Source organism: Proteus sp. TJ1640 (assembly GCF_003144445.1).
GTDB lineage: Bacteria > Pseudomonadota > Gammaproteobacteria > Enterobacterales > Enterobacteriaceae > Proteus > Proteus penneri.
Genome location: NZ_PENY01000041.1, coordinates 57,672 through 115,342, shown reverse-complemented (window position 1 = coordinate 115,342; position 57,671 = coordinate 57,672). Strand labels below are relative to the sequence as shown.

42 protein-coding genes (2 of these 42 cut by a window edge) are annotated in these 57,671 nt (G+C 37.6%); 14 read left to right on the top strand and 28 right to left on the bottom strand.

Annotation, left to right across the window (positions count from 1 at the left end):
- On the top strand, positions 1-710 hold the 3' portion of the coding sequence (locus DK861_RS16950) for a porin (protein WP_109400842.1). The gene continues 406 nt to the left of window position 1, outside the view; the window shows 710 of its 1,116 coding nt (coding positions 407-1,116); the start codon falls outside the window, past its left edge; its stop codon occupies positions 708-710.
- 448 nt (positions 711-1,158) lie between these two features.
- Positions 1,159-2,349, top strand: a complete 1,191-nt coding sequence (locus tag DK861_RS16945) for an amino acid aminotransferase (RefSeq protein WP_072062787.1) — start codon at positions 1,159-1,161, stop codon at positions 2,347-2,349.
- A gap of 156 nt (positions 2,350-2,505) precedes the next feature.
- Here the strand turns inward: DK861_RS16945 and DK861_RS16940 are convergent, their stop codons facing one another.
- The 8 genes from DK861_RS16940 to cmoM form a co-directional block, all read right to left on the bottom strand.
- Positions 2,506-3,156 (bottom strand): MBL fold metallo-hydrolase, encoded by a 651-nt coding sequence (locus tag DK861_RS16940; protein ID WP_109400841.1) that lies wholly within the window; start codon positions 3,154-3,156, stop codon positions 2,506-2,508.
- 37 nt (positions 3,157-3,193) lie between these two features.
- Positions 3,194-3,742, bottom strand: coding sequence for a YcbK family protein (locus DK861_RS16935; RefSeq protein WP_072062789.1), 549 nt, complete (start codon positions 3,740-3,742; stop codon positions 3,194-3,196).
- A gap of 329 nt (positions 3,743-4,071) precedes the next feature.
- Positions 4,072-5,799 (bottom strand): L,D-transpeptidase, encoded by a 1,728-nt coding sequence (gene ldtD / locus DK861_RS16930; protein ID WP_072062790.1) that lies wholly within the window; start codon positions 5,797-5,799, stop codon positions 4,072-4,074.
- Between the two features lie 352 nt (positions 5,800-6,151).
- Positions 6,152-6,865, bottom strand: a complete 714-nt coding sequence (aphA, locus tag DK861_RS16925) for an acid phosphatase AphA (protein ID WP_072062791.1) — start codon at positions 6,863-6,865, stop codon at positions 6,152-6,154.
- A 224-nt stretch (positions 6,866-7,089) separates the two neighbouring features.
- The gene (gene mukB, locus DK861_RS16920) at positions 7,090-11,550 is read right to left on the bottom strand and encodes a chromosome partition protein MukB (protein ID WP_109400840.1); all 4,461 of its coding nucleotides are present in this window, start codon (positions 11,548-11,550) and stop codon (positions 7,090-7,092) included.
- Entirely contained in the window at positions 11,547-12,275 is a 729-nt protein-coding gene (gene mukE / locus DK861_RS16915) for a chromosome partition protein MukE (protein WP_006537402.1), read from the bottom strand. The genes mukB and mukE overlap by 4 nt, the downstream gene beginning before the upstream one ends.
- Positions 12,256-13,578, bottom strand: a complete 1,323-nt coding sequence (gene mukF / locus DK861_RS16910) for a chromosome partition protein MukF (RefSeq protein WP_006537403.1) — start codon at positions 13,576-13,578, stop codon at positions 12,256-12,258. Before mukF ends, mukE begins: the two co-directional genes overlap by 20 nt.
- Positions 13,579-13,587: 9 nt before the next feature.
- Positions 13,588-14,361, bottom strand: a complete 774-nt coding sequence (gene cmoM / locus DK861_RS16905; protein WP_006537404.1) for a tRNA uridine 5-oxyacetic acid(34) methyltransferase CmoM — start codon at positions 14,359-14,361, stop codon at positions 13,588-13,590.
- 375 nt (positions 14,362-14,736) lie between these two features.
- Between cmoM and elyC the strand changes: the two genes are divergently transcribed.
- Both elyC and DK861_RS16895 read left to right on the top strand, forming a co-directional pair.
- A complete protein-coding gene (elyC, locus tag DK861_RS16900; RefSeq protein ID WP_109400839.1) occupies positions 14,737-15,570 on the top strand; it encodes an envelope biogenesis factor ElyC in 834 nt (277 codons plus the stop codon).
- Positions 15,571-15,977: 407 nt separating this feature from the next.
- Positions 15,978-16,901 (top strand): AEC family transporter, encoded by a 924-nt coding sequence (locus DK861_RS16895; RefSeq protein WP_072062795.1) that lies wholly within the window; start codon positions 15,978-15,980, stop codon positions 16,899-16,901.
- A gap of 106 nt (positions 16,902-17,007) precedes the next feature.
- Here the strand turns inward: DK861_RS16895 and mqo are convergent, their stop codons facing one another.
- The 13 genes from mqo to serC form a co-directional block, all read right to left on the bottom strand.
- Positions 17,008-18,504, bottom strand: coding sequence for a malate dehydrogenase (quinone) (gene mqo, locus DK861_RS16890; protein ID WP_109400838.1), 1,497 nt, complete (start codon positions 18,502-18,504; stop codon positions 17,008-17,010).
- A gap of 12 nt (positions 18,505-18,516) precedes the next feature.
- Complete coding sequence (locus DK861_RS16885; protein WP_006537410.1) at positions 18,517-18,912, bottom strand: cupin domain-containing protein; 396 nt, start codon at positions 18,910-18,912, stop codon at positions 18,517-18,519.
- A gap of 554 nt (positions 18,913-19,466) precedes the next feature.
- A complete protein-coding gene (kdsB, locus tag DK861_RS16880; protein WP_109400837.1) occupies positions 19,467-20,228 on the bottom strand; it encodes a 3-deoxy-manno-octulosonate cytidylyltransferase in 762 nt (253 codons plus the stop codon).
- 4 nt (positions 20,229-20,232) lie between these two features.
- Entirely contained in the window at positions 20,233-20,412 is a 180-nt protein-coding gene (locus tag DK861_RS16875; protein WP_004244593.1) for a Trm112 family protein, read from the bottom strand.
- Positions 20,413-20,826: 414 nt separating this feature from the next.
- The gene (locus tag DK861_RS16870; RefSeq protein ID WP_023581324.1) at positions 20,827-21,042 is read right to left on the bottom strand and encodes a cold shock domain-containing protein; all 216 of its coding nucleotides are present in this window, start codon (positions 21,040-21,042) and stop codon (positions 20,827-20,829) included.
- Between the two features lie 515 nt (positions 21,043-21,557).
- The gene (gene lpxK, locus DK861_RS16865) at positions 21,558-22,547 is read right to left on the bottom strand and encodes a tetraacyldisaccharide 4'-kinase (protein ID WP_109400836.1); all 990 of its coding nucleotides are present in this window, start codon (positions 22,545-22,547) and stop codon (positions 21,558-21,560) included.
- Positions 22,544-24,289, bottom strand: coding sequence for a lipid A ABC transporter ATP-binding protein/permease MsbA (msbA, locus tag DK861_RS16860; RefSeq protein WP_072062799.1), 1,746 nt, complete (start codon positions 24,287-24,289; stop codon positions 22,544-22,546). The genes lpxK and msbA overlap by 4 nt, the downstream gene beginning before the upstream one ends.
- A 36-nt stretch (positions 24,290-24,325) precedes the next feature.
- The gene (locus DK861_RS16855) at positions 24,326-26,695 is read right to left on the bottom strand and encodes a DNA internalization-related competence protein ComEC/Rec2 (protein ID WP_109400835.1); all 2,370 of its coding nucleotides are present in this window, start codon (positions 26,693-26,695) and stop codon (positions 24,326-24,328) included.
- 399 nt (positions 26,696-27,094) lie between these two features.
- Positions 27,095-27,382 carry an integration host factor subunit beta gene (ihfB, locus tag DK861_RS16850; protein WP_006537420.1) on the bottom strand — a complete coding sequence of 96 codons (288 nt, stop codon included), beginning with the start codon at positions 27,380-27,382 and terminating at the stop codon, positions 27,095-27,097.
- Positions 27,383-27,444: 62 nt separating this feature from the next.
- Positions 27,445-29,118, bottom strand: coding sequence for a 30S ribosomal protein S1 (rpsA, locus tag DK861_RS16845; RefSeq protein WP_006537421.1), 1,674 nt, complete (start codon positions 29,116-29,118; stop codon positions 27,445-27,447).
- A 173-nt stretch (positions 29,119-29,291) separates the two neighbouring features.
- Positions 29,292-29,978 (bottom strand): (d)CMP kinase, encoded by a 687-nt coding sequence (gene cmk, locus DK861_RS16840; protein WP_072062801.1) that lies wholly within the window; start codon positions 29,976-29,978, stop codon positions 29,292-29,294.
- Positions 29,979-30,289: 311 nt separating this feature from the next.
- Positions 30,290-31,576 carry a 3-phosphoshikimate 1-carboxyvinyltransferase gene (gene aroA / locus DK861_RS16835; RefSeq protein ID WP_109400834.1) on the bottom strand — a complete coding sequence of 429 codons (1,287 nt, stop codon included), beginning with the start codon at positions 31,574-31,576 and terminating at the stop codon, positions 30,290-30,292.
- 192 nt (positions 31,577-31,768) lie between these two features.
- The gene (gene serC / locus DK861_RS16830; RefSeq protein ID WP_109400833.1) at positions 31,769-32,857 is read right to left on the bottom strand and encodes a 3-phosphoserine/phosphohydroxythreonine transaminase; all 1,089 of its coding nucleotides are present in this window, start codon (positions 32,855-32,857) and stop codon (positions 31,769-31,771) included.
- A 136-nt stretch (positions 32,858-32,993) separates the two neighbouring features.
- On the opposite strand from serC, the gene DK861_RS16825 reads away from it, so the two are divergent.
- On the top strand, positions 32,994-34,424 hold the full coding sequence (locus DK861_RS16825) for an MFS transporter (protein WP_109400832.1): 1,431 nt from the start codon (positions 32,994-32,996) through the stop codon (positions 34,422-34,424).
- A gap of 128 nt (positions 34,425-34,552) precedes the next feature.
- Complete coding sequence (locus DK861_RS16820) at positions 34,553-35,830, top strand: filamentous hemagglutinin N-terminal domain-containing protein (protein ID WP_109400831.1); 1,278 nt, start codon at positions 34,553-34,555, stop codon at positions 35,828-35,830.
- Positions 35,831-35,912: 82 nt separating this feature from the next.
- Here DK861_RS16820 and ansB read toward each other — a convergent pair whose 3' ends face one another.
- A complete protein-coding gene (gene ansB / locus DK861_RS16815; protein ID WP_109400830.1) occupies positions 35,913-36,950 on the bottom strand; it encodes an L-asparaginase 2 in 1,038 nt (345 codons plus the stop codon).
- 228 nt (positions 36,951-37,178) lie between these two features.
- On the opposite strand from ansB, the gene ycaO reads away from it, so the two are divergent.
- From ycaO to DK861_RS16790, 5 genes are all read left to right on the top strand, one after another.
- Positions 37,179-38,936, top strand: a complete 1,758-nt coding sequence (gene ycaO, locus DK861_RS16810; RefSeq protein WP_109400829.1) for a 30S ribosomal protein S12 methylthiotransferase accessory factor YcaO — start codon at positions 37,179-37,181, stop codon at positions 38,934-38,936.
- A gap of 672 nt (positions 38,937-39,608) precedes the next feature.
- Entirely contained in the window at positions 39,609-40,463 is an 855-nt protein-coding gene (focA, locus tag DK861_RS16805; protein ID WP_072062807.1) for a formate transporter FocA, read from the top strand.
- Positions 40,464-40,517: 54 nt separating this feature from the next.
- Positions 40,518-42,800: a formate C-acetyltransferase gene (gene pflB / locus DK861_RS16800; RefSeq protein ID WP_109400828.1), complete on the top strand. Its 2,283-nt coding sequence runs from the start codon at positions 40,518-40,520 to the stop codon at positions 42,798-42,800.
- Between the two features lie 109 nt (positions 42,801-42,909).
- Positions 42,910-43,650: a pyruvate formate lyase 1-activating protein gene (gene pflA / locus DK861_RS16795; RefSeq protein WP_109400827.1), complete on the top strand. Its 741-nt coding sequence runs from the start codon at positions 42,910-42,912 to the stop codon at positions 43,648-43,650.
- A 359-nt stretch (positions 43,651-44,009) separates the two neighbouring features.
- Positions 44,010-44,897: a BPSS1780 family membrane protein gene (locus tag DK861_RS16790; protein ID WP_109400826.1), complete on the top strand. Its 888-nt coding sequence runs from the start codon at positions 44,010-44,012 to the stop codon at positions 44,895-44,897.
- Positions 44,898-44,980: 83 nt separating this feature from the next.
- Here the strand turns inward: DK861_RS16790 and allD are convergent, their stop codons facing one another.
- Positions 44,981-46,030, bottom strand: coding sequence for an ureidoglycolate dehydrogenase (gene allD / locus DK861_RS16785; protein ID WP_109400825.1), 1,050 nt, complete (start codon positions 46,028-46,030; stop codon positions 44,981-44,983).
- Between the two features lie 385 nt (positions 46,031-46,415).
- Between allD and DK861_RS16780 the strand changes: the two genes are divergently transcribed.
- Positions 46,416-46,748 carry a hypothetical protein gene (locus DK861_RS16780; RefSeq protein WP_082147306.1) on the top strand — a complete coding sequence of 111 codons (333 nt, stop codon included), beginning with the start codon at positions 46,416-46,418 and terminating at the stop codon, positions 46,746-46,748.
- Between the two features lie 103 nt (positions 46,749-46,851).
- On the opposite strand, the gene serS is transcribed toward DK861_RS16780, so the two are convergent.
- The 5 genes from serS to lrp form a co-directional block, all read right to left on the bottom strand.
- Positions 46,852-48,141: a serine--tRNA ligase gene (gene serS / locus DK861_RS16775; RefSeq protein WP_072062811.1), complete on the bottom strand. Its 1,290-nt coding sequence runs from the start codon at positions 48,139-48,141 to the stop codon at positions 46,852-46,854.
- Between the two features lie 118 nt (positions 48,142-48,259).
- A complete protein-coding gene (locus DK861_RS16770) occupies positions 48,260-49,609 on the bottom strand; it encodes a replication-associated recombination protein A (RefSeq protein WP_109400881.1) in 1,350 nt (449 codons plus the stop codon).
- Between the two features lie 7 nt (positions 49,610-49,616).
- The gene (lolA, locus tag DK861_RS16765; protein WP_072062812.1) at positions 49,617-50,225 is read right to left on the bottom strand and encodes an outer membrane lipoprotein chaperone LolA; all 609 of its coding nucleotides are present in this window, start codon (positions 50,223-50,225) and stop codon (positions 49,617-49,619) included.
- Between the two features lie 112 nt (positions 50,226-50,337).
- Complete coding sequence (locus DK861_RS16760; RefSeq protein ID WP_109400824.1) at positions 50,338-54,045, bottom strand: DNA translocase FtsK 4TM domain-containing protein; 3,708 nt, start codon at positions 54,043-54,045, stop codon at positions 50,338-50,340.
- A gap of 132 nt (positions 54,046-54,177) precedes the next feature.
- Entirely contained in the window at positions 54,178-54,672 is a 495-nt protein-coding gene (lrp, locus tag DK861_RS16755) for a leucine-responsive transcriptional regulator Lrp (RefSeq protein WP_004244566.1), read from the bottom strand.
- A 545-nt stretch (positions 54,673-55,217) separates the two neighbouring features.
- Here lrp and trxB point away from each other — a divergent pair.
- Positions 55,218-56,177, top strand: coding sequence for a thioredoxin-disulfide reductase (gene trxB / locus DK861_RS16750; protein ID WP_072062814.1), 960 nt, complete (start codon positions 55,218-55,220; stop codon positions 56,175-56,177).
- A 140-nt stretch (positions 56,178-56,317) separates the two neighbouring features.
- Positions 56,318-57,671 carry the 5' portion of a cysteine/glutathione ABC transporter permease/ATP-binding protein CydD gene (gene cydD, locus DK861_RS16745; RefSeq protein WP_109400823.1) on the top strand. It continues 416 nt past the right edge of the window, so the window shows 1,354 of its 1,770 coding nt (coding positions 1-1,354); the start codon lies at positions 56,318-56,320; its stop codon lies off the right edge, out of view.

Here is a 57,671-nt window from a genome sequence, read left to right as displayed (position 1 = left end):
GGGGCGGCGACTCTATGGCGCAAACTGACGTTTACATGACTAGCCGTACTACTGGCGTTTTAACTTACCGTAACACTGATATGTTCGGTTACGTTGATGGCCTGAACTTTGCTCTGCAATATCAAGGTAAAAACAACGAAAACACCAACAACAAACGTAAAGACAACGCTGAAGCAAACGGCGATGGTTTTGGTTTCTCTACAGCTTATAACTTAGGCTGGGGCGTAACACTGGGTGGTGGTTACTCAAGTTCTGCTCGTACTAACTGGCAAGAACATAAGAGCGATGCTACTGGTAAACGTGCAGAAGCATGGAACTTTGGTGGTAAATTCGAAGCAAACAACGTTTACTTAGCAGCGATGTACGGTGAAACTCGTAACATGAGCTACTACGGTGATGGTGCTATTGCTAACAAAACTCAAAACATTGAGTTAACTGCACAGTATGACTTTAAAGATTTAGGTCTGAAACCATCTTTAGGTTATGTTCAATCTAAAGGTAAAGATCTGAACGATGGCTTTGGTGGTCTGAAAGACAACAATCATGATTTAGTTAAATATATCTCTGTAGGTTCTTTCTACAAATTTAACAAAAATATGACTGCAGTTGTTGATTATAAAATCAACCTGTTAGACAAAAATGAATTCACTAAAGACGCTGGTATCGGTACTGACAACGTAGTTGGTTTAGGTCTGACTTATCAGTTCTAATTACCGCTTAGGTAATTAAACAGTCAAGTTAATTGATTTGAAAAGCAACACTTCGGTGTTGCTTTTTTATTTATACTGCTACTACCAATCTTAATCTCTTATTATTTATCTCGCTTTTTTCTTCTTATTCACAATGCTTTCTTTTTCTTTATTTTTGTATTTGCAGTGGATTTGTTTATTTATTCACTGAAAAATATCGCATTTTCTTTATTTTTAGTAACGTCAAAAAGTTTATCATACTAAACAATTATGTCTTTTTAGTGATTATTTTTACATGTTAATGTAATCACAGGACATTCACTTATTTACATCTTGTTTTGCTATTTATTCTCACTTAGTTCACAACTTCTTGTTAATTTTTCTACAAACAGTTGGCAAAAAGGCCTCATAGCGTTACTCTTGATACTCATATTTCGGCTTCGTTTTGAGCTTAGGGAACAATTACACTATGTTTGAGAAAATCATTGCTGCACCAGCCGATCCTATTCTAGGTTTAGCTGATAGTTTCCGTTCTGATCCTCGTGAAAACAAAATTAACTTAGGGATTGGTGTTTACAAGGATGAAACAGGTAAAACCCCTGTTTTAACCACTGTTAAGAAAGCAGAAAAATACCTGTTAGAAAACGAAACCACTAAAAATTACCTTCCTATTAGCGGTATCCCTGAATTTGGCAATGTGACCCAAGCACTTTTGTTTGGTGAACAACACCCTATTATCACTGAAAAACGCGCACGCACAGCACAAGCCCCTGGTGGTACAGGTGCTTTGCGTATTGCTGCTGATTTTATTGCTCAGCAAACCACTGCAAAACGCGTCTGGATAAGCAATCCAACTTGGCCTAACCATAATAATATTTTCCAAACTGCAGGTCTTGAGATCTGTAATTACGATTATTATGATGCTAAAAATCATGGGTTAGACTTTGATGGTATGTTAGCAAGCCTTGCTAAAGCGCAAGCAGGTGACGTTGTTTTATTCCATGGTTGCTGCCATAACCCAAGTGGTATTGATCCAACGGAAGAACAATGGCGTCAATTAGCTGAACTGTCAGCAGAAAAAGGCTGGTTGCCTGTTTTTGACTTTGCATATCAAGGTTTTGCTCGTGGTCTTGAAGAAGATGCACAAGGCTTACGCCTCTTTGCAGAAAAAAATCCTGAGCTTATTGTTGCCAGTTCATATTCTAAAAACTTTGGTCTTTACAATGAACGTGTAGGTGCATGTACCATTGTGACCAAAGATAGCGACACTGCTGAAAAAGCCTTTAGCCAAGCAAAAGCAATTATTCGTGCCAACTACTCAAACCCACCAGCACATGGTGCTTCAGTTGTAACAACTATTCTTTCTAACCCAGAGTTAAAAGAAGAATGGATTGAAGAGCTAACAACCATGCGCGAACGTATTCAGCGTATGCGTCAACTGTTAGTGACTACATTGCAAGAAAAAGGTGCTAAGCAAGACTTTAGCTTTATTATTGACCAAAATGGTATGTTCTCATTTAGTGGTTTAAATAAAGAGCAAGTTGAGCGTTTACGTGCTGAATACGGTATTTATATCGTAGGTTCAGGCCGTATTAACGTAGCGGGTTTAACTCTTGAGAATATGGTTCCACTATGTGAAGCCATTGTTGCTGTGCTCTAATTGACATCTAAAGCGTAATTAAGATAAATGCCACATTATTAAATATGTGGCATTTTTATTTACAACCAAAGAAATACAAATCTCATTTTTTACTGATAAAAAAGCGCTTTATAATAAAGCGCTTTTCTTTACTTACATATATTAATCAGTGCACGATTACCAGATTGGCATTTCATCTTGTAAAAACGGATTGTATTGACGCTCATGACCTAAATTAGACATAGGGCCATGTCCCGGAATAAACAGATAATCATCACCTAAAGGCAAAACTTTATTTTTGATTGATGCAATAAGATCAGCGTGGTTTCCCCGTGGAAAATCGGTACGACCAATACTTTCTTTGAATAACACATCTCCCATAGAGATAATTTTATTCTGATGATTCACAAAAATAATATGTCCCGGTGTATGACCAGGACAATGTAAAACAGATAACGAAATTGTTTTACCGATTGTTACGGTATCACCCTCATTTAACCAACTATCTGGTGTAAATGATTTTCCACAAGGAAAATTAAACATACGACACTGTTGTTCTAATTCTTCAAGTAGAAAACTATCATCTTTATGTGGCCCATAAACAGGAACATTAAAATGTTCAACAATTTGAGAAGTGCCTGCAATATGGTCAAAGTGTCCGTGTGTTAATAATACTTTGGTCAATGTTAATTGGCGTTCTTCTATTTCTGCAATTAACGTTTCAACATCACCACCAGGATCAATAATTGCCGCTTCCTTCGTTTCATCACACCAAATAAGGGTGCAATTTTGCATATAATTTGTCACAGGTACAATGTGATACATCATGAATCACTCCACTCTCTATTAACTAATTCTCAATAGGTTACCATGAGCGAACCGGTCCTGTATCAATATGCACAAAATTACTTCTTGGATAATATCCAACACCACCCGCTTTCATTCTTAATGCAACTTGACGAACTTTTGAAAGTTCTGTGCCTACTAAGCGAAAATCCATTGCTTGTCCGCGAGTATGGTAGCTTTTCTTAGCAACACCACTGCTGCTTTGGCGCAAATTATTATTAGTCACTAAAGAGCGATAACCTGAAATAAGTTCAACGGGTTTATTGTTATTCAGCATTACTTGCAGTAAATAGATTTGGTCAAACAGGGCGGGATCAATCGTTTTAATTTTATTTTGTCGGTAATCTCTAAACAGATGGTTTAGCTTTGCAAGTTCATGTTTATTATAACGTTTTCCATCAAAAAACTCGGCTTTAATAGTTTCACCAGTATTTAAATTATTAAAGCGAAGAATTTTTGGGCGAGGTGTTGCTAATGAAGCAAATGCATGAGAAGGCAATAAACCTAACCCCACAGCGGCCATACCGAGCCCCAGCCACTTACGGCGGTGTGAATCAATAATATCCATAGTATATGCACTCAACAAATTATTTCGGGAGGAAGAACCTTTATTATGACAATATTTTTCCTGAATTGTTTCTTATGGTTTGTATAGTATTGTAAATAACACTTCGTTTCAATTTATCAACATTTCAAATCTTATTAATTTAGTTATTTATACTAAAGACCCTTTTTATCATTCTAATTTTATTGGAAATTTAAAAAGTATTTTATAAATTATAATTTTTTCATACTTTTATTATAGAACATAGTTTTTTACATTTATCTTATTGATTAATATAAAAAATAAAGGATGGTTAATATATCCATCCTTTATTTGGCTTCTATTTATCTATATTACAAATATTTCTTAATATTCTCTAAATACGGTTCTGCATTTGAAATGCTTTTATCATAACCATAAATATCTGCACGATATTGAGGTGCATTTTCCTGTGCTACCCATGCGGTTTGATAATATAAATAAACTGGGATACGTTCAGGAATTGGGGCATATTGTGTTGAACCACGTTTTAATGCAGCATCAATTCTATCTTGTTTCCATCCTGCATCACCCAATAAAATTGAAGCAAGTTCAGAGGCTTTATTAACACGAATACAACCTGAACTGATTGCTCTCATGTTTTTTGAAAATAGCGAATGATTTGGAGTGTCATGCAGATATATCGCATCTGAATTTGGCATATTAAATTTATAACGACCTAATGAGTTTGTTGGCCCCGGAGCCTGCCAAATTCGGTAAGGGAAGTTATTCGCACTCACATTTTGCCAATCAATATCATAAGGATTAATTGGATAAGCATCATTCCCCCACCCTGAATAAATAGTATATCCCTTACGACTAAAGTAACTAGGGTCTGCTTTACCTCTAGGCACAATATCTTTACGCGTCATGCTTGTTGGCACATTCCAAGGTGGATTAACAACGACATTATTGAGTGCACTACTCATAATCGGTGTTTTTCTATCGGGGCGACCGACAATGACTTTTGAGTCAAGGATAAGTTCGTTATTGGCATAAAAATAGAGCGAGAAATCAGGAATATTAACCCAAATTCCAGTATCACCAATAGCTGGCGTCAAGCGAAGGCGCTGAATATTCAATGCCATAATGCTAGCGCGTTGTGCGGGTGTTATATTTAACCACGTTCGTGTTTGTCGCCCAATAATACCATCGGGCTCTAACCCATGAGCAGTTTGAAATAATTTAACAGCCGCAACTAAAGACGCATCATAATCGGTTGTCGCAATTTCCTGCTCATTCACTGCCAACTCAGGAATTAATTTTAAATTACGTAAAATCTGTCTAAGCGGTACAACTTCTTGTGATGATTGATTTGGCTTTAATGATGTCGTTCCTTTCATTTCTGGCCAAACAACGGAACTATGTAATTGCTTTCGCAATTCCTCTTTCATTAAAGCGTAATAAGGGTGAGATGGTGCATAAGAAATAACAAAGCTACCTAAAGTGTTATTTTGAATATTTTGTTGTAACTCAATCACTGAACTATCGGAAGGAGCAGATAATACTTGTGTTGCACTGCGATACAGTAAAGATGTGCCAGATTTATTTACTTGCTCAACAAAACTGATATAACCTAAAAAGGCATCTGATAAAATAATATCACGCCCTTCTTGAGTTAATTCAGGTGTTTCTAATTGTGTTAGCCATTGTCCAAACTGGGGCTGAATGCCTGAAATAGCGACTTCTGCTATTTGTTGCTGTAATTGTTGTACTATTTTTTCATCTTGCCAAATTAATGCCAGATTATTCGCTTGGTACATTTTCACAAGCTGAGTTAAATATGAAGGTTTATAACCTACAGGAAGCCATGATTGCAGTTTTGTTCTTACTGCTAACTCAGTCAATTGTGGGGCATCCATAACCACAATTGCAGGTGCTGGCATAGCTTCGTTATTCACAGGAACTAATACCGTGTTTTCTGTTTCGGGCGCAGATAAAGCCACCGACTCTGTTTCTGTAGCTATTGCATAATGCCCAGAAAGGAGTGTACCTATTACAGCTGAATATGCGATTGCTCTTTTGATTGGTTGATGCGCCATAAATCCTCTACCCTCATCCCTTATTATTATTTTGGTATCCTAGAATATTAGATGAGCTAGGCAAAGAGTTTTATAGGAATAAACTAATATTTTTAACGTTTTGTAAGTCCCTGATAGAAATTTAGTTTTATTTAATCAAAAAAAGACTATTTAGCTGTTTTTATATTCAAATATATTATTTAAATAAAGGTGCAATAAAAGAACAAAAAACAGACAATTTAGAAATAAGCTTTCAAGAAATAATAAAGAGTTGTGAAGAGATAAATAAAATAATTTTAATAGAAGATATTTTAAAATAGAAAAAGGCGCAGTTTCCTACGCCTTATAAATAGAGGTAAACAAAGGGGAAAAATTAATACTCTGAATTGATAACAACTTCTTCACCAAACTGACCTGCTTTTGGCAGTGGTTGGTAAGAAGAGTTAGCTGCACGCAGAATACGAATACCGCGGATATTCAGTTCATCTGCTGCTGCGATATCTGCATCAGCATCACCGTAGTAAATTTTCAGTTTGTGATCACGCATCCAGCTTACTTTGTTATTTGCACCAGGTTGGTCACCCGCAAAAATAACTGGCTGCATTTTATCAGCAGGAATGTTTAAGCCTTCTTGTACATATTTGGTCACAGTCTCAGTTTTAGTTTGAGTACGACCCGTAATGAAATAAACAGTGTCTCCACGTTTTAAGTGCATCTGAACAAGATCGATACCGACTTGTTTAGGCATACTGAATTTATCCCACTCGTTATTCATTTTTTCCCAGAATTCTTGGTTTTTCAGGTAGCTAAAATCGTTTGGAGAATATTCTAGTTTACCACGATAGAAACCTGGGCTTGAGAATAGAACGGTGTCATCGATATCAAAACCAACTGCCATGGGTGCTTGACCTGCAAGGCTTTTTTCAATATCTGCAACAGAAACCCAATGAATTGGTTGTTGTTGTGCAAGTTGTGCAACAGTAACACCTGGGCTAACAACTTCTGGCATATGAACTTTTGCCATTGCCGCGCCATTTAAACTTAACGCTAAAGCAATTGCACTAAAAGCTAACGTGACTTTACGCATTTTCTTTCCTTTAATTTTTATAGTAATCACATACAGATGCGATAATAAACATCACGATTACATTTAAATGAGATATGGCGCACGTTATACCATTTAAGATTTCATTTTTTTGTTAATTTACTTTCATTTTTTGATCTATGTAACACTTTAAAAGAATAAGGCGCTAAGAGCATAAGCCCGTAGCGCCTTCTATTTGCTGATTTGTAGCTGATACCCAAATAAAATTATTCTGTTATTTCAGCAACATTTGATGATGCAGTTTTATCATTTTCAGCCTGTTGACCAAAACCTTTTAACCCCACAACGTGAACATGTTCTGTACCATTGAACACTTTACGCACTAATTTATAGGTTGTTCCTTTTTCTGGACTGATATTTTCTGGCGCTGCAATGATTAACTGCATATCTAAACGATCACAAAGTTCGAATAACGTTGCTATCGATTTGGCATCCAAACGTGCAGCTTCATCGAGGAAGAGTAAACGACAAGGAGAAATATCTTTTCCTCTTAAACGTCGTGATTCTTCTTCCCAGCTTTGTACAACCATCACCAGAATTGACATCCCCGTACCAATCGCTTCACCGGTTGATAAAGCACCACTTTCCGCTTTTAACCAACCTTCTGGCCCACGATTAACCTCAACATCCATTTCTAGATAATTACGATAATCTAACAACTCTTCACCCACAGTTTGTGGCATACGTTGCCCAAAATCTACTTGTGGATTTAAACGTTGATAGAGCTTCGCCATCGCTTCTGAGAAGGTAAGGTTTTGGTTTTTAAATAAGTCTTGGTATTGATTATCTTCTTCTGATAATACATCCAATAACACTTGATGGCTTTCACGAATATTGACGTTAAGTCGAACACCTCGCACTTGGCCAAATGAAACCGCTTGTAAACCTTGGTTTAGCATGCGGATACGGTTTTGCTCTCGTTGGATAGTTTTGCGAATAATATTCGCAACACTTCGTGAGCTAATCGCTAATTTCTGTTCACGGCTTGTCAGTTCTTCCGTTAAGCGAGCAAGCTCAATTTCCATCTGTTCAATTGCATCAACTGGATCGTCAGTTTTAATGATATCTTGGCGAATACGCTCTCTTAAATGCTGATATACTGCAATAAAGAACTGAACTTTACGATCAGGATATTTCGCATCTTCTGAGCGACGTAACGCATCACGTAAATATTCATTATCTGCAACCGCTTGGCGTAAAGCACCTAACGCTTTATCCGACATTGAACGTAGTTCATCAGCTGAAAGGTAAGCAAAATCTCGTCGATGTAAACGGCGTTCCATACCATTTTCTTTCACCAATCGCATAACTGCGCACCAACTCGCTTTTGCACTCACAACATGATCACGAATTTGAATGTAGTCACGTTCAAGTTTACGAATTTTCTTAGTTAGGTTATCTCGCTCAGCTTCACTCAGTGCGATATCGCGCTCAAGTTGACTAATACGCGCGCGGTTTTCACTTACCGCTGAATAACGTTGATCGCGAAGCTCTTTAGCTCTTGCTTCTGCACCAATATCGATATGTATCCCCGTATCACGCATCTCTTGCTCAAGTTCTCTGAGCAATTCAGATTTAGTGTCGAAGGAGCTTTTTAATGAGGTGAGCACTTGATTAAATTGAGCACATTGTGCTTGTTGCTGACGATAAAGTTCTCTTGCCGTAGCGCGTTCTGTTTCTGCCATCTCTAAACGGTGACGTAGCTTCTCGTTTAGATCACTATTTTCACTAACAATTTCAACGGCATCACTATAACTAAAGTGTGGGCGACGCTGTACTACTTCCACCAGCAAGAAAGCCTGTTGCTGATAACGTTGCTGCTCTGCTTTTGCCTGCTCGTAATCTTGCGATAGTTGTTCATGTACTTGGGGATCACTTTGTAAGATAGAAGCAATCGGCTCTAATGCTGCTAATGCTTTTTCGTGACGCTGTAAGTGACGCATTGATTCTTCAGCGGCATACAGCTCTTCGCGTAACTCTTCAACGCGATCAATCAGTGTTTCATCCATCAAGATATTCACTTGAGGAATCAGTTTATTTAGAAGATTTAGCGATTCTTTAGCACGTGTATAATATTGACGCTGTTGCTGAGTATTCTCTTCGTATTGTGCTAATGCTCTTTCTAGCTCGTTACGTCGTTGGTTAAGCTGGCGAATATCTTCTTCAGGATCAGCCTCAAATGCGACAGAAATGTGTTGTCCGATAAACTGACTAAAGGCATGGTGAGCACGTTGGATCTTTTGTACATCAAAAGCTTGTGTTGCATAAAGTTCCGAAAGTTCATCACGCTGACGCGACAAAATTTCTAATTGATTTTCACGCGCTGCTCGACCAAATAGTGGGATTTCAGGGTAGCGAGAATAACGCCATTGTCTCTCTGAGCTCTTGATAAGAACCGCTTTATCCATCTCTTGTGCATTAAATACACTATCATCGAAAGATTGTGGATCGCCTTCGATAAAATAGAGATCTTCAGGGCAATCTTCTAATGTTTCTAATTGTTCCTGAACTTGAGATAAGTCTTGTACAACAATCGCATGGCGTGCTGGGCCATATAATGCAGAGAAATAAGGCGCATCGTCTAACGTAATATCATCATAAATTTCTGATAATAAAACACCATTAAAACGTTCGGCTAACGTAATTAATCGCCCATCTTCAGCACCACTTGGCTGACTTAAACGTTCAATTTGCGCTTCAATCTGTTGTTTGCGAGTTGCAGTTTCATCACGTAAAACCGTTGCTTCACGCTCTTTTTCAAGTAACTGTTGCATATATTCTGTTACTTGATGACCCGTATCAAAAGATTGACGAGTCTGCTCACATAATTGTGTTAACGCATCTTGTGCTGCAAGCCATGCTGGCGCTTGTTTTTTCAGCTTTTCAATTTGTTGTTTAAGTTGATCTAACTCTTGGCGCATCTGCATACGCTGTTCGCCAGATTCGTTAACGTAATCGCTAAGCTCTTCAATTTTTGCTTCTAATTCATCTTGAAGAATTAATAAATCATCAGGTTCTATCGGCTTACCATAATGCTTATTAAACTCTTCAAGTTGACGTTCTGCAGTATTTCGTTGATGTAAACGCTGTTCTAACTCAGCTAACTGCATACGAATAGGATGAACCCTATCCGCTTGGTGTCGATGCGAAGACCATTCACGCAATGCTGTTTTCGCCGCATCCCATGCATTTTGGCGTTCAATCTCACCGACAATCGAACTTATCAGTTTATAAGCTTGATCAAATTGCGTTTTAGCGGCTTCAGAAACATTGAGTTTCTGTTCCATAGAAAGCAAAGAGTGGGTAATGGTTTGAATTTTTGCTTGAATACGTTCAGCCCATTGTTCTGCATTCGTTTCATCTAGATCAGCAATACCACATTGTGCTTTTGCTCGCTCTAAAGCCTGCACTGCTTGACGATATTGAATTGCACGTGTTTGTTGTACATCTAAGGCTTGCTGATAATCTGCTAGCTGATTCTTCAGCTCATCAACTTCTTCTTCGGCTGACTCTACGCGAGCTTCAAGTTCTTCTTTCTTAGATGCTGCTTCTTCAACGACTTCGCTTTGTTCTTCTAAACGGAAAGTGATCTCTTCTACATCAGCAACATAACGGTCTATTTTTTCTTGTTGACGAACCGCATTTTGTACTAGGTTTAATCGATCACTTGCTGCTTGATAGTCTGCTTCAAGATCAGAAGAAAGCGCTTGTTGTTCTTCCAACTCTTTACCCATTTCAATAAAACGATATGCTTCGTTATTAATGGATTTACGCTGACTCCATAATTCACGGCGAACTTCTAAAGCTTCATCAAGATGAACGCGTCGCTCATTGGCATGACGCATATAGTCTGCTGCAACGTAAGACGTAGCTTCTGTGATTAGGTGTTTAAATAAATCACGATCGGATTGTGTAACGCGAATCGCTTCAAGTGTCATGCGATTTTCACGTAATGCGCCTTCCATATCTTGGAACGCTTTTCTAACTCCGCTATTTTCAGGCAATAAGTAATCACGTAAAGAACGAGTGATCGCACTTGAAATACCACCATATAACGAGGCTTCAATTAAACGATAGAATTTTGCGCGATCACTGGCTGAACGTAAACGTTTAGGAATAACACCCAAGTCAAACATTACGGCATGGAAATCAGTGATAGAATTAAATTGTCTGAAAACAACGCCTTCAATCGCTTCAACTTTCTCTTTTAACTCATTAAGGGGGAGTACTCGCGCTTGGCGATCTGCAACAGCTTGCGTCAGAATTTCTGTCGGGTTTTCCGCCATTGGCAACCCTTGGATCATAAAGGGTTTGATATCAACTTTTTTATCACGCCCTGCAATCTGCTGTAAACGGACACCGACCACAGCACGTAAGTGACGCGAGTTGATCACATCTAATACGGCATAACACACACCCGGACGCAGTTTCCCATATAACCCTTTATCACGAGATCCGCTTGTTGACCCAGCTTCTGTGGTATTACGAAAATGAAGTAAAGTTAGATCAGGGATCATAGCTGTGATAAATGCAGCCATAGTGGTTGATTTACCCGCACCATTACCACCTGATAACGTAGTCACTAATTCATCTAAATCAAAAGTACGAGCAAAGAACCCATTCCAGTTGATAAGTGTTAATGAGCGAAATTTTCCCCGTTCAATCATTTATTTTCTTCCTCCGCATCATCTTCACTGGATTGTAACTGCTCATCTTCATTTTCTTCATCGTTTAGTGCTTCTGAACCGCTTTCAAGCGCCATAGCTTCACCATCACGGATCATTCTCATTTGCGCTTCAATAGGATCATCACCACTGCGTACATCTGCCCCAAAACGGAAAACAGATTCAGTAATTGAAAAACGTTGCATATCATTTAATAGAAATGAAATCATGCCTAAACGACGTAAACGATTTAAAGAAGTCCTCATTTTTTCTTGTAATTTTTGCAAATCAAGATCAGAGCCCGTTGAGCGTTGATTCACTAAACGTAAAAGTTTGCTTTCATCTGCTAATGTTCTTAATTCATCGAACAGCTCTTGAACGGTGAATATCCCCTGATTCGCTAATCGTTCAGGGCTAAGATAGAGATAACAAAGTATTTTTCCCACCAGCATATCCATTTCAGAGAGGACTGAGCGTGGAATAAGCGTGGTTGAACGAGGTCGCAAATAGAAGAAGCCTTCTGGCGCTCGAATTAATTCAACGTTATAACGCGCATAAAAGTCTGATAACTCATCCTGAAAATCCATCAGAAAAGCATGATTATCCAAAGAATCTATACCAATATGTCGACCTGCACGTAACTGGCTATCCAGTTCAGGAAAAAGTGAGTTCGCTAATGCCTGCGCCAGTTTTGCTGGCATAAATTGTTCAGTATGTATCGATGACATGCGCTTGTACCTTAGCTCCATATTCGTTAATTTCTGACCATTTTGCAGGCAATCCTGCGAGCTCAGCTTTTGCTACACCTAATCGTACCGCCTGATCAATCACAATACGGGCAACATCAAAATGTTTCTGCTGCGGATAACGATTAAGGTATTCAACTAATACTGAACTGAGATCTAATGCTCTTTGCTCTAATTTGTAAGAAGCAAGCTCTTGTTCTACCCATTGCGCTATTTGTTCATTCACTTCGCTGAACATTTGATATTCAAGCTCTTCGGGTAACTCACCCGTGACTTCTTCATCACGTAGAACCAGTTCTTCATCACGCATATCAAACAGCCGATCAGCATTAGCGTAAGTTAATGCCCATGGGCTATCGAAATAGTTTTGTACGGATTGACGTAAACGGCGAGAGAAAATACGGTTTTTATCCATATCAATCGCTGTACGAATAAATTTATGGACATGTCTATCGTATCCAATCCATAAATCAATAGATTGCTGACCCCAACTAATAATGCGGTCTAACTTACTTTGAAGTTCAAACACTAATGTATCTATTTGCTCAACATGGCCTGTATTCATGTTTGCTTCTTGAATGCGTAGAAGATTAGCTTGAAGCTTGTCGCCAGCTGCTTCAAGCGTATCTTGTAGTTCTCTTAATGTACCCGATGTTTCAGATAGCAACTGTTCACAACTTGAAATAGCCGCTTGCCAATCTTGGTTTAATAGCGCAGCAATATCTTCTTTTACTGTATTTTGCTGCTCATCCATAATTCGCTGAGACAAATCAATACTATCGAAAATTTCCGCCACTGAATATTTTAGAGGTGCGAAAACATTACGATGCCAATGATATTCATCACCGCCGTCCTCAGCAGAGCTAGCAGCTGAATCAAGCTCACCTGCCACAATAGAAAGTTGCATAGATAAGCGCAATGATGAAAATTCACGTTGGCGAATATAGTAATCACTAATTCCAATACCCAACGGAGTTAAACGATATATTGCATTACCTTCTACCAACTCACTGGTAAAACGGTTAAAAAGTCGCTGCTTTACCATGTCATTAATGGCATTATTCGCGCGAACTTGTATTGATTCTGCGGGTTGTTCGAAGCCTTTGCACACTTCTCTAAAGGCATCAATTAACTCCCCTTCACTAATTTCGCCATCAAGGCGCTCGCTGTTTAATACAGCGACAGCCATCAGAAAAGCTAATCTTTCTGGTGGCAGTGAGATTGAAAAATCATTTTTTCTCGCCCAAGACACTAACTCAGGAACGGTCTGGGTAAAATCACTCATAGTACATCCTTAATTTACACGCTTTTGTGCCATGACATGAATGTAACGCCCCAGACTGATATAGGGCTCTTGCCGACAATATCGTTGCTCTAATGCAAGCAACGATGGAAAATCTTTATTTTGTAACTGACGACTTTGCAAATAATCATGGAAAACACGGACACCGGTTTTTCCTAATATTATCATTGAAAATTCAGTCAGCCATTGATAAACATCTTCAGGTTGCAATGGATTTTGAGGCGATAATGATTTTTTTCTTCTTCGAGGAATTTCAGGATTTGCCAGATGAAAATTCCCCAATATCGCATTTCTCATAACAATACCATTCGCATTGTAAAACATCAGCGATAAGATACCATTAGGTAACAACATATCGGTAAGAACATTTACGGCGTCTTTCTGATCCGTGATCCATTCCAATACTGCATGAAATAGAACTAAGTCAACCTTTTCATCTATATGCTCTTTAATCTCTTGAGCCGCACAACAAATAAACATCATGTTTTCAGCAACACCCTCTTCAATCGCTGCCTCTTGAGCACGATTGAGCATCTCTTGCGATAAATCACATAAGATAATTTGGTGTCCTAACTTAGCAAGCTGGCGAGAAAAATATCCTTCACCTCCACCTGCATCTAAAATACGTAAACTTCGATTAGGTAAGAGAGTCAATAATTGTTGTAAATCTTCCCAAATCACCGCTTGACGTATTTTACCCTTTGTTGTGCCATAGATATTGCGGGAGAATTTATCTGCAATATCGTCAAAATTACGATCTGACATTAAAACGCCTCATGATAACAACTTACTACTTGCGCTCTTTGCGTTCTGATAAATTCAAAAATATGAGACACTGTACATAAATAAAGACGACAATTTTACCAGTGTTCTATGATACTGACTGTTTTCTCTAAAGAAATAAGTCATGAATCAGACTATTCGCAAAGCGAAGTATAAATATAACGCTTATTAATGAAAAAATTAACGTTCAAACGTTTATCGTTTTATAAATAATTAAATGATTCTTTATTTCTATTGATGAAAACTTAGTAAAACGTTGTTGTGTTAGCTATTTTGACACAACGTCTTGGAATTCCCCTAGTTTTCACTAAGCTTTCGCTATCAATTGCATATATTTCACTCAATCTAGGATGATTTATGCTGTTCTTGCTCAAAAAATATGTTGCAGGCTTTCTGATGCCCTTGCCTTTGCTCTTATTAATCGCCTTTTTTGCATTAGCACTACTTTGGTTTACTCGTTGGCAAAAAACAGGAAAAAGCCTACTCACTGTTGTGCTTGTTCTGTTAACTATTTTAGGCATACAACCTGTTGCCGATACACTATTAATGCCAAGTGAAAAAGAGTATCAAGCTCGCTATGAATTACGAGAAAATTCGCAACAAGATGTGAACTACATTGTTGTTTTAGGTGGTGGATTTACTTATAACCCAGAATGGGCACCTAGCGCTAACCTTCTCAATAATAGCTTATTTCGTGTTGCAGAAGGTGTTCGGCTTTATTATCGCAATCCTAATGCAACACTGATTTTTACAGGTGGCGCAGGTGTTAATCAGATAAGTAGTGCAGAAGTTGCCGCACAAGTAGCACAATCTTTAGGTGTGCCTGCGAATAAAACTATTGCACTATCAACACCGAAAGATACTGAAGAAGAAGCCTATGAAGTTGATAAGCTAATTGGTAAACAACCTTTTCTCCTTGTCACTTCTGCCAACCATTTAGCGCGTGCTGAACGTTTCTTTTTAGCACGAAGAATGAATCCCATCGTTGCACCAGCTAACCAATTGGCTATTACTTCACCATTACATCCTTGGGAGAAATATTTTCCCTCTGCCACTTATTTTCAACACAGTGAACGTGCATGGTATGAATTTTTGGGATCAATTTGGCAATCAGTAAAACCCACAGGGCAACCTATAGAAATACCAGAAAATGCTCATTCTTCATCAGATAAAATGAATTCAGATAACTGATATAGTTTCTATACTGAACCTCAATAATAGAGGTTCAGTTTCCTCTCAATAACCAATTCATTGAATACTCAATATATCGCTATTATTAATATACTTTATATTCTATCACAAAGTTATAGTTATGTTACGGTTAGGTATATAGATAACTCATTAGAAACAATGTTATATATCATTAAATATGTTCTCCTAAGTACTACTTGCTAAATAAAGTGTTTTATTTAGTACAGTTAAATAACATTGCTATTTATTTCTTGAATAATTTCAAATATCTTCGATAATTAAAAATACTTGATTTTAATTACTAGGTAATTATACAGATTTTCTTTATTCATATAAAACATAACTACTTATTAGTTATAAATATTTGAATAAAGTAAAAGTACCTATATTAAGCAATCAGAGGTAACATGTTACTACAAACTATTTTATCAGCACTGGGGCCAATTATATTAGGACTTTTAGTTGGATGGCTCTCAGGTAAATATGGATTTATAAAAAGAGAATATTCACAAGCCTTTGCTGATTTTGTCGTTAAAATAGCACTACCATTCGCACTATTTCTAGCGGCAACACAAGCCTCTCCATCTATTTTCTATAACATAGATTATCTATTAGCCCTCGCATTAGGACTACTTATTTCTTATCTTATTGGTTTTTTAGGCGGCAAATTCTTTTTTAAACATGATAAAAAGAATTCAGCCATGCAAGCTTTGTCAGCCTCATTCCCAGATATGGCATATTGTGGACCACCTGTATTACTGGCTACGGTTGGTTCATCAGGTTTAATTGCAATGGTGATTGGTAATTTGATTTACACTATCATTATCCTACCTTTTACCATGATGATTATCAGTGGCACCAAGCAAGGAAAAGGGATCTTTCAATCATTGCTTAATGCCATCTCTCAGCCATTAGTTTTTCTGCCTATTTTTGGCGCTATTCTAGCTATTCTCGGTATTAAACTCCCAGAGATTTTGCAAAATTCAGTCAATGAAATAGGGAAAACTTCCGGTGGAGTTGCTTTATTTTTCTTAGGTTTGTTAATTTCAGGTATTAAGCTTAAAGTTAATACTGAAATTATCTTTAATGTGATAATAAAAAATATTGTGCAGGGTGCGTTAATTTTAGGTGTTGGGTTTGCTCTTGGGTTAGAAACTGAATTATTAAAAGCGGTATTTTTAATTGGCGTATTACCTACTGCAACAGCAGTGCCAGCTTTAGCCATTTCATATAAAACTTATACAGATATGGCAACAGGAACTGTATTATTAAGTACATTATGTTCATTATTTTCTATTATTGGCGGTATTGCTATTGTAGAAATGATGTAAATTTCCTAGGTACATTTACTTGGAAACATATTATTTATACTAATAATACGGATAAAAAATAAACAGCCCTATACTACCGGGCTGTTTATTTTTATAAATACTATAACTAAGGTGTATCTAATTTTAATATTTTAGCTGTTGATTCACGAATATTGCGACAAGCATCCGCATCTATTTTGAGGTCAATACCGTAAGTTGGAATAATCGTTTTAAGACGTTCTTCCCAACCATCATTTTCAAGCTGCTCTTTAAAACAAGACTTAATAATATTGATAGCAATAAATGCCGCTGTAGAAGCACCTGGTGATGCGCCTAATAATACTGAAAATGATTTATCTGCGCTGCTAATTAACTCAGTACCAAACTCTAATACACCATGATGCTTAGCTTCAGGTTTAATAATCTGAACACGCTGTCCAGCCACAGCCTCTTGCCAATCTTCATGCTGTGCCTGAGGATAGAACTGTTTGAGCATTTCAAATTGATGTGCCGAAGTTTGTAATACTTGACCAATTAAATATTCAGTCAATGACCAATTATCTTTTGCTACATCAAGCATCGGTTCTATATTACTTGGCCGGATTGATTCAAATAAATCTAAATAAGAACCCTGTTTTAAAAACTTACTCGAAAATCCAGCATAAGGGCCAAAGAGTAGAGAGCGTTTACCCGCAATAATACGAGTATCAAGATGTGGCACAGACATTGGTGGTGAGCCTACATCTGCTTTCCCATAAACTTTAGCATGATGACGACTACAGATTTTATCTTCATCACAGCGCAACCAAATACCACTAACAGGGAATCCACCATAGCCTTTACCTTCTGGAATACCTGATTTTTGCAACAAATCGATAGCGCGTCCCCCTGCACCAACGAATACATATTTTGCTGAAATAATATATTTATCATGAGTGGTAAGATCTTTGACTTCAATATTCCAACCACCCGAATTATTCCTTTTTATATCGATAACATCATGCTTATAGTGCAACTCAAAATTGTTTTGTAGGGAAAGTTGTTTAACTAAGAGATGTGTTAAGGCGCCATAGTCAACATCTGTACCTGTCGTCACGCGGGTGACGGCAAGTTGTTGATTCGGATCACGCCCTTCCATTATTAATGGCGCCCAATCTTCAATTTGTTTTTTATCTTCACTGTATTCCATATTTTCATAACAGTGATTAGTAGACATTTGGCGATAACGTTGATGAAGAAATTTAACGTTATCAGCCCCCCAAACAAAACTCATATGTGGGCAATCATGAATAAAATCTCGAGGATCAGTAATTTTGCCTTTTGTGACTAAATAAGACCATAATTGACGAGATAGATCGAATTCTGTGTTAACTTCTAATGCTTTACTAATATTAACAGTTCCATCTGAATTTGGTGGCGTGTAATTTAATTCACAGTTAGCAGCATGCCCTGTCCCCGCATTGTTCCAAGAATTAGAGCTCTCTTGACCACAATCATTTAATCTTTCGAACATGGCGATTTTTAAATTCGGTTCAAGCTCTTTAAGTAATGTACCGAGCGTCGCACTCATGATACCAGCGCCAATTAATGCGATATCAACCTGCTCACTAATAGGTTTATTCATAACAACTCCCAATTAGTTGGTTGTTTTATTAGGTTTAAAACATAATCCTGCGTCTTCTTTATAGACAACATAAGCACGACGCCAAGGCTCATTATCTAAAAGGCGCCATTTATGGCCAGTGCCACTATTATCTTGTGCTAATAACACATCACCTGGCCTAATAATGAAGGTTGAACCATCTTTTACTTCAAATTCTAATGTACCAGATAGTGTAATAACATAGCGAGGAACGGGGTCCTGATGCCAATCATAAGAACCTCCGGAAGTTGTTTCCCTAAACGATAATTCTGAAACATTGATAGGTAAACTTTCCCTATCGCCTTGTGAGCTATCTTTAAATTCAATGACACCTTCTTCAAATAACGAATTGCCATCTTCTCCAGTCCATAAACGAACACAACGGATCATATTTTCAAACTCCTTTAATAATTTTATACTTAAAATTACTTAAAATTTGATAATTATTTAGTATAGATAATATTCTTACTACTTACCCAAATTAGCATCATAATTAAATATTTCTTTTATTAAAAAAGTATAGCAGTAATTAAATTATATAATTGATTATTAGATCGAATATTCAATAGGTTGATTAAAAAAAACATAGTATTATTTACAAAGAATATTCCGATAATTTATTATATTTCTCCGTCATTCTTGAATATCTTAGTTTTTTATTCAACCGTTTTAACTCGTTATATAAATTGAGATTTTGCCACTCTGATGAAAAATTCTTTTTACTGAGACTCAAATCATCAATATTTTGAAACTGCGAATTCAGGAGTAAAAGAGGAAGATATCTGTTATCAAATGGTGAAATAACATCAATTATTACAATTATAAATCTAATTAAACGATAATTAATTCAATAATATTAAGTGGTTAAATTAATTTTAAAAAAATATAAAAACGACACTTAATAAAATAAGTGCCGCTAGATATTTGAGGTTTTAATATAATAATTAGAACTCTTGGTTCAGTGCACGATAAGCAGCTCTTGCTGCAATCAGATCATCTTGTGTATCAACACCTACACCTGGAACTTCTAATGCTTTTGCAACATGGATTTTTTCGCCATACCACAACACACGCAGTTGCTCTAACATTTCAATAGATTCTAATGGACTTGGTTCCCAAGTAATATATCGACGTATAAAGCCTGCACGATAAGCATAAATACCAATATGACGTAGATAATGCTCACCAATTTCATCATGTGATAAATTAAAACGGTCTCTTTCCCAAGGAATGGTTGCACGAGAAAAATAAAGTGCGAAACCTTTTGCATCCATCACAACTTTCACCGCATTAGGGTTAAAAGCTTCTTTTGAGTCAACAATAGGCACCGCTAATGTTGCCATTCCTACACCACAACTTGCTAAATTTTCAGCAACTTGAGTAATAATAGCGGGTGGAATAAGAGGCTCATCACCTTGTACGTTAACGATTATCTCATCATCTGCAAATTGATATTTTTCAATGACTTCAGCTAAACGTTCTGTACCTGAATGGTGATCTTCGCGAGTCATACACGCTTCCCCGCCCGCTTTTTCAACTGCTGCAACAACATCTAAATTATCAGTTGCAACAATGACACGGTTTGCACCAGAGCGTATAGCTTGTTCCATTACACGAACAATCATAGGTTTGCCATGAATATCCGCAAGGGGTTTACCCGGTAAACGAGTCGATGCATATCGACCAGGGATAATGACCGTGAACATGAAATTACTTTTCCTCTTCTAGTGACAATTCTCTTGCTTCATTCTCCAGAAGAACGGGGATATTGTCACGAACAGGATAAGCTAAATGATCAATTTTGCAGATAAGCTCTGAATTTTCTTTATCAAAGATAAGTTTGCCGTGGCAAACTGGACAAGCAATAATTTCGAGTAAGCGGTGATCCATTTTGTCCCTCTCAAGGGTTAATCATTTTATAGGGCAAAAGGATATCATAAGGAATGATCAGCGTTAATACTCAAAACCACTCGTTTAGTGATAATTCGAAAATAATTTTGGTTATTAATAAATTTATTATTTTCTCTTTTACTATAAGCAACAAAAAAGCCACATTAATGTGGCTTTTTATCGTTGAGTCTGCAACATCATTAATAAAGAATTACATTCAGCTTTTATTGATAATAATTTAACCTTTTTATTATCTTTATTGCATTCTAATTAACGAAATAACTCTTTTATATTACTTATTCAGCTCGCTGGTAAACTATTTCCGCTTACCTACCTAAAATAGGTATAAACGATAATTTAATCTCAATGCTAAACTATCGTTTTATCTACATCTTTAACAAGGCTAAGCCTTATTTAAAACCCGATAACATCAGCAGCTTCTAAACCTGCTGCAGTTCTAATAACAGAAAATTCAACGTCTTGACCTTCTGTTAATGCTTTGTTTTTTGTATTGGCAATCGCTTTTTTATTGACATAAACTTCTTGTTCAATATCTCTTGCAACAATAAGACCATAACCTTTGTTATTGTCGAACCATTTTACGCGACCCATTCTTAATTGTAATGTCATGATAGATAAACTCCTTTTGTTCTTCGTATAGTTTTTATTTTTCTATACTAATGCATCCTACTTTTTATTATGTCTTCTTATATAAAACCCCAATTAAATTCTGAACACATTAATTTAAGTAGTGCATTTTATTATTCAATATAAATGTTCAAAACCGTGATAGCTAAGCTTAATAAATATCATAAAGCTCAATAAATATTTACAGTATCAATATGACAAGAAAATGACATGCTGATATTTATTGTACACTGATAAAAAAGATAATCGAATATAGCGATAATTAGTCACCATCAAAAATGGTTTTCATCATTCGTTGTGTATAAAATTCGACGCTATTCGCTACACAAAATATTAACCCTACATCCAAGATCCACAAACTCTCCACACAAAGCTTTTGAGTAGATAAAGTAATGACGAGTTAAATTGAACTACGACAAAAGCGATATGCAACTATAGGTAGGTAATCTTTTATGTAACACTATCCTGATTTCCACTATAAATATCATTGTTTCAGATCAGATACAAGTTTTTTTCGAGCCGTAAATTAAATTGCTGACTTGTTTTAGCACAGATTGACTATTTAATTCAGCGCTAACCGGTAAATACCACCAATTATCTTGCGCAAAATGCTGGCATTTAACAGCGTCCTTTTCTGTCATAATAAGGGGTTCTAAATTAGGTGTTACGTCTTGTAATTCTTGGGCACTATAGTCACTATGATCACTAAATGCTTTTGTTGTGATTAACTCGACCCCTTTTTCATTTAAAGAGTTAAAAAATCGAGGTGGGTGACCAATTCCAGCAATAGCAACAGCCTTTTTAATTTGCTGAACTGGTTTCTTTTCTCTCGTTTTAAGATTCACAGCAATATCACCTTCTAGGGTCATGCTTATCTCGTTACCTTGACTTACCCCACCATTAACGATAATTGCATCTACTGACTTTAAGCGTCCTGCACGCTCTCGCATAGGGCCTGCTGGTAACCACCAACCATTACCAAACCGACGCAGACCATCAATAACAACGATTTCATAATCACGCTGTAGTGCATAATGCTGTAAGCCATCATCAGTGATAATTACATCAAGTTCATGCTGTGCTAATAACGCTTTTACTGCATCTCGTCGATTAGGAGCAACTGCAACGGGAACACCTGTTCGATGATGAATCAATACAGGTTCATCACCTGCCATGGCAGGTGATGTATTGGATGTCAAAAGTAATGGATAATGGTCTGATTTCCCGCCATAACCACGAGATACAACACCTGGCTTAAATCCCTGCTGTATTAATTGCTCAACAAGCCATATCACAATGGGTGTTTTGCCATTCCCACCCGCGGTTAAATTACCAACAATAACAACAGGAACAGGAGCTTTCCATGATGCTAACCACCCTTTCTGATATGCAAAACGCCTTAACAGCGTGATCACACCATACAACCATGAGAATGGAAGCAATAGGATATAAAACCAAGATTTACCAGACCAAATCCGTTCAATCATTTGCCAAATTGCATCCTATGAAGTTGTGCATAGATACCTTTTTTCTCAATCAGATCAAGGTGTGCGCCACGTTCAATAATTTCACCATCTTCAATAACTAATATTTCATCCGCTTTTTCAATAGTTGATAAACGGTGAGCAATGACTAAAGAGGTTCTATTTCTCTGCAATTCATCAAGTGCTGACTGGATAGCTCGTTCTGATTCTGTATCTAGCGCCGATGTCGCTTCATCAAGAATAAGAATTGGTGAATCTCGTAATAACGCTCTTGCAATTGCAATACGCTGGCGTTGTCCACCTGAAAGTAACACACCGTTTTCACCAATTTCAGTATCTAAGCCTTTATCCATTTTTTGGATAAAATCCATCGCATGTGCCATTTTCGCCGCTTTTTCAATATCTTCACGGGTATACTGATCTTCACAAGCATAGACGATATTGTTTGCCACAGTTTCATTAAAAAGATGCACATTTTGAGAAACCAGTGCAACTTGGTTACGTAAAGATTTCAATGTGTATTCACGAATATCATGGCCATTAATCAATATCTCACCTTCATTAATGTCATAAAAACGAGTGAGCAGATTTGCAATCGTAGACTTACCTGACCCTGAACGCCCAACTAATGCAACAGTTTTCCCTGCTGGAATAGTAAATGATATGTTTTTCAGTGCTGGCGTATCTTTTGTGACATATTGGAAAGTTACATTACGAAACTCAATATCACCAGTTGGTTTTTTCAGTTCAAGCTTACCAGTGTCTTTTTCTTGCTCCATATCGAGAATAGCAAATAGTGTTTGACAAGCAGCCATACCACGCTGGAATTGAGCATTCACATTAGTCAGTGATTTCAACGGGCGCATTAATGCAACCATTGAGGAAAAGACAACAGTGATTGTACCCGCTGTTAATGTTTCCATAATGTCAGGGAAACTTGCTGCATACAGGACAAAAGCTAATGCAAAAGAAGCAATTAATTGAATAATAGGATCTGAAATTGACGATGCGACAACCATACGCATACCTTGGCGACGAATATGATTACTCACATGATTAAAGCGCTTATTTTCAACTTCTTGACCATTAAAAATCAGTACTTCTTTATGTCCTTTTAGCATTTGTTCTGCGCTAGTTGTCACTTGCCCCATGCTATTTTGGATTCGTTTACTTATGGTTCTAAAACGAGTCGATACCAAACGGATAACAACTGCTACAATAGGCGCGATAACAATAAGGATCAGAGATAATTGCCAGCTATAGTAAAACATCAAGCCAAAGAGCCCGATAATGTAAGCACCTTCACGAACAACTGTAATTAATGCACCTGATGATGAAGAAGCAACTTGCTCTGAATCATATGTAATACGAGAAAGCAAAGTTCCTGTTGATTGCTGATCAAAAAAACTCACCGGCATTCCCATAATATGAGAAAACAGTCGGCGACGCATATTCATTACCACTTTCCCAGATACCCAAGAAAGGCAGTAACTTGAAATAAAGTTAGATATACCACGCAGAACTATCAGTCCAATAACAGCAATCGGCATCCATTTTAATACGTCATTACTTGCTTTACCAAAACCTTCATCAAGCAGTGGTTTTAATAAAGAAATCATAAATGCATCCACACCTGCATTGACGATTAATGCAATTGCTGCAGCGATCAAACCCGCTTTGAAAATCCGAATCATCGGCCATAAGCGGCGGAATGTTTGCCACGTTGATAGGTCTATATCATTCATATATATTACCAAACTTTTAATAATTAGCCGGCCATTCTACTCGGGAAACGTCAAAACACCAAACCACTGATGATACCAGCGAGGTAAAATATCTCGTCTATAGGTAAATACATCAATATTATCTTGATTAAACTCGATCGAAATCTGCCCACTAATAGAGGTTGTTAGCCAATTAATCGCTTCTTTTTTATAACGAAGATGTACTTTATCAGAAGGTAAACGCCAAAGGCTATAACGAGCAGCAGAAACGAGTGCAAATTTGGGCGACACTGTTTGAATAAACGCCAATGTGGACGATGTTTGGCTACCATGATGAGGAACCTGTAAAACATCGGCTTTCAGTTGATCTTTTTTTACTCTTACCAATTGAGCTTCAGCTTCTTTCTCTATATCTCCTGTCAAAAGAATAGTGTGTTTACCATCACTTACATTGATCACACATGATTGATTATTTTTAGGTGAAAGAACTTTATTGGGTGGCCATAATGCATCAAATTGAAGTCCTTTCCACTGCCATGATTCATTGCTTAAGCAAGCTAAATGAGAAGGAGCGTCAAAACTACTACGAATGCTTAAGTGAGGATAAGCTTTTATTATATCTTTAATTCCCCCTGTATGATCGAGATGATCATGACTAATTATCAATGCTACTGGATTAAGCCGATGATATTTTAAATAAGGAATAATGACACTTTTTGCAATTGAACCACCACTTTTCCAGCGTATTCCGGTGTCATAAATAATCGCTTCTCTATCTTTTTCAAGAATAATAGCTAAACCATGGCCAACATCTAACATAGATATACGCCATTGATAACGTGAGAAAGTTGTGAATTCGCAATATAAAAGAATACCAACAGCAATAAGTAAAATAAAATGATGACGCCACCATGACATTTTTATAATTACAATAATACCAATACCTGAAAACCCCAATAAAAAAGGAACAGTACCACTATATTGCCAATAAGGTAAAAATAAAGGAGCACACCAAAAAGCAAGATTAATAGAAAGATCAACCCAGTGCCAAATTATTGGTTGTAAAAATGAAGAAAAGGATGTCAATAATCCAAACATTATTAACGGTACAGTAATAAATGAAATAATAGGAACTGCCCATAAATTAACAATAAAACTAAAAAAATTAGCACCACCAAATAAATAGAATTGAAAAGGTAATAAAATAATTAATAATCCAAATTGTAAGTGAATTAACCTTAAAAGAAACCACCGTTTTTGATGATTATATTTGGCTTTTAATGGGTACATCCAATACCAAAAAATAATGGCAAATACAGCAGAAAATGAAAGCCAAAAACTGGCGGAAAGAATAGAAAGAGGCTCAAAAATCAAAATGAGTGCAGCACTCCAAAGTGCCCATTGCCAAGGTAAAAATAATCGGCTCCCCCAATGTAACATCACCCAAACGGTTAATCCTATAACAGCTCTTGTTGCCGGTATTCCCCAACCTGATAATGCAGCATAGAAAACACCACATAGCCAAGCCATAACTAATGGAAACTGTGGATTAATCCATCTGATAGGGAAAAGAAATTGAATACCTCTTGCAATACCCCAACCAGCAAAGGCAGCTAAACCTATATGCAAACCCGATATCACAATTAAATGAGCGACCCCTGTTTTCATATAGAGATCTTTTTTCTCTGGTTCAATATATCGTTTATCACCTAAGACTAAAGCAATAATTTCACCTTTATTTTTTGTTGTTTGCCAATAAGCTGAGATTGTCTCAATAAGCTGAGTACGCAGTGATATATCATCTCGGATAAACTTCGCTGACATCACTTTACCAGTTAATGTTTCTTTCATAGAAACAGCATATTTTTGGTTATCAAATCCACCTTCATTTAAATAGCTATGCACAGCTCTGAATTGAATTTTAAACTTCCAATGTTGCCCTACCGCTATATTTTTAGGCGGATTTCGCCAATACACGTTAGCATAAATAGATGATGAAAAGAGTGTTTTTTTCGTCATAGGTATTTTGATAACAATATTACCATCTGTTAATTGGCGATACTCTATCACTTTGGTTTCGATTGCTGCCACATTATCAGCAAATTGTTCCGTTCTCGTCATTAAGGATGACGCTGCCATATTTGAATAAACCCAGAAAAATAGAAATATTGCTAAAAATCGGAATAAAGCAAAAGGAACAAGTAATAGAAATAGTGCAACAAGAATAATAATGTAATAAATAGTCTGGCTAAAAAGTGAATGTTGAATTAATAACGGTAAGCAGCCTAATATCATCGCCAAAGCAATATTATCTAAAGTTAACGTTGTGAAATAGAGTTTTTGAAAATAGATTGAATGAAAGTACCTCCGTTTTATTGATGCCACCTCTAAACCAAAAAAACTTATCATTCGATTCAATAAAATCATTTCCAGCATCCTTACTTTCAATCATTCTTTAAATATCATGATATTACCATTTGATTAAAGAAAGGATTTTAGGCTATTTTTTAGTAATGCTTTATAAAAAGAAAAAGCTCCCTTGTTACATACAATAAATTTTGAGAAGAAACTCATAAAAAGTAAAACAACTAAGTGATATCGATAATTAAGTAGAGAAATTAAAACTGAAATAAAATACAGTAATAGAAAAGAAAGATGCGAGTAAGATAAAGTAAATAGAACGAATCGATTAATTCAGGATTAGAAATAGAAGAAGATTAGGGAGTAAAAAACACATTAAAAGCTATAATAATTACTAATAAAAAACGGCACCTAAGCGCCGTTTTGAGAAAGTTAACTAACATCGTGCCATTTCGACAGGAGTTATTATTCCGTATAAATATTTACACGGTCACGTAACTCTTTACCTGGCTTAAAGTGTGGAACGTATTTGCCTTCCAGATCTACTTTATCACCAGTCTTCGGGTTACGACCCGTACGCGGCGCACGGTAGTGTAGAGAAAAACTGCCGAATCCGCGGACTTCGATACGCTCACCATCAGCTAAAGTATCAGCCATATGATCAAGCATTTCTTTTACAGCTTCTTCAACCGTCTTAGCCGAAAGATGAGATTGTAGGCCTGCAAGTCTTTCGATTAACTCAGACTTGGTCATATTACCTCCCTAAACTACCGATAAATAGGCAACGATTAACGTTGCCTCGTTAATAACTTAAATTATTCGCCTTTAGCTGCTTTGAAAGCTTCAGCCATAGCGTTGTTTGAAAAACCAACTTCTTCTTTATTGTTTACAGAAGCGATAGCGTCTTTCTCGTCTGCTTCGTCTTTAGCTCGAACAGATAAGTTGATAACGCGGTTTTTACGGTCAACGCCAGTGTATTTAGCTTCTACAGCTTCGCCAACATTCAGAACCAGAGTTGCATCTTCAACGCGGTCACGTGAAGCTTCTGAAGCACGCAGGTAACCTTCAACACCGTCAGCTAATTCTACAGTTGCGCCTTTAGCGTCAACAGCAGTTACTTTACCAGAAACAATAGCACCTTTTTTGTGAGCAGACAGGTAATTATTGAATGGATCTTCTGATAATTGTTTAACGCCCAGTGAGATACGCTCACGCTCAGCATCAACTTGCAGAACTACAGCAGCGATTTCGTCGCCTTTTTTGTATTCACGAACAGCTTCTTCACCTGCAACATTCCAAGAAATGTCAGATAAATGAACCAGACCGTCAATACCGCCGTCTAAACCGATGAAGATACCGAAGTCAGTGATAGACTTGATTTTACCTTCAACACGGTCGTTCTTGTTATGAGTTTCTGCGAACTGCTGCCATGGGTTAGATTTACACTGTTTTAGACCCAGTGAAATACGACGACGTTCTTCATCGATGTCAAGAACCATAACTTCAACAACATCACCAACATTAACAACTTTAGATGGGTGAATGTTTTTGTTAGTCCAATCCATTTCAGAAACGTGTACCAGACCTTCAACGCCTTCTTCGATTTCTACGAAGCAACCGTAATCAGTCAGGTTAGTTACACGACCAGTCAGTTTAGTACCTTCTGGATAACGTTTAGCGATAGCTACCCATGGATCTTCGCCCAGTTGTTTCAGACCTAATGATACGCGAGTACGTTCACGGTCGAATTTCAGGACTTTAACAGTGATTTCGTCGCCAACATTGACAATTTCGCTTGGGTGTTTAACACGTTTCCAAGCCATATCAGTGATGTGCAGTAAACCGTCAACACCGCCCAGATCAACGAATGCACCGTAGTCAGTAAGGTTCTTAACGATACCTTTAACTTCCATGCCTTCTTGCAGGTTTTCTAATAACTGATCGCGTTCTGCGCTGTTTTCAGATTCGATAACCGCACGACGAGACACAACAACGTTGTTACGTTTTTGGTCTAATTTGATGACTTTGAACTCAAGCTCTTTGTTTTCCAGATGAGTTGTATCGCGAACTGGGCGAACGTCTACCAGTGAACCTGGTAAGAACGCACGAATGCCGTTCAGTTCAACAGTGAAACCACCTTTAACTTTACCGTTGATGATACCAACAACAGTTTCGTTTTCTTCGTAAGCTTTTTCCAGCATCAGCCACGCTTCGTGACGTTTAGCTTTTTCACGAGACAGAACGGTTTCACCGAAGCCATCTTCAACCGCGTCCAGAGCAACATCAATTTCGTCGCCCACTTGGATTTCTAATTCGCCTTGAGCGTTTTTAAATTGTTCTACAGGAATAGCAGATTCTGATTTAAGACCTGCATCAACCAGAACAACGTCTTTATCGATAGCAACTACAACGCCACGAACGATAGCGCCAGGACGAGTTTCGATTGTTTTTAGGGATTCTTCAAAGAGTTGAGCAAAAGATTCTGTCATGTTAATGATCTTCAAGTAAATTTAATTAACGTCCATTTAGCATCCGGCCGAATGGGGTTGTTTCACATACCTCGTTACATCCTTTGTGACAAGGTCATCGGGCATTGTTGTGTTTTCATTAACACGTCAACCCGATTTTGATAATTACCTAGTATAAACGAAATAAAAATTAATTACGCTGATAATTGCAGATTTTTTTTAGCATAAGTTAACGATTTTTCAATAACTTCGTCGATAGACAAACTTGTAGAATCGAGAATTAATGCGTCTTTCGCTGCAACAAGTGGCGCAACTGCGCGATTCCGATCACGGTGATCGCGTTCTTTTATCTCGGATAAAAGGCGTTCAAAGTTAACATTAAAGCCTTTTTCCTGCAACTGTAACATGCGACGACGTGCTCGTTCCTCTGCGCTGGCTTCAAGAAAAATTTTCACTTGAGCATCAGGGAAAACTATCGTTCCCATATCTCGCCCATCGGCAATAAGACCAGGTTCTGTACGAAATGCTCGCTGACGACGCAATAATGCTTCTCTTACACGAGGAAACGTTGCTGCTTGTGAGGCCGTGTTCCCAACTGTTTCCGTACGAATTTCATTCGACACGTCTTCACCTTCGAGAATAACACTTAAACCCTTCTCACTAGGAACAAAACGTACATCTAAATTTGCTGCTAGAGGTACTAATGCATCTTCAGAAGTAATATCAACATGGTGGTGTAAAGCAGCTAATGCCAACACTCGATAAATAGCACCAGAGTCAAGTAAGTGCCAGCCAAATGCTTTTGCTAATGCTTGGCATAATGTTCCTTTACCTGCTCCGCTAGGCCCATCAACAGTTATAACAGGGACGATAACCGCCATGAGTTTCTCCTTTTCATGGGCACTGTGTTTCTGTGTTTAATGCTTTTATTGCATTGATATAATAGACATTGTATTCAAACAGAGAAAAACAGTATTAATGTATACGCGACATTATACGCATACAATGTATAGGAAGAAACAAGCAGATAAGCGCTAAAGAGTCTTATTTAATATTATTTTTTCGAGATGGCGATTTTTTTAGAAAAATTAGTTTAATTACAATAAAAATCGGCCATATTATTCTTCAAAAAGTCCAATACGGCCGATTTAACTGATTTAATTTTGACTCATTTTAATTAATGATTTTCACATTAATTATTACAATGAGAAAGTGTTTCTAACTTCTCAAAATAATCAGGAAAGGTTTTTGCGGTACAACCCGGATCAAGAATAGTGATTGGCGTATCTGAAAGTGCCACCAGCGAAAAACACATCGCAATGCGGTGATCATTATAAGTTTCGATATCCGCAGTTGTTAACTGTTTTGGTGGTATTACTTTTAAGTAGTCGTGCCCTTCTTCAACAATCGCACCCACTTTTTGTAACTCTGCTGCCATTGCTGCTAATCGATCAGTTTCTTTTACGCGCCAATTATAAATATTGCGGATAACGGTTTCACCTTCAGCAAAAAGTGCCGTGGTAGCAATGGTCATTGCTGCATCAGGGATAGTGTTCATATCCATATCAATGCCTTTTAATATTCCACGTTCACACTCAATATAGTCATCCCCCCAACGCACTTTTGCCCCCATTTTTTCAAGTACAGAAGCAAAATGAATGTCCCCTTGTAAGCTATTTTTACCGATACCTGTAACGCGTACAGTACCACCTTTAATGGCAGCAGCAGCTAAAAAATAAGAAGCAGATGAAGCATCACCTTCTACAAGGTATTTTTCTGGAGATTGATATTGCTGACCACCTTTTATAACAAAGCGTTGGTAGTCTTGGTTTTCAATTTTCCCACCAAAAGTATTGATTAACGCTAAGGTAATATCGATGTACGGTTTAGATACTAACTCACCTTTAATTGTAATCGTTGTATCTTGCTCAGCTAATGGAGCGGTCATTAATAAGGCGGTCAAAAATTGGCTTGAAACACTGCCATCGACTTCTACATTTCCACCTTTAAAACCGCCACGTAAACGAATAGGTGGATAGTCCGTTTGTTCAAGATAATCGATACTCGCGCCACCTTGGCGTAAAGCGTCAACTAAATGCCCAATTGGACGTTCTTTCATTCGTGGTTCACCCGTCAATATAATATCATGCGAGCCTAAACTTAATGCGGCTGCCAATGGACGCATTGCTGTACCTGCATTACCTAAAAAGAGCTCTAATGGTGAATATGTTTTAAATTCCCCTCCTAGCCCTTCAATATCACATACCGTATTGTTATTTGATAATTGATACTGCACACCTAATGTTTTTAATGCATTTAGCATATGACGAATATCATCACTATCTAATAGGTTAGTTAAACGTGTATTACCTTTAGCTAAAGCGGCTAATAATAACGCACGATTAGAGACACTTTTTGAACCTGGTAAATTAATAGTGCCTTCAATATGAGCAATAGGCTGTAATGTTAACGATTCCATAAACAGGTAAGAACTCCGATAAACAAATAAAATATAATGGGATGCTGTTTAATCAAAAATAAGAAAACGACTTAGGTACTTATTGTTTTTATTTATTTTTTAGTACTGGGACAATTTGATTGTCATTATCAACATCTTTGGATAAAAGGAAACCCACTTTCACATAGGTTTCCTAAACATATAATGTATGAATTATGCGTGGCGACGTTCAAAATCAGCCATAAAATCAACTAATGTTTGAACACCAGCTAATGGCATTGCGTTATAAATTGATGCACGCATACCTCCTGATACACGGTGGCCTTTTAATGCGACTAACCCTTGAGCTTCGGCCTCTTTTAAGAAGACTGAATCTAATTCAGGGGAAGACATTTGGAAAGGTACATTCATTAGTGAACGATTTTCTGTAGCAATACGATTGATATAGAAATCACTATTATCAATTGCGCTATAAAGAAGCGTCGCTTTTTCATAGTTACGTTTTGCCATTTCTTGCAAGCCACCTTGCTCTTTTAGCCATTTAAAGACCATGCCTGATAAATACCAAGCAAAGGTAGGTGGTGTATTAAACATGGAATCATTTTCAGCAAGCACTGTGTAATCAAACACAGAAGGTGTTTCTTTACGCGCTTTACCTAATAGATCTTCACGAATAATAACGATGGTTAGACCCGCAGGGCCAATATTTTTTTGTGCACCTGCATAGATAACACCAAAACGGCTAACATCTATTGGTTGAGATAAAATAGAAGATGAATAGTCAGCAATAACAATTTTGCTGTCATCAAAATCTGGCTCTTCATGAATGGCAATACCATCAATAGTTTCATTTGGGCAATAATGTACATAAGCAGCATCGGTACTTAATTGCCACTCTTTCATTGGCTTAACACCAATTTTGCCATCAACTTCTGTTTTAATTTTAATGATATTTGGCGAACAATATTTTTCAGCTTCTTCGGCTGCACTTTTAGCCCAATAACCACCATCAATATAATCAGCGCTTGCTTTATCACCCAATAAATTGAGAGGTAAAGCAGCAAAATGGCCTCGAGCGCCACCGTGACAAAAAAGAATTTTGTAGTTTTCTGGCACATTGAGAAGATCGCGAAGATCTTGTTCTGCCTGATGAGCAACTTCAAGAAACTCTTTACTGCGGTGACTAATCTCCATAACCGAACGCCCAAGTTCATGCCAGTTGCATAATTCTAATTCTGCACGACGAAGAACTTCTGCCGGTAACATAGCCGGACCTGCACTAAAGTTATATACCTGACTCATTCAAATTCACCCTATCTGAATATGTTTTTACAAAATGACCTTTATCGGTTGTATCATTCCCGTTAAATTGGCGCAATGATTATTGTGAACTAACGCATAATATGCAGAACATAAAAATGATGGTTAGGAGTGTTTTATGTCGGGGAGTATAAATAAAAAAGAAGAAGCGAGCTGGGGAATGCTTCTTCATGGAAAAAATAGTCTAAAATCGCTTGCTTTAGCAGGAGGCGTCGCATTACACGCAATTAATGTCTATATTACGATCACAACGCTACCTTCAATTGTGCGTGATATTGGTGGGCTTAATTTATACGCATGGAACACCACCGTTTTTATTCTGGCTTCAATTCTCTCTTCTGCATTAACTTCACGATTATTGAGTGTATTTGCACCTCGCAATAGTTATCTTTTTGCCACAATTTGCTTTTTAACAGGTTCAGTTATTTGTGCGACAGCACCTTCAATGCAAATATTGCTTTTAGGGCGATTTATTCAAGGGGCTGGTGGAGGAATGTTGCTAGCACTTGCTTACTCTTTAGTTCGAGTCATGTTTCCTCAACCACTTTGGTCTAGAGCTATGGCATTAATGTCTAGCATGTGGGGGATATCGACACTATTAGGCCCTGCACTAGGTGGAATATTTGCTGAATATGATGTTTGGCGTGGCGCATTTTGGTCTATTTTATTTGTTGGTATTCCTTACGCTATTTTATTATTTACTATTCTTCCTACCGAAAATAATGCCGATAATATCGTTGCAAAAAACCCATTACCTTACCAACAGCTTATTTTATTAATGCTTGCTGTATTATCTATTTCTATTGGTAGTCTTTATAACGTTATTTTATATAACACCTTATCTTTTGTATTTGCTTTTAGCTTTATTCTACTGTTAGTCAATATTGATAAAAAATCAAATGATGGCTTATTTCCTAAAGGAACCTTTTCTTTTTCTGCACCGTTAGCACCAATATATCTCACCATGGCTTTATTAGGAATTAGTGTACAAACAGAAGTCTTTGTACCCTATTTTTTACAAATTATTCATAATATTACCCCGCTACTTTCAGGTTATTTAGCAGCATTGGTTGGTGCTGGTTGGTCTTTCTCTGCCATTATATCTTCATCAAGTAAACAATCTACTGCTCAGAGATTAATGCGTTTTGGCCCAATAATTAATTTTGTGGCTATTGTGATCCTTGGTTTATTTATTTCTAATATTCTAACAATACCTTATGGGCAAATTATTATTATTTGTATCGCTCTCTTTTTTACAGGTGCCGGAATTGGTATGGCATGGCCTCATTATTTAACCCGCGTTTTACACGTTTCTCAGGGACAAGAAGCTCAAAAAGCGGCAACTTCAATTACCACTATACAACTTTTTTCAACCGCTGTAGGTGCTGCCATTTCAGGCACTATTGTGAATATGGCTGGATTAACCGAACCGGGTGGGATTGCTGGCGCACAAAATGCCGCTCATTGGTTATTTATTGTCTTTTCTGTTACTCCACTTATTGCATTTATTACTGCAAAAATAATTATTTTAAATATAAGAAAAAGTTAATACCTAAGATGTTTATTAAAAATAGCCTTTTTCAATATTTATAAATAAACACCATTTAATTATTACTATCTTTATTTATTTTATCAACATCGATAAATTAGCTCTGAACAATAGATAAAGGTAAAAATATGAAATTAAGAAATGCAATAATAATAGGAATAATATACGCACCATCAATGTGCCAGGCAGCAATACAACCAAACTATGAGCATGATAAGCATTATGCTGCTCAAATTTTTATTAATAAAGATTCTTCAACAACAATTAAACCAAGAGAAATTAATCTCAATCAAGAGAAAATATTACAAGCAGAAATATTAATTGCACCGAAAAACGCCAAAGGTGTTTCTTATAATAAATATGATGAATTCCATGTAACGAAAGTCGGAGTTATCTTAAATAATAACGGGGTTGCCGCTGACTTTATTATTAACGAAGTGATTAATGGGACAACATCATTATTAGATGGAAATATCGGTATAACTGGAAAGGCTGCTCATGTTGTTATTGCTAATCCCAATGGGATTGAGTGTAATAATTGTAGTTTTTCTAATACATTATCTGAAACATTGGCAACCGGAAAGCCCATTATCCATGATGATGAATTAGTCGGTTACCGCATAGAAAGATCCATCTCTGCCTTAGACTATAGAGCTTTTGGTGGTAAATCAATTAAGCATATAGGTAAAATAGTATTCAGAAATGAAAGTAACTCTCATCCTAATAATTCCTTTAATAATATTAATATCATCTCTAATAATATTAACTTAGAAAAAGGATTTATATTTTCTAAAGGAGATATAAATATTTATTCAGGAGAAAGAAGAGTAATGCTAAAAGAAGGTGTTCACATTTTAGAAAATGGTATGCGTACAAGAGAGCTTAGACATTATTTGCCAAATCAGATCATATTAGGTGATAAGAATGATGATTCTAAAAAACAAGGTTTGATCTCTGATAAAAATATCATTATCAATGCCTCTGATACGACTATTGATAATTATGGTTCTTTAAAAAGTGTTAATAATAGTAGAAAAGCCATTCAACTGAATTTAAACAAAACAACATTTAATAATCATGGATATATTCTAGCCAAAGGTGGATATTTAAATCTCCAAAATCATTCAGTGTTTAGCAATATGGATAAAGGGGCTATTGGAAAGCAATATTGGCTTAGCCTTAACAATGCTGATAGTAAATATAGCAGTATATATATAGGGACTGTACCTGAAAATACTGTTTTCCCAATGAATAACTTAACATTAAATATTAGTGAGGATAGCCAGCTAGTAAATGATGGTACCATCAAGGCTTACCGATTATACACTCACAATAAAAAAATGAATAATATTCAAAATAATAGACAAGACATCAAACTTTATACTAAATTACTCAAAATAAAATAATACTTAATAAAGAAAATCATCCGTTATTAATTAGCGGATGATTTTCTGGTTTAACGTTAAAAACTAAAAAATCTAACTAACATTAATATCTTTCAAAGTTTTCTTGGATCTTCGCTGGAGCTTGTGTTTCTGTCAAAGATAACTGCAATAACACTCTCGCTTTTTGTGGATTTAAGCGCTCTGATGCAACAAAACCATATTTTGCATCATCCACTTCACCATTTTGTGTAGTAAAACCAACTGGTACACGACTTGCACGAACAACAACGACACCTTTTTTAGCGCCATCGGCTAAAGTGTCAAAAATATCAGTATATAAATTACCATTGCCCACACCAGCACTGACAATACCTTCGTAGCCGTTATCAATAAAGGCTTTTGCTGGTAAATTAGAGGCATTTGAGTAGTTATAAACAATACCCACTTTTGGTAATTCAGTCAGTTTACTGACATCAAATGCAGGTTTATCAGCACGAGGTAATGCCGCTGTATAATAATGAACCTTACCATTATGCACATAACCTTGAGCACCTGCGTTAACAGGCTGGAACGCTTGTACTTCAGTTGTGTTCATTTTTACAACATCTTTACCACTGATAACCGCATTATTCATGGTCACTAACACACCGCGATTTTCAGAAGCTTTATCACTTGCAATCACAACCGCATTAAAAAGATTTAAAGGGCCTTCAGCACCTAATGCCGTTGCAGGACGCATTGCCCCTACCATAACAACTGGTTTTTTGCATGCTGTAGTTAAATCAAGGAAATAAGCTGTTTCTTCCATGGTGTCTGTACCATGAGTGATCACAAAGCCGTCCGTTTTATCACAATCTGCATTAATTTTATCAGCCAGCTTGAGCCACACTTGGTCATTCATATCTTGAGAGCCAATATTTACGACTTGCTCGCCTTTTAAATTAGCAATTTTTTTAGCCTCAGGTACTGCATTAATCAATGTATCAATACCTAATTTGCCTGCTGTATAGCTTGATGTCGTTGCTGAATCGCCACCACCAGCAATTGTGCCACCCGTCGCTAAAATGGTGACATTAGGTAAGGCAAAAGCAGAACCACTGATTACAGCTAACAGGCTAGCGAGCAATGTTTTTTTCATCATCGAACTGATCCCTTATGAATTTATAAATAAATCCAATTATGATGATTTAAAATTATTAATTCCGTGATAAATCGAACGAATTTATTAAAAAAATTCATATATCAAATAATTTATAAGTGAAGAATATAGTTAGCAATTGGTAAATAAGAGAAATAATTAGTGCATTACAGGGGATTTCAGTATTATGTGCCCCTAACTATCACCAGCAAAATATTGATGAAACCTGCCATGTCACAAACATTTATTCCTGGCAAAGATGCCGCTCTGGAAGATTCTATCGCTCGCTTCCAACAAAAATTAACCGACTTAGGATTTAACATTGAAGAAGCTTCATGGTTAAACCCTGTTCCTAACGTTTGGTCCGTTCATATTCGCGATAAAGATTGCCCTTTATGTTTTACCAACGGTAAAGGTGCCAGCAAAAAAGCAGCCTTAGCGTCCGCACTAGGTGAATATTTCGAACGTCTCTCCACAAATTATTTTTTCTCTGATTTCTGGCTAGGTACTGATATTGCAGAAAGTGAATTTGTTCACTACCCAAGTGAAAAATGGTTCCCACTAGCAGAAGATGATTCTGTTCCTGTTGGCTTATTAGATGAGCGTTTACGCAAATTTTATGATCCTGAAGGTGAGTTATGTGGTAGTGAGTTAGTTGATTTACAATCAAGTAATCATGATCGCGGGATTTGCGCCCTTCCATTCATACGCCAATCTGATGAAAAGCCTGTTTATATTCCTGTAAACATTATTGCTAACTTATATGCCTCTAATGGTATGTCCGCAGGAAATACAAAAAATGAAGCTCGAGTTCAAGGGCTTTCTGAAGTTTTTGAACGTTATGTAAAAAATCGCATTATCACTGAAAGAATTAGCTTACCTGAAATTCCGAAAGAAGTTTTAACTCGCTATCCTGCTGTTATTGAGGCGATTGAAACATTAGAGCAAGAAGGTTTTCCAATCTTTAGCTTTGATGCATCTTTAGGAGGTCAATTCCCTGTTATTTGTGTCGTGTTATTCAACCCGCAAAATGGCACTTGTTTTGCTTCTTTTGGTGCTCACCCTGATTTTGGTGTGGCTTTAGAACGTACAGTCACTGAATTATTGCAAGGGCGTAGCCTTAAAGATCTCGATGTCTTTAATCCACCAAGCTTTGATGATGAAGAAGTCGGTGATCATACTAACCTTGAAACACACTTTATTGATTCAAGTGGTTTAATTAGTTGGGATCTATTTAAGAAAGATGCCGATTATGCATTTGTTGATTGGAACTTCAGTGGGACAACAGAAGAAGAGTTCCACACCTTAATGTCACTTTGCCAGCAGTGCGATGCAGAAGTCTATATTATGGACTACTCACACCTAGGTGTTTACGCTTGCCGTATTTTAGTACCCGGTTTATCAGATATTTATCCCGCTGAAGATTTACAATTAGCTAATAACATTATGGGTGTACATTGGCGTGACACTATTCTTTCTCTACCAACGAGCCAGGGCACTCAAGAAGAGTATCTTTCTCTTATTGGTCAATTTGATGAAGATGGTTTAGACGACTTTACACGCATCAGAGAAATGATTGGCATTGCTCCAGGAAAAGATAATGGTTGGAGCCATTTACGTGTAGGCGAATTAAAATCAATGTTAGCGCTTGCGGGTGGTGATCTTGATCAAGCGCTCGTTTGGGTTGAATGGACTCAAGATTTCAACGCTTCTTTATTTACGCCAGAACGTCAAAATTATTATCGTTGCTTACACAATCTCTTGTTATTACAACAAGAGACTGAACGTGAACCAGAACAATATATGCACGCGTTTTCTCGTATGTATGGCGAAAAAACATTACAGGCAGCCTTAAACGCAATACAAGGTAAACAAGCATTTTACGGATTACAAACGATTGATCCTGATTTAGCTAATTTACCTATTCATCAGTCATTACTTGTGGCCTATGAGAAATTACAGAAAGCAAAACGTCAATCGATTAAATAAACCTATTTTGCTTAAGGTTATTTATCAAATAATAACTAATTTTAACTGAATAATAAGCGCGTATTTAAATTGAAACACTCTATTGAAAAGTAGAGTGTTTTATTTCGCTAAAAATAAAATATTGACAGATTTGTCAATATGACAAATTTGCCACCTGACAAAATTGTCAAAATATGGCAAAAGTGACGATTTTAGGCATTTAATATGACATCAAAAACATATATTGAACTTTTACGCTAAGAATATTACATAAATCCAGTTTAAATTGCTATTTATTTAACCAGATCTCAAAAATTAAAAAACCTTATTTTTATAATGGGTATATGTCTGGAGTAATCTTTAAAGATTAACCACAAATAAAGTAATGTTTATATTTATTATAAAAGTAAATAAGGCGTTAAATTTTATTTTTAACTCTTAACATACGAGGTTTAAATAATACTTTATATTTACTTTTTACTTTATTTATCCAGCTAGTCTAAAATTTTTTGATAATTTTTAAAAAATTTTTTCATTTTATTAATCAAATAGTTATAGCAAAAATAACGGGTTTTTACGCACTGAAAACGGGGTTCTAATGAGCGACCATGATCCATATCAATTTTAGAAGTAAGCCCCTTTGCTACTATTATTGCGTGCTATAATTATTCCAACATATAAGAGAGTGTTAGTATGAAAGCTGACAGCCCTTTTAATTTATTATCACCTGCTGATATGGCAAAAGTTGCCGATGATGCATGTTGTTATAAAGCAAATAAACATATTCCAACGACTTACTTATCTGCATTTACTGCGGGAATGTTTATATCAATTGCTTTTGTTTTTTATATTACTGCTACTACAGGTACCGCATCTGTTCCTTTTGGGCTGGCTAAATTAGTCGGTGGGATCTGCTTCTCTCTGGGGTTAATGCTCGTTGTCGTTTGTGGCGCGGACTTATTCACCTCAACTGTTCTTACTATTATTCCTAAAGCAACTGGACGTATATCTTGGGGCAAAATGTTTGCTAACTGGATAAATGTCTATCTTGGTAACTTTATTGGCGCACTCTTTTTTGTCGCCTTAATGTGGTTTGCTGGTCAGCATATGGCAGCAAATGGGCTTTGGGGGTTGAATGTTTTACAAACTGCACAACATAAACTTGAACACACGTTTATTGAAGCTGTTTGTTTAGGCATTCTAGCTAACTTAATGGTTTGTCTTGCAGTATGGATGAGCTATGCAGGTCGTTCGCTGATTGACAAGCTTTTTGCACTTATTTTACCTATCGGTATGTTCGTTGCTAGTGGTTTTGAGCACAGTATCGCTAACATGTTCCTTATTCCTTTAGGTATTGTTATTAAAGATTTTGCACCTGCAGAATTCTGGACTAAAGTAGGTGCATCACCCGAACAATTTTCAAATTTAACTGTATCAAATTTTCTCTCTGATAATTTATTGCCTGTCACTATCGGTAACATTATTGGCGGGGCAGTCCTAGTCGGTCTGGTATACTGGTTAATGCATCTGCGCGGTGACAAACATTAATCCGTGCAGGTATGACTGATTTCTTAAGTTCCATTGTAAAAAGGTAGAAGTATCATGTCTGATTTAAATGAAAAATTTGCTGAAGCATGGAAAGGTTTTTCTGAAGGTGAATGGCAGAACGCCGTTAACGTTCGTGACTTTATTCAAAAAAACTATACTCCATATGAAGGCGACGAATCTTTCCTAGCAGGTTCCACTAAAGCAACTGATACACTTTGGGAACAAGTTATGGAAGGCATCAAAATCGAAAACCGCACACATGCGCCAGTTGATTTTGATACTTCTGTTGCTTCAACTATCACATCTCACGATGCAGGTTACATCGCTAAAGATTTAGAACAAATCGTAGGTTTACAAACTGATGCACCTCTGAAGCGTGCAATCATCCCATTCGGTGGTATCCGTATGGTTGAAAGTTCTTGCCACGCGTATAACCGTGAGCTAGATCCAGAACTGAAAAAAATCTTTACTGATTACCGTAAAACTCACAACCAAGGCGTTTTCGATGTTTATACTCCAGACATCCTGAAATGCCGTAAATCTGGTATCTTAACAGGTTTACCAGATGCATATGGCCGTGGTCGTATCATCGGTGACTACCGTCGTGTTGCACTGTACGGTATTGAGTTCCTGCGTAAAGATAAATTTGCCCAATTCACCTCTTTACAAGAAAGAATGGAAAAAGGCGAAGATCTGGAAATGACTATCCAACTGCGTGAAGAAATCGCAGAGCAGCACGCTGCTTTAGGTCAAATCCAAGAAATGGCTGCGAAATACGGTTACGATATTTCTCGCCCTGCTCAAAACGCGAAAGAAGCCGTACAATGGACTTACTTCGGTTACTTAGCCGCTGTTAAATCTCAAAACGGTGCTGCAATGTCATTTGGTCGTGTATCTACATTCTTAGATATCTACATCCAACGTGATATTGAAGCGGGTTTACTGACAGAAGAACAAGCTCAGGAATTAATTGACCACTTAGTCATGAAATTACGTATGGTTCGTTTCTTACGTACTCCTGAATATGATGAGCTGTTCTCTGGTGACCCAATCTGGGCAACAGAATCTTTAGCTGGTATGGGTTTAGATGGCCGTACTCTGGTAACTAAGAATACTTTCCGTTTCTTAAATACCCTGTACACAATGGGTCCATCTCCAGAACCAAACATGACCATCCTGTGGTCTGAACAACTGCCTATCAACTTCAAAAAATACGCTGCGAAAGTCTCTATCGATACTTCATCAATTCAGTATGAAAATGATGACTTAATGCGTCCTGACTTCAACAGTGATGACTATGCTATCGCTTGTTGTGTTAGCCCAATGGTTGTGGGTAAACAAATGCAGTTCTTCGGTGCTCGTGCAAACTTAGCGAAAACCTTACTGTATACCATCAACGGTGGTGTTGATGAAAAACTGAAAATCCAAGTAGGTCCAAAACATGCACCAATCATGGATGAAGTCTTAGACTTCGATACTGTGATGAATCAAATGGATCACTTTATGGATTGGTTAGCAACTCAGTATGTAACTGCACTGAACGTTATCCACTACATGCACGATAAATACAGCTATGAAGCAGCTCTGATGGCACTTCATGATCGTGATGTTTATCGTACAATGGCATGTGGTATCGCAGGTCTATCTGTTGCTGCTGACTCACTGTCTGCAATCAAATATGCGAAAGTTTCTCCAGTCCGTGATGAAAACGGCTTAGCGGTTGACTTCAAAATTGATGGCGAATATCCACAATTCGGTAACAACGATTCTCGTGTAGATGACATCGCTTGTGACTTAGTTGAACGTTTCATGAAGAAAATTCAGAAACTGCGTACATACCGTAATGCGGTACCTACACAGTCTATCCTGACAATTACTTCAAACGTTGTTTATGGTAAGAAAACAGGTAATACCCCAGACGGTCGTCGTGCAGGCGCACCATTCGGACCAGGTGCTAACCCAATGCACGGTCGTGACCAAAAAGGTGCGGTAGCTTCTCTGACTTCTGTTGCGAAACTACCATTTGCTTATGCGAAAGATGGTATTTCTTACACCTTCTCAATCGTACCTAATGCATTAGGTAAAGATGATGATGTTCGTAAAGCGAACCTTGCAGGTCTGATGGATGGTTATTTCCACCACGAAGCCGGCATTGAAGGTGGTCAGCATCTGAACGTTAACGTCATGAACCGTGAAATGCTGTTAGAAGCAATGGAAGATCCTGAGAAATATCCTCAGTTAACTATCCGTGTTTCTGGTTATGCAGTTCGCTTTAACTCACTGACTAAAGAGCAACAGCAAGACGTTATCACCCGTACATTTACACAAACAATGTAATAAAGATAACTATATGCATTTATTTACTGAGAAAGTAGATAAAATCGCTTAGAATAAAGGCCCCTACTTTGGGGCCTTTTTATCTAGACAGTTTTGGAGTAACCCTGTTATGTCCGTACTTGGTCGTATCCACTCATTTGAATCCTGCGGTACTGTTGACGGTCCCGGAATACGTTTCATTGTTTTCTTTCAAGGATGCTTAATGAGATGCCTCTATTGTCACAACCGTGACACATGGGATACTCATGGTGGGCAAATCGTCACAGTTGATGAACTAATGAAAGAGGCAGTTACCTATCGTCATTTTATGAATGCTTCTGGCGGCGGTGTTACTGCTTCTGGTGGCGAAGCGATTTTGCAAGCAGAGTTTGTGCGCGATTGGTTCCGCGCATGTCAAAAAGAAAATATCCATACTTGCTTAGATACTAACGGCTTTGTTCGTCGTTATGATCCCGTTATTGATGAATTAATGGATGCCACTGACTTAGTGATGCTCGACCTAAAACAAGTCAATGATGAAATTCACCAAAAATTAGTGGGCGTATCAAATCAACGCACACTTGAATTTGCCCGTTATTTAGCAAAACGAGGCCAAAAAACATGGGTTCGTTATGTGGTTGTTCCGGGTTGGTCTGACGATGATGATTCTGCTCATCGGTTAGGCGCATTTATTAAAGATATGAAAAATATCGAAAAAGTAGAACTTCTTCCTTACCACGAGCTCGGCAAACATAAATGGGTAGCTTTAGGCGAAGAATACAAACTAGATGGTATTCATCCACCGTCAAAAGAGACGATGGAAAATGTAAAATCAATTCTTGAATCTTACGGTCATAAAGTTATCTATTAAGCTATTCAATTTAATATTAATTTAAGAGGCAGCGTTTTTAAGCGCTGCTTTTTTGTTTCTAAAGTAAAACCATATTGATACTAACTAGAAAGCACTATTTTTCATTTCTCTCATTTTATATCACTCTAATCTTAAAAGTTTTTTTAAAAAATAATTTATTTTTCATGAGATTAATAATTTTAATGTTATTTTATAGCATTTATTATTATGAAATACACTTGCCAACATATTTAAATTTATCTTTATAAGATTATCCTTAACCTATATTAGCTTTAATACAGTTGATTAATAACAAAACAAAAAGATATTATAGAAGGCTTATATTTATAAACAAAGACATTGGGATTAAGGTACAGGAAATGGAACAAGACAACAATTCATCGCAAACAGAGCCACAAGAGGTATTTACGCCTATTCCTCAAGCACGAGGTGCCTCAGGCGGAGTGCGTTGGTTAGGACTTGGATGGGATTTAATAAAAGAACGTTTTTGGATGTGGATAGGCGTTATTATAATCTACTTTATTGTTAGTCTTATTATATCAACCATTCTTGGATTTATTCCGCTAATTGGTCCAATCATCTCGCCTTTTGTTACTACTGTATTAGCCGCAGGTGTCGTGGCAATTGCTCATCAACAATATGAGACTCAACGTATTGATGTTGATACTTTATTTTTTGGTTTTTATAACAAGCGTTACCTTAGCTTGATGGGTGCATATGGTATTAGTTTCCTAATTTTACTTGTGGGCTTTATTCTTGCATTTATCGTTAGCAGTGCCGCAATGATGGATATTTTATATGCTATCAATAGCGATTATCCTGAAGAAATCATTGCTGAAATGATGGTGGATAACTCATCTGGATTTATATTGTTTTTTGTTATTATCGCTATTTTTGGCGCGTTAAGTACTGCAGCCTATTGGTTTGTTCCTGCGCTTGTATTAGTCAATGGATATAAAGCATTCCCTGCGGTTAAAGCGAGCCTTGCAGCAGTAAAAACAAACTTATCTGGTGGTTTCTTCTTCTTTATTTTACTGTTCTTTATTATTGCTATTAGTGTTATTCCATTTGGTTTAGGATTATTAATTACCATTCCCCTTTCTTACACTGCAATGTATGGCTCCTATCGTGATATTTTTTATCACCATAATATAGGAAATCAAGGAAATAACGGTGGTATCAATGGAAATGGTACAATTTCTCTAAATAAAACCGCTGAATCCAATATTGGAAAATTAGTGAGCTAATCTTAGCGTTAACAGCCTAAATAAAACAGCAGTAGACTGAAGCAATCTCATCTACTGCTTTTTATTATCTAAAATAAATCTTATTATCCTGCAAATGGATCTTTATTGTTATACGATTTGTTATAAAGTACATCAGATATTAAATAGTCATAAATCTCATCGACAATTTCAATACCTTCATTTTTACTTCTCTGTTCTTCTATTTGACTATTTTCACCAGGATAAAGGACTTTATCTACATTCGGTGCGGGCTTAATAGCATTTAACTCCCCCATAACCTGTGAAATATGTTCTCTAAATAATGTGATATCAGTGAAGAAAGCAGGATTAATAACAATATGTAATTGCCCTAATTCTCGCCCTTGTGTTAAATCGTGATACATCGAACTGACATGTTTACCAAAAGGAAGCCCAAGCAAGATACCAGACAACACGTCTACCATCATCATTAAGCCATAGCCTTTAGGCCCCGCAATAGGCAATAACCCTTTTACAGCAAAAGGATCAGTCGTAGGTTTACCATTTTCATCGACAGCCCAAGTATCAGGGATCTCGGCATGACGAGAACGTGCATCAAGCACTTTTCCCCACGCCTGTACGGTTGTTGCCATATCAAATGTAATATGTTTATCGCCTACTCCGGGAGCTGAAAAAGCGATAGGGTTAGTGCCGTAATACACTTCAGCACCACCAAAAGGAACAACCATTGGGTCTGATTGACATAGCGAAATACCAATCAGACCTGCTTGTGATGCTTGTTCAACAAAGTAAGACAGCGCTCCACTATGACCAATTCGTCTTACACCAACAACAGCAACCCCCTTCTCCTGTGCCATTTTAATTGCGCGTTCCATGGCTTCTTTCGCTGCAACATGCCCAGCACCATTATCACCATCAAATATAGCGCTACATGGCCCTGTCTCGGTATAAGTAAAATCTGGGGCTGTATTTGTGCCGCCTTTACTGATCCGCTCTGCATAATACTCTACACGTACAGCACCATGAGAATGAATACCTTTGGCATCAGCATGGACTAAAACATCAGCCACTGTATTAGCATGAGGCTCGCTCAATCCTGCTTGGTGTAATTTATTTTTTATTAGTTGATGTAACTGCTGTTTAGAAACTATCATAGAATATACTCTTTTGTAGGGTTCTAATTAAATAGGAATATCATAAAATAACAGAGGTAAATTCAAACGATAGGTCTAATTTAACAGCATAAATAGGATCTGCCGTGATCGGTTTAACCAATAGCTGATTGTATTATATTTTTATTTAATCTCATTTTATTTAGTAAAATTATTTTTATAATCATCTATTAATTCTATGCTCTATAACTATATTTAAATAATCTTAAGTTTTTTTAATAGTAATTTATGAGTAATAATCTTTTTTATTTTTGCAAAATATTATGCTTCATTTTTATATTAAAGCCTTTAGGCTTTATACATTTATTTTGAACATTTATATTTCTTTCTGTAATCTATGGCAATAATTATAAATTTTGGAGTAAACATGTTAAATAAAGAAATATTAAAAAATTTAAAATATTTTGAGAAAACACCATTAATTCATCATATTAGTTATTCTCTTACTGAAGATGCGGAAAGAAACATATTAAACGGTTGGCAACCTACCTGTATGGAAGATAAATGGCTTTCTTATAGTATAGGAAACTGTATCTACGTTCACCGCAGTTGGAGTGGACATTTAATGTATAAATTTACTATTCACAATAAAACTATTGATTATATAGAAATAGCAATGGATGACTTTGTAAATATGACAAATGAAAGAAAAATAGAAATATTTTTTGACCTATTACCGTTTTTATCTAAATCTCATTAATAATTAAACAATTTTATCTCTATCACCTTTAAGTTATTTAGACAAAAAACCCCCTGCCGAAACAGAGGGTTAAATTATTACTACTTGATTAATTAGATAATAATTAACCGATATACTCTAAACCGTTCATGTATGGGCGCAACACTTCTGGAATTTCAATACGACCATCAGCCATTTGATAATTTTCCATAATTGCCACTAAAGTACGACCGACTGCTAAGCCAGAGCCATTTAAGGTATGAACAAGTTGTGTTTTCTTATCACCTTTAGAGCGGAAACGAGCTTGCATACGACGTGCTTGGAAATCCCACATATTTGAGCATGAAGAGATTTCACGGTATGTATTTTGAGCAGGAACCCAAACTTCTAAGTCGTAAGTTTTACGTGAACCAAAACCGATATCGCCAGTGCAAAGCACAACTTTACGATATGGTAGATTCAGTAATTGCAACACTTTTTCAGCATGGCCTGTTAGCTCTTCTAATGCTTCCATTGATTTTTCAGGATGAGCAATTTGAACCAGCTCAACTTTATCAAATTGGTGCATACGAATAAGACCACGAGTATCACGACCATAAGAGCCTGCTTCTGAACGGAAGCATGGTGTATGAGCCGTCATTTTCAATGGCAAATCGTCTTCTTCGAGAATAACATCTCTTACCATGTTGGTAACAGGTACTTCTGCTGTTGGAATAAGCGCATATTGGCTTTCTGCTTCTTCTTCTAACGGTTTAGTGTGGAATAAGTCTTCACTAAATTTAGGTAACTGACCTGTACCGTACAGAGTTGCGTGGTTAACCAAGTAAGGAACATACATTTCTTGGTAGCCGTGCTCTTCGGTATGCAGATTCAGCATAAATTGTGTGATAGCACGATGTAAACGTGCAATTTGACCTTTCATCACAACAAAACGTGAACCCGTAATTTTCACCGCAGACGCGAAATCTAAACCATCAGTCAACTCACCTAAAGTCACATGATCTTTTAATTCAAAATCATAAGTCTTTGGTGTGCCCCAACGAGAAACTTCTACGTTTTCGCTGTCATCTTTACCATTTGGCACAGAGTCATCAGGCATATTCGGGATAGTTAAAGCATAATCACGAATTTCAGCTTGCAGCACTTCAAGTTCGGCTTTTGCAACTTCAAGTTTTTCACCTAACAGGTTAACTTCCTGACGAAGTGGCTCAATATCTTCACCACGCGCTTTTGCCGCACCAATGGACTTCGATCGAGAATTACGTTCTGCTTGCAGGGATTCAGTTTCAACCTGTAACACCTTACGGCGTTCTTCTTGTTGACGAATTTTTTCCACATCGAGGGTGAACCCCCTGCGAGCCAGTTTTTCGGCGACCGCGTCTAGCTCATTACGCAGTAGATTTGGATCGAGCATGCTTATCCTGTGCTTATTGATAGATTAATAAAAACCTTCTCTCCTATCTTATAAAAAAGATATCTGAGGCAAGGCATAGTTAAGAAATTAATGACAATTTAATAACCTTACCGCATCTTTACATTTTGCGATAGCGTTTTGTAACACTATTTTGATCTTGCTGAGAAAGCCAGTCTAATTTCTCTGCAACCTTGATCTCTAACCCTCTTTTTACGGGGTAATAGTATTGTGTATTTGCCATTTCTTTAGGGAAATAAACCTCTCCGGCTGCATAAGCATTAGGCTCATCATGCGCATAACGATATTCAGCACCAAGCCCCATTTCTTTCATTAATTTTGTTGGTGCATTACGCAAATGCTCAGGCACATCATAATCAGGTTTACTTTTGGCATCGGCAATAGCGGCTTTAAATGCGGTATAAACCGCATTACTTTTTGGTGCACAAGCCAGATATACAATTGCTTGAGCAATAGCACGCTCACCTTCTGCAGGACCAACACGAGTAAAACAATCCCATGCAGCAATTGCCACTTGCATAGCACGAGGATCGGCGTTTCCTACATCTTCTGATGCAATCGCCAATAAGCGACGAGCAACATAAAGCGGATCGCCACCTGCTGTTATGATCCTTGCATACCAGTAAAGAGCCGCATCAGGTGCGGACCCCCTGACTGATTTATGTAATGCCGAAATAAGATCGTAAAAACGATCACCTTTATTATCAAAACGAGCACTTCGTTCACCACTGATTTCTGTCAGTAATGCGGGTGTTAATACTCGTTTTCCTTGATTATCAACTTCAGCAATATCCGCCATCATTTCAAGCAAATTTAATGAACGACGTGCATCACCATTAACCAATTGTGCAATCATTTTATGAGTGTCATTAGGTAAGATGATATTGCGCCCACCTAAACCACGTTCAGTATCATCTAATGCTTGTTGAAGTACTAACTCAATATCAGCTTCAGTCAATGAGCGTAATAGATAAACTCTCGCCCTAGAGAGCAAGGCTGAGTTGAGTTCAAAAGAGGGATTTTCTGTTGTTGCGCCAATAAAAGTGATTGTGCCATCTTCAATATGAGGTAAAAAAGCATCTTGTTGACTCTTATTAAAACGATGGACTTCATCAACAAACAGGATCGTTCTACGCCCTGCATTGCGGTTTTGGCGCGCAATTTCAATAGACTCTCTAATTTCTTTAATACCCGATGTTACCGCAGATAATCGTTCTATATCAGCTTGCGCATAGCGGCCAATGATTTCAGCAAGTGTGGTTTTACCCGTACCAGGAGGCCCCCATAAGATCATGGAATGCAATTGACCCGCTTTAATCGCTCGAGGTAATGGTTTACCTTCAGCAAGTAAATGAGTTTGTCCGATATATTGCTCCAGCGTTTCAGGTCGCATTCTTGCGGCTAAAGGTTGGAACTCATTGCGTGAAAAATCGAGTGATAAATTACTCAAAATGTCCTCACTGACGTTGGTCATCCACAGTCACACCAGCAGGAGGTGTAAAGCGAAATGCTGATGCATCGATTGGCGCAGCCGTTTGAGCTGTTAATTGATAATTACTCACCTGACCATCTTGTTCTGTGGCAGCAAATTGCTGGATTTGCCCATTCGGTAACACGGTGATTGTAAAATGTTTTAAGTTATTTTCTACTTTTGGCGTTAGCTCAAAACGGTCACCCGTTTGTTTAACTTCATAATTTTGCCATTCTTTACTGTCGTTACGCGCGATCAACATAAACGGAGTATTGGTTGTGGCACTTTCAAGCCAAGTTGCAGTAACTTGCTCTACAAAGGGATTATAAAACCATAATGTTTTGCCATCAGAAATCAGTGTGCTTTCATCTGGCGCAGTCATTTGCCAATTAAACAAATCAGGGCGTTGTACTTTTAAATTTCCTTCCCCTTTTTGAATAAGAGCACCTTCATTGCTAGTGACAGTTTGGCTAAAGTTAGCTTGAAAACTATTTACTTTATTTAATCGTTGTTGCAGGTCTTGACGCGCATCAGCCCAAGCGGCTTGACTACTGATTAATGTTATCGCACACACTGCAAATAATACTTTTTTCATTTTACAAGCCTCGGCATGAGATTACGCCGACATAATGTCGGCGTATAAATTTTAATGATATTGTGCAGATTATCATGCTATCTCATTAGCTGATAACTGAGTTTTCAAGATATTACATATCAGAAGGCGGTGGTGAAAGTACATCACGTGTATTATTGTGATTTGGCGTACTGACAATACCTTGCATCTCCATTTGCTCCACAATTCTTGCTGCACGGTTGTAGCCAATTCTAAATTGACGTTGTACACCAGAAATAGAAACCCGTTGTTTTTCAACAACAAATTCTACCGCTTGGTCAAATAACGGATCAAGCTCTTCACCATCATCATATCCACCGCCACTATTACCTTCACCATCTTCACTACATTTGGTGATGGCTTCAATATATTGAGGTCGACCCCGTGCTTTCCAGTCAGTTGCCACAGCATGTACTTCATCATCACTAACAAAAGCACCGTGAACACGTTCAGGAACAAAACCATTTGGTGCGTAAAGCATATCACCCATTCCTAGTAATGATTCTGCGCCACCTTGGTCTAAGATAGTTCGAGAGTCGATTTTACTCGATACAGTAAAGGCGATACGGCTCGGAATATTGGCTTTAATTAAACCTGTAATAATATCAACAGAAGGCCTTTGTGTAGCAAGTACAAGGTGAATACCCGCAGCACGCGCTTTCTGTGCTAAGCGAGCAATCAGCTCTTCCACTTTCTTACCCGCAGTCATCATTAAATCAGCGAATTCATCGACCACAACCACGATATAAGGTTCTTTTTCCAACGTTGGCATTTCTGTTGCCATACTGTCTGTTGGTTTCCAGAATGGATCAGGAATAGGACGCGCCATTGCTTCGGCTTCTTTAATTTTTTCGTTATAACCTGCGAGATTACGCACACCTAATGCTGACATGAGTTTATAACGACGTTCCATTTCAGCCACACTCCAACGCAGAGCGCTTGCGGCATCTTTCATATCGGTAACGACTTCTGTCAGAAGATGCGGGATCCCTTCATAAACCGAAAGCTCAAGCATTTTAGGGTCAATCATAATAAAGCGAACATCTTCTGGTTTCGCTTTATAGAGAATGCTGATGATCATCGCATTCACACCGACAGATTTACCTGAACCTGTTGTACCAGCAACAAGTAAGTGAGGCATTTTAGCCAGATTGGCAACAACTGGTTGACCGCCAATATCTTTACCTAAAACAACAGTCAATGGAGAACGGCTATCACGGAATGCATTACTATCTAATAATTCACGCATATATACGGTTTGACGTTTTTTGTTAGGTAATTCCAATCCTACATACGGTTTTCCTGGAATAACTTCAACAATACGTACCGCAATGGCGGACAATGAACGTGCTAAGTCACGTGATAAATTTGATATACGCGCAGCTTTTACACCCGGTGCCAGTTCAAGTTCAAATCGCGTGATAACAGGCCCAGGTGAAATACCAACCACTTTGGCTTTAACACGATAATCATTAAGTCGCGCTTCAATAAGTTTACCAATACGCTCAAGCTCAAACATATCAACAGGTTCTTCTTCTACCGGCGGTGTTGTTAACAGATCCAAAGAAGGCATTGGCGTGGTTGGTTTTTGTAACGGTATGTCATTACGCATCAAGAATGGATGAATTAATGATTCTTGTTGCTGTTGCTGTTGCTGTTGCTGTTGCTGTTGCTGTTGCTGTTGCTGTGCAAAATGCTGAGCCATATTAGACTGTGCCTCAATACGTGATTGCGATGCAGTTTGAGGTGCAGCTTGTGGCGTAACCGGTTCTGAAACAATCGGTGTAAATACTGGCTCTATCGGCTCTTCATCCAATAAGTCATCAATTGGCGAGAATGCCTCTAATGCTGTGAGCTCTTTTTCTAGCTCAATTTTAGGACTGTACTCTTCCTCTTCTTCATCACGAGGCGAAATTTGTAGAAATGCATTGCTGGTTGGGTATTCAACTTTTTTCTCAATAGTTTGCGTCGGTTGCGCTGATTGTGAAGCAAATGAATGTTGAATATGAGGTTGATAACCCGTTGTTGCTTGCAATGAAGGTGCTGGTGTTGATATTTGAGGTAAACCATCATCTTCATCATCATCTAACGAAACATCATCACCATAACGATCCTGCAATTGTTGCTTAAATTGTGCTGCTAGTTGTTGCTGTTCATAAAGCTCATTCTCGTCGAGATCATTGCTATTATCTTCTGCTGAAGAGAATGTATTTGCAGTAACAGTAGGTTCGTCTCGATTATTATCTTGTTGATGATTAAAGGAAGAAAGCGGCGTCTCAATATTCGGCTCATAATGAGAGGCAGATTGCTCAATAACCTCATCAGCTTCGTCACCATAGCGTTCACGTTGCTGTTGAAGAAATTGTTGGCGTAATTGCTGTTCAAAATTCGCTTGCTCTTGAATATCAGCTAATTCATCTTCAGGCTCTGATTGAACAGCTTCTTCACGGCGGCGTAGCTCAGCTTCACGTTGCGAAGGAATATGAATACCATAAAGCTCTCGACGTGTTGGTAATCGTACTGGGTTTGGGCGTGGTAATTCAGGACCTAATCCTTGTTTAACTTGAGAACCATGACTCACAAAAGCACCTGTCGCTACGCTTGACGCCACCGTAGCAGCTTGCGTTAAAGCGTCTGTATCAGGTGCTAGCGAAAATGTTGGTTCAACGCTGCCCGCCGGCATAAAATTCTCTGTTGATGCAGACGATGGCTGTGCCATAGATTCATTTTCAAACGGCTCCACAGAAGATGTGTTTTCTTCGGGGATTGGCTCAGCAGCATGTTGAGGAGCATTGACTTTTGATTGAGCTTCTTTTTTCAAGAAGGCTTCTGGAATATCAAAACGGTAATGTTCTGGTTCTTCCTCTGTATAAGTGGGTTGTGAAACCGTTGCAGACACAACCGGATCAGTTTGCGTCAATGTTTGCGCATGTTCATCTGTGTCGTTTGTTGCAGAGAAAGATGGCAAATCATCGTCTTGTTTTGTTGCTTCAGATTGTAATGGGCCTATCTCTTGCTGACGAGCTAGTTCAAGTGCTGAAGGTGCAGAAAATAAAATATCATCACTCTCTTCTGTTGCTAATTCAGATTGCTGATTTTCTTTTTGATTTGAATTTTCAGTTAGTTCTGTAACAACATCCTGAGTATCATTTTCCTCTTCTTCATCCTCGTAATCAGCTTCATTTTGGCCTCTATTGGTAATAAAACCAATACATCCCAAAATAACAGCACCTATTTTTTCTGTGATTGTTAGCCAAGACCAGCCAGTAAATAGTGTGAAACCAATAGCCCAAACTGATAACAGTGCAAGAGTCGCACCTAAAACATTAAACCATGGTAATAGGGCTTTGCTAAACAAACTTCCAATAACACCACCAGAGCTGAAATTATAGATATCATCAAAATTAAGATCAGCCAATGCACAAGAGGTAGAGATCAGAGCCAAAGCACCAATCGTGCGAAGTGCAAGAGAAAAGAAGTCGGTGTATTCACGGTTTTTTTGGTAGCGCAGAGAATTCCAGCACCCAAAAACCACAACAACAGGAATTGCATAGGCCAGTAAACCAAATGCGGAAAACAGAATATCAGCTAACCATGCTCCAATACTACCGCCTAAATTTTGAATAGGCTCATTCCAAGTGGTTTGTGACCAACTAGGATCAGAGGGATGGAAGCTAAGTAATGAAACCATTAAAAAGACAGCGCCAATGCCGATAAGAATGAGAATTGCCTCCCAAATACGGCGACGGTTGCTTATCTTTGTTAAACGAATATTTTTATCTTCTGTATATTCCTGGCTCAAAGAGGACTCTCCAGGTTTAACTTAGGGTGAATTAAAACGGAACAACGCTGAGATACCCCAGCGTTGAAACTGTATGCATAAACAGGAGTGTACCTAACTTTTTCCTGCTTTGCACCAACCTATTAAGTTGGCTTAACGAGTTTTAATTACAAGGCGGTTACTTTGTTTCACTTCTTCCATAACCACGTATGTACGTGTGTCATTAACACCAGGAAGACGTAACAGAGTTTCACCGAGTAATTTACGATAAGCGGACATATCAGGTACACGAGTTTTCAACAGATAGTCAAAATCACCAGAAACTAAATGGCATTCTTGGATTTCTTCAAGTTTTTGAACGGCCATATTGAATTGTTCGAAAACATCTGGTGCACCACGGTTTAATGTGATTTCCACGAATACCAGTAATGATGCATCTAAGTAATGTGGGTTTAACAGTGCTGTATAACCAGAAATAAATCCTTGGCGCTCTAAACGGCGTACACGCTCTAAACAAGGTGTTGGTGATAAACCTACACGTTTAGATAACTCAACGTTTGAAATACGTCCATCTTTTTGAAGCTCATTTAGAATATTCCGGTCTATTCTATCAAGATCTTTACCCGGACGTTTTTTATTATCAATCATCTCTATACTCTCTTTCTCTTTTTCTCTTACTTTATTTTCCTATACCCATACCTGTACACCTTCAGCATCAATGTCGAAACCTCGGTATCAAACGGTCAGAGCAAACTACCAATCTATTTTCTTTTAATGCCAGATAAAAATTCTATTTTATCCAAATACTCATTAGCAAATATCACAAAGTAACTATCCCATACCCTGTCTGTCTAAAAAATAATACGTATAACATCCGAGGATAATTGTCTTTAACAATCATGTTTTCGCAAATGTACAGCGGATTGTCAAAGTAAATGAGTAAAAATCAGAACAAGGCGCTATGTTTATTCTCTATATACGCAAGATAAACATCAATTGTAAAGCAAAATGTTTCATGTTAATTCGATGATGTTAGCGTAATATAACTCTATAATTATTAAACTATATTAGTATTAACTATTGCTAAAATAGCTAAAATATTATGTCTATTTCTCGTCATTAGCTTTTTTTAACGTCTTATTTCTCCTACAATCCCTCAATTCGCATCACGCCTAATCAGAGATGAGGTATACATGAGCACCATCAAACATAGCAAACTTATTATTTTAGGTTCTGGTCCTGCGGGTTATACCGCCGCCGTTTATGCTGCAAGAGCAAACTTAGAACCAGTACTGATTACGGGTGTTGAAAAAGGTGGCCAACTGACAACGACAACAGAAGTCGAAAACTGGCCCGGTGACCCAGAAGGGCTAACAGGTCCCGGATTAATGGACCGCATGTTTCAGCACGCCGAAAAATTTAATACAGAGATTATCTCTGACCATATTAATAAAGTCGATCTGAAAAACCGTCCATTTCGCCTATTTGGTGATGAACAAGAATACACTTGTGATGCATTAATTATCGCAACAGGTGCTTCTGCACGTTATATCGGTTTACCTTCAGAAGAATCTTTTAAAGGCCGAGGCGTTTCTGCTTGTGCAACCTGTGACGGATTTTTCTATCGTAACCAGAAAGTCGCTGTCGTTGGTGGCGGTAACACCGCAGTAGAAGAAGCTCTGTATTTAGCTAATATTGCATCCGAAGTTCATCTGATCCACCGCCGTGATTCTTTCCGTTCTGAAAAAATCTTAATTAACCGTCTAATGGATAAAGTAAACAATGGCAATATTATTTTGCATACTGATCGTACCTTAGACGAAGTTCTTGGCGATGAAATGGGTGTAACGAAAGTTCGCTTAAAAGATACTAAGAGCGATAAAACCGAAGAATTAGATGTTATGGGTGTCTTTATCGCTATTGGACATAGCCCTAATACTGCTATTTTTGATGGTCAATTAGAATTAGACAATGGTTACATCAAAGTACAATCAGGTACTCAAGGTAATGCAACACAAACTTCTATTGAAGGGGTGTTCGCAGCAGGTGACGTAATGGATCACATTTATCGTCAAGCAATTACCTCTGCAGGCACAGGCTGTATGGCTGCTTTAGATGCAGAACGTTACTTAGACGCACAAAAATCCAACTAAAATCATCACTTCCTTTCAAGGCGCTATTTCAGTAGCGCCTTTTACCATGTAACATACTAGCCTGGTTGCCAAAGCGTATAACTACTTACTTTGGCCTTTCTGATACTTTGTATCTCACCTGCAGATTTGAATCTTTTCTTATGGATAAAACTAAACAAAATGAATTGGTTCGATGGCTGAAACAGCAAAGTGCTCCAGCCCGTCGATGGCTACGGCTATCAATGATCCTAGGTGTTGTAAGCGGTTTATTAATTATTGCCCAAGCATGGTTATTAGCTGTTTTACTTCAAGCGTTTATCATGGACAGTCTGAGCCGTGATACGCATATACCTACCTTTCTCACTCTTATTGGCATTTTTATCTTACGTGCCATCATTATGGCGATACGAGAGCGTGTAGGTTATCGCTGTGGTATGGCGGTCAGGCAACAAATTCGTAAAATCGTTCTTGATCGACTTGAAGAACTTGGCCCCGTTTGGGTTAAAGGTAAACCAGCGGGGAGCTGGGCTACAATTATTCTAGAGCAAATAGAAGATATGCAAGATTACTATGCTCGTTATCTTCCACAGATGTATCTCGCAACTATTGTACCTATTCTTATCCTTATCACCCTCTTCCCAGTTAACTGGGTTGCTGGATTAATTCTCTTTTTTACTGCACCACTGATCCCGTTATTTATGGCATTAGTTGGATTAGGCGCGGCAGATGCTAACCGTAGAAACTTTCTCGCATTAGGCCGCTTAAGTGGTAACTTCCTCGATAGATTAAGAGGGTTAGATACCTTGCGGTTATTTAACCGTGGTAATGCCGAAGTAAAACAAATTACAGAAGCAACAGAAGACTTCCGTAAACGCACGATGGAAGTGCTAAGAATGGCGTTCCTTTCTTCTGGCGTATTGGAATTTTTTACTGCTGTTTCTATTGCTGTGGTGGCTGTTTATTTCGGGTTTTCTTACTTGGGTGAACTTAATTTTGGTAGTTATGGTTTGGGTGTTACCCTCTTTTCAGGTTTCTTAGCGCTGATCCTTGCTCCTGAATTTTTTCAACCTTTACGAGATTTAGGCACTTATTATCATGCAAAAGCACAAGCAGTAGGTGCAGCAGAGTCTCTGGTTGAGTTTTTAGAGACCGACGGTGAAAAACCACAATTCACAGGCAATGAGCGAATCAATACAACAGAAAGTATTGAGATAATAGCTCATGATCTAGAAATTCTATCTCATCAAGGAGTCAAACTTGCGGGACCATTAAACTTTACCATTAACCCTAATCAACGAATTGCGATTGTGGGTCTAAGTGGTGCGGGCAAAAGTTCGTTATTAAATGCGCTACTCGGTTTTTTACCTTATCGTGGCTCATTAAAAGTAAATGGTGTTGAATTGACGCAACTCTCGCCTGAAGCATGGCGTCAATGTTTAAGTTGGGTGGGACAAAATCCAAATTTACCAGAACAAACCTTGCTAGATAATATTCGCTTAAGCAATCCTAATGCCA

Excerpts from the sequence above, each read along its gene's own strand:
- DK861_RS16945 (WP_072062787.1), top strand. The coding sequence starts at position 1,159 with ATGTTTGAGAAAATCATTGCTGCACCAGCCGATCCTATTCTAGGTTTA.
- aphA (WP_072062791.1), bottom strand. The coding sequence starts at position 6,865 with ATGCGTAAAGTCACGTTAGCTTTTAGTGCAATTGCTTTAGCGTTAAGT.
- lpxK (WP_109400836.1), bottom strand. The coding sequence starts at position 22,547 with ATGATTGAACGGATTTGGTCTGGTAAATCTTGGTTTTATATCCTATTG.
- allD (WP_109400825.1), bottom strand. The coding sequence starts at position 46,030 with ATGATAGTTTCTAAACAGCAGTTACATCAACTAATAAAAAATAAATTA.
- DK861_RS16935 (WP_072062789.1), bottom strand. The coding sequence starts at position 3,742 with ATGGATATTATTGATTCACACCGCCGTAAGTGGCTGGGGCTCGGTATG.
- lrp (WP_004244566.1), bottom strand. The coding sequence starts at position 54,672 with ATGATTGATAATAAAAAACGTCCGGGTAAAGATCTTGATAGAATAGAC.
- mqo (WP_109400838.1), bottom strand. The coding sequence starts at position 18,504 with ATGAATAAACCTATTAGTGAGCAGGTTGATATCGCATTAATTGGCGCT.
- DK861_RS16780 (WP_082147306.1), top strand. The coding sequence starts at position 46,416 with ATGTTAAATAAAGAAATATTAAAAAATTTAAAATATTTTGAGAAAACA.
- DK861_RS16855 (WP_109400835.1), bottom strand. The coding sequence starts at position 26,695 with ATGATTTTATTGAATCGAATGATAAGTTTTTTTGGTTTAGAGGTGGCA.
- DK861_RS16790 (WP_109400826.1), top strand. The coding sequence starts at position 44,010 with ATGGAACAAGACAACAATTCATCGCAAACAGAGCCACAAGAGGTATTT.
- DK861_RS16885 (WP_006537410.1), bottom strand. The coding sequence starts at position 18,912 with ATGATCCGTTGTGTTCGTTTATGGACTGGAGAAGATGGCAATTCGTTA.
- trxB (WP_072062814.1), top strand. The coding sequence starts at position 55,218 with ATGAGCACCATCAAACATAGCAAACTTATTATTTTAGGTTCTGGTCCT.
- DK861_RS16895 (WP_072062795.1), top strand. The coding sequence starts at position 15,978 with ATGTTACTACAAACTATTTTATCAGCACTGGGGCCAATTATATTAGGA.
- pflB (WP_109400828.1), top strand. The coding sequence starts at position 40,518 with ATGTCTGATTTAAATGAAAAATTTGCTGAAGCATGGAAAGGTTTTTCT.
- lolA (WP_072062812.1), bottom strand. The coding sequence starts at position 50,225 with ATGAAAAAAGTATTATTTGCAGTGTGTGCGATAACATTAATCAGTAGT.
- aroA (WP_109400834.1), bottom strand. The coding sequence starts at position 31,576 with ATGGAATCGTTAACATTACAGCCTATTGCTCATATTGAAGGCACTATT.
- DK861_RS16875 (WP_004244593.1), bottom strand. The coding sequence starts at position 20,412 with ATGGATCACCGCTTACTCGAAATTATTGCTTGTCCAGTTTGCCACGGC.
- DK861_RS16870 (WP_023581324.1), bottom strand. The coding sequence starts at position 21,042 with ATGACATTACAATTAAGAATGGGTCGCGTAAAATGGTTCGACAATAAC.
- kdsB (WP_109400837.1), bottom strand. The coding sequence starts at position 20,228 with ATGTTCACGGTCATTATCCCTGGTCGATATGCATCGACTCGTTTACCG.
- ansB (WP_109400830.1), bottom strand. The coding sequence starts at position 36,950 with ATGATGAAAAAAACATTGCTCGCTAGCCTGTTAGCTGTAATCAGTGGT.
- serC (WP_109400833.1), bottom strand. The coding sequence starts at position 32,857 with ATGAGTCAGGTATATAACTTTAGTGCAGGTCCGGCTATGTTACCGGCA.
- ihfB (WP_006537420.1), bottom strand. The coding sequence starts at position 27,382 with ATGACCAAGTCTGAGTTAATCGAAAGACTTGCAGGCCTACAATCTCAT.
- DK861_RS16825 (WP_109400832.1), top strand. The coding sequence starts at position 32,994 with ATGTCGGGGAGTATAAATAAAAAAGAAGAAGCGAGCTGGGGAATGCTT.
- ycaO (WP_109400829.1), top strand. The coding sequence starts at position 37,179 with ATGTCACAAACATTTATTCCTGGCAAAGATGCCGCTCTGGAAGATTCT.
- serS (WP_072062811.1), bottom strand. The coding sequence starts at position 48,141 with ATGCTCGATCCAAATCTACTGCGTAATGAGCTAGACGCGGTCGCCGAA.
- mukB (WP_109400840.1), bottom strand. The coding sequence starts at position 11,550 with ATGATTGAACGGGGAAAATTTCGCTCATTAACACTTATCAACTGGAAT.
- ldtD (WP_072062790.1), bottom strand. The coding sequence starts at position 5,799 with ATGGCGCATCAACCAATCAAAAGAGCAATCGCATATTCAGCTGTAATA.
- DK861_RS16940 (WP_109400841.1), bottom strand. The coding sequence starts at position 3,156 with ATGATGTATCACATTGTACCTGTGACAAATTATATGCAAAATTGCACC.
- focA (WP_072062807.1), top strand. The coding sequence starts at position 39,609 with ATGAAAGCTGACAGCCCTTTTAATTTATTATCACCTGCTGATATGGCA.
- mukE (WP_006537402.1), bottom strand. The coding sequence starts at position 12,275 with ATGTCATCGATACATACTGAACAATTTATGCCAGCAAAACTGGCGCAG.
- cmk (WP_072062801.1), bottom strand. The coding sequence starts at position 29,978 with ATGGCGGTTATCGTCCCTGTTATAACTGTTGATGGGCCTAGCGGAGCA.
- pflA (WP_109400827.1), top strand. The coding sequence starts at position 42,910 with ATGTCCGTACTTGGTCGTATCCACTCATTTGAATCCTGCGGTACTGTT.
- elyC (WP_109400839.1), top strand. The coding sequence starts at position 14,737 with ATGCTGTTCTTGCTCAAAAAATATGTTGCAGGCTTTCTGATGCCCTTG.
- mukF (WP_006537403.1), bottom strand. The coding sequence starts at position 13,578 with ATGAGTGATTTTACCCAGACCGTTCCTGAGTTAGTGTCTTGGGCGAGA.
- cmoM (WP_006537404.1), bottom strand. The coding sequence starts at position 14,361 with ATGTCAGATCGTAATTTTGACGATATTGCAGATAAATTCTCCCGCAAT.
- rpsA (WP_006537421.1), bottom strand. The coding sequence starts at position 29,118 with ATGACAGAATCTTTTGCTCAACTCTTTGAAGAATCCCTAAAAACAATC.
- DK861_RS16820 (WP_109400831.1), top strand. The coding sequence starts at position 34,553 with ATGAAATTAAGAAATGCAATAATAATAGGAATAATATACGCACCATCA.
- msbA (WP_072062799.1), bottom strand. The coding sequence starts at position 24,289 with ATGAATGATATAGACCTATCAACGTGGCAAACATTCCGCCGCTTATGG.